Origin of the sequence: Kosakonia sp. AG348, assembly GCF_003337365.1 — a bacterium.
Taxonomy (GTDB): Bacteria; Pseudomonadota; Gammaproteobacteria; order Enterobacterales; family Enterobacteriaceae; genus Kosakonia.
Map to the genome: position 1 here is coordinate 1 of NZ_QPJR01000008.1, position 56993 is coordinate 56993.

At 52.1% G+C, this 56993-nt stretch carries 58 protein-coding genes and 1 tRNA gene (1 of these 59 running past the window's edge); 35 read left to right on the forward strand and 24 right to left on the reverse strand.

Features of this window, described 5'->3' with window-relative positions; genetic code table 11:
- From DFO56_RS18000 to DFO56_RS18020, 5 genes are all read right to left on the reverse strand, one after another.
- Positions 1–200: hypothetical protein (locus DFO56_RS18000; protein ID WP_147271688.1), on the reverse strand; the 200-nt coding region annotated here is incomplete at its 3' end.
- A 31-nt stretch (positions 201–231) separates the two neighbouring features.
- On the reverse strand, positions 232–2181 hold the full coding sequence (locus DFO56_RS18005; protein ID WP_045507369.1) for a secretin N-terminal domain-containing protein: 1950 nt from the start codon (positions 2179–2181) through the stop codon (positions 232–234).
- A 17-nt stretch (positions 2182–2198) separates the two neighbouring features.
- The gene (locus tag DFO56_RS18010) at positions 2199–2420 is read right to left on the reverse strand and encodes a hypothetical protein (RefSeq protein WP_020455818.1); all 222 of its coding nucleotides are present in this window, start codon (positions 2418–2420) and stop codon (positions 2199–2201) included.
- A gap of 16 nt (positions 2421–2436) precedes the next feature.
- On the reverse strand, positions 2437–2988 hold the full coding sequence (locus DFO56_RS18015) for a GNAT family N-acetyltransferase (RefSeq protein WP_045507373.1): 552 nt from the start codon (positions 2986–2988) through the stop codon (positions 2437–2439).
- A 3-nt stretch (positions 2989–2991) separates the two neighbouring features.
- Positions 2992–3537 carry an RNA polymerase sigma factor gene (locus DFO56_RS18020; protein ID WP_045507376.1) on the reverse strand — a complete coding sequence of 182 codons (546 nt, stop codon included), beginning with the start codon at positions 3535–3537 and terminating at the stop codon, positions 2992–2994.
- Between the two features lie 342 nt (positions 3538–3879).
- On the opposite strand from DFO56_RS18020, the gene sctV reads away from it, so the two are divergent.
- Genes sctV through DFO56_RS18065 form a run of 9 tightly spaced genes read left to right on the forward strand, consistent with a single transcriptional unit; the run spans position 3880 to position 12580 of the window.
- On the forward strand, positions 3880–5988 hold the full coding sequence (gene sctV, locus DFO56_RS18025; RefSeq protein WP_045507942.1) for a type III secretion system export apparatus subunit SctV: 2109 nt from the start codon (positions 3880–3882) through the stop codon (positions 5986–5988).
- 11 nt (positions 5989–5999) lie between these two features.
- Entirely contained in the window at positions 6000–6902 is a 903-nt protein-coding gene (locus tag DFO56_RS18030; protein WP_045507379.1) for an FHA domain-containing protein, read from the forward strand.
- A complete protein-coding gene (locus DFO56_RS18035; RefSeq protein WP_370447822.1) occupies positions 6896–8272 on the forward strand; it encodes a FliI/YscN family ATPase in 1377 nt (458 codons plus the stop codon). The genes DFO56_RS18030 and DFO56_RS18035 overlap by 7 nt, the downstream gene beginning before the upstream one ends.
- Positions 8262–8714, forward strand: a complete 453-nt coding sequence (locus DFO56_RS18040) for a hypothetical protein (protein ID WP_233500416.1) — start codon at positions 8262–8264, stop codon at positions 8712–8714. The genes DFO56_RS18035 and DFO56_RS18040 overlap by 11 nt, the downstream gene beginning before the upstream one ends.
- A gap of 23 nt (positions 8715–8737) precedes the next feature.
- A complete protein-coding gene (locus tag DFO56_RS18045; RefSeq protein ID WP_045507388.1) occupies positions 8738–9772 on the forward strand; it encodes a FliM/FliN family flagellar motor switch protein in 1035 nt (344 codons plus the stop codon).
- On the forward strand, positions 9772–10425 hold the full coding sequence (gene sctR / locus DFO56_RS18050; RefSeq protein ID WP_045507391.1) for a type III secretion system export apparatus subunit SctR: 654 nt from the start codon (positions 9772–9774) through the stop codon (positions 10423–10425). The genes DFO56_RS18045 and sctR overlap by 1 nt, the downstream gene beginning before the upstream one ends.
- A gap of 14 nt (positions 10426–10439) precedes the next feature.
- Complete coding sequence (locus tag DFO56_RS18055) at positions 10440–10706, forward strand: EscS/YscS/HrcS family type III secretion system export apparatus protein (RefSeq protein ID WP_045507393.1); 267 nt, start codon at positions 10440–10442, stop codon at positions 10704–10706.
- Complete coding sequence (locus DFO56_RS18060; protein WP_045507395.1) at positions 10703–11506, forward strand: EscT/YscT/HrcT family type III secretion system export apparatus protein; 804 nt, start codon at positions 10703–10705, stop codon at positions 11504–11506. Before DFO56_RS18055 ends, DFO56_RS18060 begins: the two co-directional genes overlap by 4 nt.
- A 3-nt stretch (positions 11507–11509) precedes the next feature.
- The gene (locus DFO56_RS18065) at positions 11510–12580 is read left to right on the forward strand and encodes a flagellar biosynthesis protein FlhB (protein ID WP_045507397.1); all 1071 of its coding nucleotides are present in this window, start codon (positions 11510–11512) and stop codon (positions 12578–12580) included.
- A 55-nt stretch (positions 12581–12635) separates the two neighbouring features.
- On the opposite strand, the gene tisB is transcribed toward DFO56_RS18065, so the two are convergent.
- Positions 12636–12725: a type I toxin-antitoxin system toxin TisB gene (tisB, locus tag DFO56_RS25180; RefSeq protein WP_017458115.1), complete on the reverse strand. Its 90-nt coding sequence runs from the start codon at positions 12723–12725 to the stop codon at positions 12636–12638.
- A gap of 510 nt (positions 12726–13235) precedes the next feature.
- On the opposite strand from tisB, the gene ivbL reads away from it, so the two are divergent.
- The 3 genes from ivbL (at position 13236) to ilvN (ending at position 15416) form a co-directional block, all read left to right on the forward strand.
- On the forward strand, positions 13236–13334 hold the full coding sequence (gene ivbL, locus DFO56_RS18075) for an ilvB operon leader peptide IvbL (protein ID WP_110093690.1): 99 nt from the start codon (positions 13236–13238) through the stop codon (positions 13332–13334).
- Between the two features lie 105 nt (positions 13335–13439).
- Positions 13440–15128 carry an acetolactate synthase large subunit gene (gene ilvB / locus DFO56_RS18080; protein WP_045507399.1) on the forward strand — a complete coding sequence of 563 codons (1689 nt, stop codon included), beginning with the start codon at positions 13440–13442 and terminating at the stop codon, positions 15126–15128.
- A 3-nt stretch (positions 15129–15131) separates the two neighbouring features.
- Entirely contained in the window at positions 15132–15416 is a 285-nt protein-coding gene (ilvN, locus tag DFO56_RS18085) for an acetolactate synthase small subunit (RefSeq protein ID WP_017458118.1), read from the forward strand.
- A gap of 9 nt (positions 15417–15425) precedes the next feature.
- Here ilvN and DFO56_RS18090 read toward each other — a convergent pair whose 3' ends face one another.
- Positions 15426–16328 carry a LysR family transcriptional regulator gene (locus tag DFO56_RS18090; protein ID WP_020455804.1) on the reverse strand — a complete coding sequence of 301 codons (903 nt, stop codon included), beginning with the start codon at positions 16326–16328 and terminating at the stop codon, positions 15426–15428.
- A 104-nt stretch (positions 16329–16432) separates the two neighbouring features.
- Between DFO56_RS18090 and DFO56_RS18095 the strand changes: the two genes are divergently transcribed.
- From DFO56_RS18095 to nepI, 3 genes are all read left to right on the forward strand, one after another.
- The gene (locus DFO56_RS18095; RefSeq protein WP_045507402.1) at positions 16433–16885 is read left to right on the forward strand and encodes a DUF1198 domain-containing protein; all 453 of its coding nucleotides are present in this window, start codon (positions 16433–16435) and stop codon (positions 16883–16885) included.
- Positions 16886–16981: 96 nt separating this feature from the next.
- The gene (locus DFO56_RS18100; protein WP_045507405.1) at positions 16982–17518 is read left to right on the forward strand and encodes a polyketide cyclase; all 537 of its coding nucleotides are present in this window, start codon (positions 16982–16984) and stop codon (positions 17516–17518) included.
- Between the two features lie 197 nt (positions 17519–17715).
- Positions 17716–18900 carry a purine ribonucleoside efflux pump NepI gene (gene nepI / locus DFO56_RS18105; protein WP_045507408.1) on the forward strand — a complete coding sequence of 395 codons (1185 nt, stop codon included), beginning with the start codon at positions 17716–17718 and terminating at the stop codon, positions 18898–18900.
- Between the two features lie 10 nt (positions 18901–18910).
- On the opposite strand, the gene DFO56_RS18110 is transcribed toward nepI, so the two are convergent.
- The 6 genes from DFO56_RS18110 to DFO56_RS18135 form a co-directional block, all read right to left on the reverse strand.
- The gene (locus DFO56_RS18110; protein ID WP_044489528.1) at positions 18911–19813 is read right to left on the reverse strand and encodes an EamA family transporter; all 903 of its coding nucleotides are present in this window, start codon (positions 19811–19813) and stop codon (positions 18911–18913) included.
- Positions 19814–19927: 114 nt separating this feature from the next.
- On the reverse strand, positions 19928–21307 hold the full coding sequence (locus tag DFO56_RS18115; protein WP_020455799.1) for a carbohydrate porin: 1380 nt from the start codon (positions 21305–21307) through the stop codon (positions 19928–19930).
- Between the two features lie 148 nt (positions 21308–21455).
- Positions 21456–21767 carry a PTS lactose/cellobiose transporter subunit IIA gene (locus DFO56_RS18120; protein WP_044489757.1) on the reverse strand — a complete coding sequence of 104 codons (312 nt, stop codon included), beginning with the start codon at positions 21765–21767 and terminating at the stop codon, positions 21456–21458.
- Between the two features lie 6 nt (positions 21768–21773).
- Positions 21774–23162: a glycoside hydrolase family 1 protein gene (locus DFO56_RS18125; protein ID WP_045507411.1), complete on the reverse strand. Its 1389-nt coding sequence runs from the start codon at positions 23160–23162 to the stop codon at positions 21774–21776.
- Positions 23163–23199: 37 nt separating this feature from the next.
- The gene (locus DFO56_RS18130) at positions 23200–24528 is read right to left on the reverse strand and encodes a PTS cellobiose transporter subunit IIC (RefSeq protein WP_020455796.1); all 1329 of its coding nucleotides are present in this window, start codon (positions 24526–24528) and stop codon (positions 23200–23202) included.
- A gap of 12 nt (positions 24529–24540) precedes the next feature.
- A complete protein-coding gene (locus tag DFO56_RS18135) occupies positions 24541–24855 on the reverse strand; it encodes a PTS sugar transporter subunit IIB (RefSeq protein WP_017458127.1) in 315 nt (104 codons plus the stop codon).
- A gap of 293 nt (positions 24856–25148) precedes the next feature.
- Between DFO56_RS18135 and DFO56_RS18140 the strand changes: the two genes are divergently transcribed.
- The 10 genes from DFO56_RS18140 (at position 25149) to DFO56_RS18185 (ending at position 36468) form a co-directional block, all read left to right on the forward strand.
- On the forward strand, positions 25149–26105 hold the full coding sequence (locus DFO56_RS18140) for a LacI family DNA-binding transcriptional regulator (protein ID WP_020455794.1): 957 nt from the start codon (positions 25149–25151) through the stop codon (positions 26103–26105).
- A 653-nt stretch (positions 26106–26758) separates the two neighbouring features.
- The gene (locus DFO56_RS18145; RefSeq protein ID WP_045507415.1) at positions 26759–27484 is read left to right on the forward strand and encodes a hypothetical protein; all 726 of its coding nucleotides are present in this window, start codon (positions 26759–26761) and stop codon (positions 27482–27484) included.
- A 267-nt stretch (positions 27485–27751) separates the two neighbouring features.
- Positions 27752–28444 carry a hypothetical protein gene (locus DFO56_RS18150; RefSeq protein WP_045507417.1) on the forward strand — a complete coding sequence of 231 codons (693 nt, stop codon included), beginning with the start codon at positions 27752–27754 and terminating at the stop codon, positions 28442–28444.
- A gap of 453 nt (positions 28445–28897) precedes the next feature.
- A complete protein-coding gene (locus DFO56_RS18155) occupies positions 28898–30601 on the forward strand; it encodes an ABC transporter substrate-binding protein (RefSeq protein WP_045507419.1) in 1704 nt (567 codons plus the stop codon).
- A 47-nt stretch (positions 30602–30648) separates the two neighbouring features.
- Positions 30649–31608: an ABC transporter permease gene (locus DFO56_RS18160; protein WP_017458132.1), complete on the forward strand. Its 960-nt coding sequence runs from the start codon at positions 30649–30651 to the stop codon at positions 31606–31608.
- A complete protein-coding gene (gene opp4C, locus DFO56_RS18165) occupies positions 31608–32555 on the forward strand; it encodes an oligopeptide ABC transporter permease (protein WP_045507421.1) in 948 nt (315 codons plus the stop codon). Before DFO56_RS18160 ends, opp4C begins: the two co-directional genes overlap by 1 nt.
- Positions 32552–33532 carry an ABC transporter ATP-binding protein gene (locus DFO56_RS18170; RefSeq protein WP_045507423.1) on the forward strand — a complete coding sequence of 327 codons (981 nt, stop codon included), beginning with the start codon at positions 32552–32554 and terminating at the stop codon, positions 33530–33532. The genes opp4C and DFO56_RS18170 overlap by 4 nt, the downstream gene beginning before the upstream one ends.
- The gene (locus tag DFO56_RS18175; protein WP_045507426.1) at positions 33529–34506 is read left to right on the forward strand and encodes an ABC transporter ATP-binding protein; all 978 of its coding nucleotides are present in this window, start codon (positions 33529–33531) and stop codon (positions 34504–34506) included. Before DFO56_RS18170 ends, DFO56_RS18175 begins: the two co-directional genes overlap by 4 nt.
- Before the next feature lie 52 nt (positions 34507–34558).
- Positions 34559–35089 (forward strand): hypothetical protein, encoded by a 531-nt coding sequence (locus tag DFO56_RS18180; RefSeq protein WP_045507429.1) that lies wholly within the window; start codon positions 34559–34561, stop codon positions 35087–35089.
- 185 nt (positions 35090–35274) lie between these two features.
- Positions 35275–36468: a zinc-dependent alcohol dehydrogenase gene (locus tag DFO56_RS18185; RefSeq protein ID WP_045507433.1), complete on the forward strand. Its 1194-nt coding sequence runs from the start codon at positions 35275–35277 to the stop codon at positions 36466–36468.
- An 88-nt stretch (positions 36469–36556) separates the two neighbouring features.
- Here the strand turns inward: DFO56_RS18185 and nfsB are convergent, their stop codons facing one another.
- On the reverse strand, positions 36557–37210 hold the full coding sequence (gene nfsB / locus DFO56_RS18190) for an oxygen-insensitive NAD(P)H nitroreductase (protein WP_045507436.1): 654 nt from the start codon (positions 37208–37210) through the stop codon (positions 36557–36559).
- A gap of 203 nt (positions 37211–37413) precedes the next feature.
- On the opposite strand from nfsB, the gene DFO56_RS18195 reads away from it, so the two are divergent.
- The 3 genes from DFO56_RS18195 to DFO56_RS18205 all read left to right on the forward strand — a co-directional run bounded on the left by DFO56_RS18195 (position 37414) and on the right by DFO56_RS18205 (position 40759).
- Complete coding sequence (locus DFO56_RS18195) at positions 37414–38349, forward strand: LysR family transcriptional regulator (protein ID WP_045507438.1); 936 nt, start codon at positions 37414–37416, stop codon at positions 38347–38349.
- Positions 38350–38428: 79 nt separating this feature from the next.
- Positions 38429–39382, forward strand: coding sequence for an aldo/keto reductase (locus tag DFO56_RS18200; protein ID WP_045507439.1), 954 nt, complete (start codon positions 38429–38431; stop codon positions 39380–39382).
- Positions 39383–39865: 483 nt separating this feature from the next.
- A complete protein-coding gene (locus DFO56_RS18205; RefSeq protein ID WP_020455779.1) occupies positions 39866–40759 on the forward strand; it encodes a WYL domain-containing protein in 894 nt (297 codons plus the stop codon).
- A gap of 102 nt (positions 40760–40861) precedes the next feature.
- Here the strand turns inward: DFO56_RS18205 and DFO56_RS18210 are convergent, their stop codons facing one another.
- The 3 genes from DFO56_RS18210 to DFO56_RS18220 form a co-directional block, all read right to left on the reverse strand.
- Entirely contained in the window at positions 40862–41257 is a 396-nt protein-coding gene (locus tag DFO56_RS18210) for a cupin domain-containing protein (RefSeq protein ID WP_045507943.1), read from the reverse strand.
- A 225-nt stretch (positions 41258–41482) separates the two neighbouring features.
- Positions 41483–42646, reverse strand: a complete 1164-nt coding sequence (locus DFO56_RS18215) for a multidrug effflux MFS transporter (RefSeq protein WP_020455777.1) — start codon at positions 42644–42646, stop codon at positions 41483–41485.
- Between the two features lie 110 nt (positions 42647–42756).
- Positions 42757–43359 carry an XRE family transcriptional regulator gene (locus DFO56_RS18220; protein WP_045507443.1) on the reverse strand — a complete coding sequence of 201 codons (603 nt, stop codon included), beginning with the start codon at positions 43357–43359 and terminating at the stop codon, positions 42757–42759.
- A 45-nt stretch (positions 43360–43404) separates the two neighbouring features.
- On the opposite strand from DFO56_RS18220, the gene DFO56_RS18225 reads away from it, so the two are divergent.
- Complete coding sequence (locus DFO56_RS18225) at positions 43405–44097, forward strand: B3/4 domain-containing protein (RefSeq protein ID WP_045507446.1); 693 nt, start codon at positions 43405–43407, stop codon at positions 44095–44097.
- 10 nt (positions 44098–44107) lie between these two features.
- Entirely contained in the window at positions 44108–44989 is an 882-nt protein-coding gene (locus DFO56_RS18230) for a dihydrodipicolinate synthase family protein (protein ID WP_045507449.1), read from the forward strand.
- A 74-nt stretch (positions 44990–45063) separates the two neighbouring features.
- Here the strand turns inward: DFO56_RS18230 and DFO56_RS18235 are convergent, their stop codons facing one another.
- The gene (locus tag DFO56_RS18235) at positions 45064–46122 is read right to left on the reverse strand and encodes an AbrB family transcriptional regulator (protein WP_045507452.1); all 1059 of its coding nucleotides are present in this window, start codon (positions 46120–46122) and stop codon (positions 45064–45066) included.
- Between the two features lie 877 nt (positions 46123–46999).
- Here DFO56_RS18235 and DFO56_RS18240 point away from each other — a divergent pair.
- A complete protein-coding gene (locus DFO56_RS18240; RefSeq protein ID WP_045507455.1) occupies positions 47000–47680 on the forward strand; it encodes a LuxR C-terminal-related transcriptional regulator in 681 nt (226 codons plus the stop codon).
- A 108-nt stretch (positions 47681–47788) separates the two neighbouring features.
- Positions 47789–48892 carry an alkene reductase gene (locus DFO56_RS18245; protein ID WP_045507457.1) on the forward strand — a complete coding sequence of 368 codons (1104 nt, stop codon included), beginning with the start codon at positions 47789–47791 and terminating at the stop codon, positions 48890–48892.
- 48 nt (positions 48893–48940) lie between these two features.
- On the opposite strand, the gene DFO56_RS18250 is transcribed toward DFO56_RS18245, so the two are convergent.
- Together DFO56_RS18250 and DFO56_RS18255 are read right to left on the reverse strand one after the other, a co-directional pair.
- A complete protein-coding gene (locus DFO56_RS18250; RefSeq protein WP_020455770.1) occupies positions 48941–49222 on the reverse strand; it encodes a hypothetical protein in 282 nt (93 codons plus the stop codon).
- Positions 49223–49462: 240 nt separating this feature from the next.
- On the reverse strand, positions 49463–49771 hold the full coding sequence (locus tag DFO56_RS18255; protein WP_045507458.1) for a SymE family type I addiction module toxin: 309 nt from the start codon (positions 49769–49771) through the stop codon (positions 49463–49465).
- 133 nt (positions 49772–49904) lie between these two features.
- Between DFO56_RS18255 and DFO56_RS18260 the strand changes: the two genes are divergently transcribed.
- Genes DFO56_RS18260 through DFO56_RS18270 form a run of 3 tightly spaced genes read left to right on the forward strand, consistent with a single transcriptional unit; the run spans position 49905 to position 52246 of the window.
- The gene (locus DFO56_RS18260; RefSeq protein ID WP_072051614.1) at positions 49905–50069 is read left to right on the forward strand and encodes a YlcI/YnfO family protein; all 165 of its coding nucleotides are present in this window, start codon (positions 49905–49907) and stop codon (positions 50067–50069) included.
- Positions 50070–50079: 10 nt separating this feature from the next.
- Positions 50080–51417, forward strand: coding sequence for an AAA family ATPase (locus tag DFO56_RS18265; protein WP_045507460.1), 1338 nt, complete (start codon positions 50080–50082; stop codon positions 51415–51417).
- A gap of 4 nt (positions 51418–51421) precedes the next feature.
- Complete coding sequence (locus DFO56_RS18270; protein ID WP_052679787.1) at positions 51422–52246, forward strand: HNH endonuclease; 825 nt, start codon at positions 51422–51424, stop codon at positions 52244–52246.
- A 10-nt stretch (positions 52247–52256) separates the two neighbouring features.
- On the opposite strand, the gene DFO56_RS18275 is transcribed toward DFO56_RS18270, so the two are convergent.
- From DFO56_RS18275 to recG, 4 genes are all read right to left on the reverse strand, one after another.
- Positions 52257–52351 (reverse strand) — tRNA-Sec (locus tag DFO56_RS18275).
- 566 nt (positions 52352–52917) lie between these two features.
- Positions 52918–54654 (reverse strand): AsmA family protein, encoded by a 1737-nt coding sequence (locus DFO56_RS18280; RefSeq protein ID WP_045507462.1) that lies wholly within the window; start codon positions 54652–54654, stop codon positions 52918–52920.
- Between the two features lie 121 nt (positions 54655–54775).
- On the reverse strand, positions 54776–56161 hold the full coding sequence (locus DFO56_RS18285) for an NCS2 family protein (protein ID WP_020455765.1): 1386 nt from the start codon (positions 56159–56161) through the stop codon (positions 54776–54778).
- A 124-nt stretch (positions 56162–56285) separates the two neighbouring features.
- Positions 56286–56993: the final stretch of an ATP-dependent DNA helicase RecG gene (recG, locus tag DFO56_RS18290; RefSeq protein WP_045507465.1), read on the reverse strand. It continues 1374 nt past the right edge of the window; only the last 708 of its 2082 coding nucleotides appear in the window; its start codon lies beyond the right edge, outside the window; the stop codon is at positions 56286–56288.

Genomic DNA, 56993 nt, shown 5'->3' on the forward strand with positions numbered 1-56993 from the left:
TACCCTTCGCCGCGCGGGTCGGGAGTAAAGATCAGCGAGCGGGCATCGGGGCGGACAGGGCGGTCGTCGTTATTGTTTTGCGGGCCGGTATATAAAGAGCCGGTGGGAATATCCCGGCGGTCCCGTTTCGCAATACCAGGATCTTGTCTGTTTTCCAGCGGCGTATTAATAATGGCAGGGGTTAATGGGTTAATTTTCATTGTAGGGCTCCTTCACGATCTTTGAGCGAGGTTATTTCTGTGCTTCGTTCTTTCTGGCGATATAAACTTCGATATAAGCACCAGGTGATATAGGTGCGTTGGGGTAAGGGACGATCATGATATTTTCATCGTTATCACAATCGGTATCATGAAATACAGCCGACTGCTGACCTGCGTTTTTTATTAATGATGAAGAGATAGTATATTCTTGTGTTGCCAGCGATTTAACGTTTCCAGCCAGCACGGTCAGTGGCCAGTCAATATCGCACACATCTTCGATGGTTATATCATCGATAGCCGGCAATGTAGCGGGTGAAATAGTGCCACTGGATAACCTGGTAATATCATCGAAGATCTGCTTATACATTTTTTTGGAAAACGAACCGCCATATTCTGATGTGGTTTTCTTTGCGCTGGCTTTTTCTTTATTCGCATCTTTTTGAATTATCTTCGGCGTAATGATAATAAACCGTTGCCGATTTTCACTTTCCCGTAAGTTGAAGGTGGTGTTCTTTTTTTCATGGACCGATAAACCGCCAATAATTAACGAATCACCCTCATCGACTGTTACCAGCGTGCTGAGATTGCCTGTCTTGTGGTTATCTTCAGGCGCTGGCGTTGTCCCTTTGTTATACATATTGACTTTAATCTGCAACGCTTGCTGTTTGTCACTGGCGATAACACGGGGCGTGATTTGCAACACCGCACCGTTGGACGCAGTAGAGAGCGGGCCATCTTTTGTTGCGGGTCGGTTTTGATTACTAAAATTAAAGACTGCGGGAAAGTTCTCCATTGTTATCAGTGAAGGGCGAGCGGTTAACGACGCGCCGCCTTGTTCGACAATCCTTTGAATTTCAGCCTGAAATTTTTTCATCTCCTGGGCGTTAAGAACAGATTTGTTGCCGTTAATAACCTCATCGTAAACGCTGCCTCGGCGGCTTAAACGTTTTTCCTGCATGCCGGTGTTAAGAACCTGGCGGTTATCCACGTCGATAACCAGGGTATCGATGGCGACCGATCTCAGCGGAACATCGAGCTTTTCAATGAGCTGCGCATACTCACTCCTTTTGGCGGGGTTGTCCTGAATGAGGATGGCATTGCTGCGTGTACTGACCACGATTTTCGGTTTGTCATCGCTGGATGCAGGCAGTGCAGGTGCCAGTGAAATGCGGTCAGTCAGCGCTGAAAACGAAGCGCCTAAGCGGTTATTAAATGGATTTTTGCTTTCACCCGCCTCAAGCGCAGCCGGGTAATTGTAGCGCTGAAGCTGGGGCGAGGATTTGTTTGCATCTAATAGCTCCGATAATATTGTGCCAACCCCCGGAATGGTGATCAGTTCATTTTGATATTCAACCCGGATATCGGCCGCTTCAGCGAAACGCAAAGGAAAGAACATGGTTTCAAACGCGCCCCCTTTGTTTTTACTGGCATCAGGCTGTTCGGCAAACATTTTTATGAGGTTCACATATTCGGTTGGGCCGCTTACCAATATTTCAGCGCTCTCCGGCAGTTCTCCCCAGCCAAATCGCTTATCCAGCAGACCTATATCCGTTAACGCCTTTTTAAGACTATCAATCGACTCGCCAGACACTTTAATCTTTAGCGAGTGCTGATCTGTTTTACTGCTGACGTATAATTTATCCTCGAAAATAAACCACTGTAAATTATATTCAAGTGCCAGGCGTTCAATAAACTGCTGAGCCGTATTAGCGCGTAGTTTATTCTTTACCGCTGCCGAAATTTTTGGATCTATAACCAGGCGTAGCGAAAATGCATGAGCAAAATCCTCCAGCACTTTATTTAACGGCGCTGGGGTGTTTTGATACGAGAATTCACTACTGTTTAATATGGCGGGCACAGCCGCCACGGCGTATTGATGTATAAAAGCTGTTAATAATATCAGGGTTAGTGTTGCGCAGCGTTTAAATAATCTGGCGCAATGCGAAAGAGGTGAATAAAAAATACGCCAGTAGAATTTCATACATGTCACCTGTTAGCTTATCGACCATCGTTAATAATTGAGCGAGCCAGGTTGTGATTGAGCGTCACTTCCTGGTTTGCAGCCCAGGTGGCAGAAGAATATTGTTTCATATGTTGATGAAACGTGAGCCAGTCGCCCATTGACATACCGTTCATATTTTTGGCAGAGGTCTGAAAATCACTGCTGGCTTGTTTTAATTTACTATCTAACTGGCTACGCACAGAATCCATTTTTAGCATATCGATTATCCCTGTTTTATTTATAAAGACGCAGATCCGGCCGGAAACCAAACAGCATGACGCTGGCGCGTTGTTCACCGAAACGGGCAATTCTGGGTAAGAAAGCCCATTGTTCTCCGCCGAGATATTTGGCAATTCGTTGGCTGGCAACGTTAGACGCCATAATCCAGGCGACCATGGTTTCAAACCCATATTCCCGGCCAAGCAGCAGCGCCGCCAGTCCAAGATGCACGCCAAGCCCGCTGCCGCAGCGATCCGCGCGCACATATAAGGCAATTTCCCCGGTTTGCCGGCAAGCTAACGTTCCCCAGCTAAAGCGGTTGATTGACAGCCAGGCGATGATTTCCCCTTCGCGCTCCAGTACGTACACCGGCAATTTATCTTGTTGATAAAGCTCGATATAAAACCCCAGTTCTTTCTCGGTGATCGGCCTTGTTACGGGAGAATTCGCACCGGTATTCGCTGTCTCATTAAAAATCATGGTCATGGCTTCAATATCGCTTTTTTGCGCCACCCTGAGCCCGCGGGGCAGCCGTTTTAAGATTCGCTCATCTAATTTCATTTCCATTAATTACCCTTCTTCCTGATTATTTTTCAGTATTTTTCGAACTCTGGAGAGCCTGGAACGTATCGTTCCAATCGGAATACCTAATTGCTCGGCGGCGTCGTTATAACTGGTGTCTGAATCCATAATATGGTAGATGACGCTTTGCATTTTGAGCGGCAATTTATCGACCATGGCAATGGTTTCAGAAAGTTGTATTTTATGTTCGTTAATATAGTCAGGATTGAATATCTGATCGGAAATTAAAAAATTAACATCATCCAGCGCCACCATCTCAGGTTTATTAAATGTCTTTTTAAAATGATTTCGCACCAGGTTTGACGCAATGCCAAATAACCAGGTTTCTTTACTGGACGCACCAATAAACTTATGTTGATTGCGAAATGCTTCAAGGTAAGTCATTTGTACCAGATCATCTACATCACTTTGATTGTAAACCCGACGGCTGATGAATTTCCTGAGTCTGGTGGTGGTGTTTGCGACTAACTCATCTATATCGAATGCGTTTTTATCCGCTGATTCATTATTAACATTGATGGGTAACTTCCCCATAAAAATTCCCTTTGTATTATCCAGTTATTCCTTGCTCACTTATGAGTGGCAATGAAGTGAAAATCTGCCTGGTTAATTTGCAGAATATTTCAGGTACGTCTTCAGAGTGGTGGTCTGCTTTTATGTGCGCGGGTGGAGGGGAAATGCACGCTCTACAACACGTGATACGCTTTTAGGTATTTTCTTTTGCGCGCATTCCTGTGTTGAGAACACTAACGTAAAGGTGTTGTCTTTTGATTGATTTGAAAAATGTCGATTGTCGACGCGTTAGCTAATACAGAGATGATTATCGATGGTTAATAAAACTTACTTATTCGATCAATGTGAAAATATGTGGTGTTCATGAGACTGTTTTTTACGAAACTGGCCGTTCGAATGGTTAACCAGACTGAACTCATTGGTGCGGTTATTGTCATGACGATTGTCTTTATGATGGTTTTGCCACTGCCGGTTTTTATTATTGATACCGCACTCTCATTGAATATCTGTATTGCCACCTTGCTGGCCATCCAGGCATTATTTATGCAGCACCCGCTGGCATTTTCTACGTTTCCGGCAGTTTTACTGCTGACAACCATGTTCCGCCTCGCGTTATCCGTTGCCACGACGCGCATGATTTTATTGCAGCATGATGCGGGTCATGTCGTTGAAACTTTTGGTAATTTTGTCGCTGGCGGCAACCTAGCTGTAGGGTTGGTTATCTTTTTGATCCTGACGCTGGTTAACTTTCTGGTCATTACAAAGGGGGCTGAACGCGTCGCGGAGGTTTCCGCCCGTTTTAATCTGGATGCGATGCCGGGTAAGCAGATGGCCATTGATAGCGATTTACGCTCGGGCCTGATTGATACGGCAGACGCGAGGGTGCGCCGCGAGCAACTGACCAAAGAGAGCCAGCTTTTTGGCGCCATGGACGGGGCGATGAAATTCGTCAAAGGTGACGCCATTTCCGGGATTATCATCGTTTTTATTAACTTAATCGGCGGTTTTTCCGTCGGCATTTTGCAGCACGGCATGCCCGCCGCCGACGCCATGCATATCTACTCGATTCTGAGCATTGGTGATGGCCTGGTGGCGCAGATCCCGGCGCTGCTGATCTCGCTTGCGGCGGGCATTATTATTACGCGTGTTAATTCCGATAACGCGGCTTCCAGCGTCAATATCGGCGGTGAGATCATCTGGCAATTAACGCGCCACCCCAAAGCCTGGATCTATTGCGGCATCATTATGGCGCTGTTTGCGGTGGTGCCTGGCATGCCAGCAATGCTTTTCACTACCCTCAGTTTGCTCTGCCTGACGTTAGCCTTCCTGCTTACCCGACAGGAAAAGCACAGGCTGGAAATGGCGGGGCAACCTACTCCATCGATTGTCGGCGCTGAGCCTGATAATTCAACAGAACTAATGGGTTATGAAAATGTTCGCCGCTTTTTCCCGCTGCGCGCCTACCTGCTGCAATTTCATCCACAGCATCAGCAACAACCGGGGTTTGAACAACTACTCCAGCGCATCTATGCCCTACGTAACGACACTGTTTTTGAATATGGCCTCACGCTGCCCTCTTTCGAGCTTGAGGGTAATGCGCAACTGGCGCCCGATGAGTTTCGTTTCTGCGTGTATGAAGTGCCGGTTATTCGCGCAACGTATGATCCTGCTAAGTGTGCCGTCAACGCCAGACTGGTCGCAGAAGATGACGGTACGTCCGGGCTTGAAGAGCGCAAAGAGCAAGGCTTGCGGTGGTTTGACGTTGACGATCACCGCTTATCACAGTACGAGACCGAAAAACGCACTTCTGGCGATCTGATCCTCGCCAGAATGCGGCGGGCCATTCTGTCAACGGGGTGGAAATTTGTCGGCTTACAAGAGAGCAAAGCGCTGATTGACTGGCTACGAAGCGAACAGCCTGAGCTGGCCGATGAACTCGAAAGGTGCTTGCCCATCGCGTGGTTTTCGGCGGTTTTGCAGCGGCTGGCCGCAGAACGTGTCACCCTGCGACCGCTGCGCCTGATTGCCGAAACATTGATTAAACATAGCCGCCATGAATCCAACCTGATGGTGTTAACCGAGCTGGTTCGCCACGCGCTGAGAGAGCAGATTTGTTACCAGTACAGCCAACATGAAACGCTGAATAGCTGGTTACTGGCACCCGCCACGGAAGCGGTGTTCCGCCAGGCATTAAACGCGGCGGGCGCGCAGCCGATGACGCTCTCTTCGGTGATGCATGAAGCGTTACTTGCCCGTTTAGCGCAGTGCTTTCCCACTGATGAAGACGCCCCTTGTGTGCTGCTTGTCGAGCCTGAGTTGCGCGGCCCGCTTTCCGGTCTGCTACGGGAGTCGTCCACGCCTGTTCCGGTACTCGCCTTTTCGGAGCTTATTCCCTCGATAAAAGTCCAGATCCAGGGGCGGATCGACCTTGAAGCAGAAACCCACGAACCCGCAGAACATGCAGCAGATTGAGGAAAAACATCGTGCTCTATGAACTGAGAGTGCTTAGCGGCCTGAATAGCGGCGCACTGTTACCCTTGACCGGTACGCAGTGGTTGATTGGATCATCGCCCGATGCGGACATGGTGTTATACGACGCGGCGATCGCGCAAAACCATTGCCGGCTGCATGCGACGGATAACGGCTGGCAAGTGGAAGCCCTGCAAGGCGCGGTGCTGACGAATGAAGGGCGTCGCGTTGAACACATCGATAACCTCGAACCCGGTACGCCCTTCTCGCTGGCGGGGATTTGGTTATGTGTGGCGCAGTCAGACACGCCGTGGGAAACGGAAAGCGCTCCCGCTACGCAAGCCGACAGCCAGCCGGGTTCGCATGCGCCTGTGGCTGAAAGACCGCGTGGTCGACTGAATAAAGCCGTGGCTGCGGTTTGTTTTATTCTCGCGATAGCCGCGTTCGGGCTGGGCGGTTTTTCTGGCAAAGACGCGCGGCCGACGGCGATTTCTGCGCCGGTGCCGAAGCCGCAGAAAACGTTTCTTGAAACTGCCGCGCAAACCCGCGAAATGTTGGTCTCACTGCTTCAGCAGGCCGGTTTAGGGCAACGCGTCGATCTGGAAATAACCGGCAGTGACGACATTGTTTTGCATCTGGTCGGCGATGATAAGTTACAGGCTGAAACGCAGGCGCTACTGCAACATTTTGCCCAGCGGTACCAGAGTGCTGCGCAAATCTCAGTGGATATTGTCCAGCCGCCGCCACCGCTGCCTTTTCGCATTGCCCTTGTGGTAAAGGGTGAATCCCCGTATATCGTGACCGACAACGGGCTGCGGGTGTTTATCAATGATGAGATTAATGGCATCAAACTTCTCGCCATTAACGAAGAAAAGCTGATCTTTCAGGGTAAAACACGGTTTGAGGTGCCCTGGTGAGCGACGGCTGGCAAGAGGAACTTACCCGCTGGCAGCAGGCCACACAACGCCAGCTTGAGCAGACAGAGCCGGTAAATGTTATCGGCTCGGTGACCGGGATTAGCGGCATCGTTTTACAGTGTTATCTTCCGGGCGCGCGCTTAGGAGACTTATGCCTTTTGCCGCGCACGTCGGGCGACCCGATTATGGCTGAAGTGATTGGCTTTGATTCGCAAGAGGTTTCACTTGCCGCACTGGATACGCTGGAAGGCATTAAGCCCGGTTCAGAGATCCATCCTTTAGGTTTGCCCCACAGCATACAGGTCTCGCCAGCGCTGAAAGGGTGCGTATTCGATGGGTTTGGTCGTGCTCTTGGCGGGCAGGGTCAGGCCGCTTTTGTCGACACCTTAACCGCGCGATCTGTACCGGTGATGCATAACGCCACGCCGGCGACCGATCGCCTGTGTATTGAGACGCCGCTCTACACCGGGCTCAGCAGTATTGACGGTTTGCTGACGCTGGGTGCAGGCCAGCGGGCGGGGATTTTTGCCGGGGCGGGATGCGGTAAAACAACGCTGCTGGCGGAGCTGGCGCGAAATATACCGTGCGACACCATCGTGTTTTGCCTGACGGGTGAGCGCGGGCGCGAGCTGCGTGAGTTTATGGACAGGGAGTTGGATGAAGCGCTACGTCAGCGCACTGTGCTCGTGTGCGCCACCTCGGATCGCAGCAGCATGGAGCGTGTGCGCGCTGCGTTTACGGCCACCGCCATCGCCGAAGGGTTTCGCCAGCAAGGGGAATCGACTTTGCTCATTGTTGATTCGCTGACACGTCTTGCCCGCGCACAGCGCGAAATCGGGCTTGCCAACGGCGAACCGCCGGGGCGCAATGGCTTTCCTCCTTCGGTTTACAACCTGCTCTCGCGGCTGGTTGAACGCAGTGGACGTACCCGGCAGGGCACTATCACCGCGCTGTATTCGGTACTGGTTGAACAAGATTCGATGCACGACCCGATTGCTGACGAAGTGCGCTCTTTAGTGGACGGGCATATTATCCTTTCGCGCAAACTGGCCGATCAGGGGCATTATCCCGCCATTGATGTGGCAGCCAGCCTGAGTCGGGTGATGAATACGGTTACGGGAACTGAACAGCAAACTATTGCCACAGATATAAGGCAATTAATGACGGCCCATGGTGATATTGAAATGTTAATTCGCCTGGGCGAATACCAGACCGGCAGCGATCCCTTTACCGATTACGCGGTTGCGGTTAAACCGGCACTGGATAATGTTCTCAAACAATCATTACGCGCGCCGCGAGCGCCTGAAATAACCTTAAATCAATTACGGGAGATCGTGGCGAATGCTCCGGGTCCGCAAGGTGTTTTATAACGCAGAGGATGAAAACACTGCAGATGAATCGCTAAGATTAACTTCGCTGCTGCGCCAGTTATTATCGCTTTATCATTACCGGACGGTAAAAACGGAATTGGCGTGGTTAAAGCAACAGCGCGAAATGGTAAAAATGGCGCAACAACTTGACGCGCTTAATCGGCATTTACAACATATCGCCCACTATAATCGTGATTACTTTTCCGCGATGAGCGACCGTAATACACAGCGCGCGTTATCGTTAATGGATATGCGAAAGTGGCTTGAAAAAGAACAGGGAATGGTGCAGCAACAGCAGGACACCATATTGCGAATTAAGCAGCAAGAAACAGATTATCTGCGCCAGTGCGATGAGGTCGCTGCGCACTTTCAGCAGGTTATCGGAAAAAGAAAACGGCAGGAAAAGTTTCGTTTTATCCTTGAGCAACTGCATGCCATTTAGTGTTAGGCAAAGAGCCATTATTGATGAATAAAGCTGCGCTGTTATTTCCTCCTGTCAGTAAAGATGAGGTCATCGCCCGGCAATATCTGGATCGACAACCGATATTGAATTTTCAATGTAATGGCCAGCAAGGGCAGTTACGACTCTTTCCATTGCAGGCGGGAGAACGATTGCCGGATAAACCGATATGTTTTGCCAGTCAATACGGGAAATTACGCCTTTATAATGCGGAGCCTTTGTTGAGCCTGTTATCGCTTTGTCCGTTATTAGCTGAAAATAATAATACCTCGGCGCAGTGGTACTGGGATGTGTATAACGCCGCGCTCAGTCAGGAAATTAAAAATATAGTCGGTTACTTGCAGCCTTCTGAGGAAAGCCATGAACCGGAAATTTATTGTTGGATTGAAATAAAAAATAGCGAGCAATATGAAAGAGGATTAATGGCGCTGTCGCCGTTAACATTAATTCGCCTGCTTCAGCATTCGGCGTGGTACTTTTCCCCGACGCGGCAAAATAAGCAGTTTTTACTCTCTTTCCCGTTGATCCTGGCCTCAACGGAGCTTACGGCAGACGCGTTACGGCATTTACGCGTTGGCGACATTGTGCTGCCAGAAAATCGGCTTTTTAACCCGGCAGGAGCAGGGCAACTGCAAATCGGCACACAGTGTTTCTCTTTACAGCAATGCGCCCCGCTGGCGCATTGCTTTACGATTGTTTCCCATAAGGAGATAGAAATGGAATTCACCCCTGTTGATACGGCACTCCCGCAGCCGGACGCGACGCTTCCCCCGGTGCCTTTATCGCGCGAGATCCCGGCGCAGCCCCATGAAATGCCGGATCTTTCCTCTGTTCCCCTGAGGATAACGCTGCGTGCGGGAACGCTAACATTGACGCTCGACGCGCTGCAGTCGCTGCGGCCGGGTTCGATACTGACATTCACGGATTTTACCCCCGGTCAGGCGGCCATTTATTATGGCGAGCGCCCGCTGGCGCAGGGCACTTTGGTGGATGTTGAAGGTGTGCTGGGGCTGCAAATTACCCGCATGGAGCGTTTCTGATGGATATTCAGCAGATCAATCCCGCGGCGCTGGCACTGTTTATCGCGGCGCTGACGTTGTTGCCTTTGCTGATGATTATCTCAACCTCGTTTCTTAAAATTTCCGTTGTTTTGCTGATTGTACGCAACGCGTTGGGCATACAGCAGGTGCCTGGCAATATGGTGATCTACAGCATTTCGCTTACCGCAACGCTGTTTATTATGGGGCCGGTGTTTAATGACATGACCCAGCGCGTGCGACAAATCTCACCGGATAAAATCGATGTCGCCGCGATTTATGCTCACTACCCGACGGTAATTGCGCCGCTGCAAAATTTCTTACAGCGCAATATTGATACAGATACCCATGTTCGTTTAACGGAAGCGGCAAAAAAACTGTGGAAAGATCAGGCGAACAACCCCATAACGCGCGATAACCCTGTGCTGATATTAAGCGCGTTTGTCCTTTCGGAATTACAGTCCGGTTTTAAAATTGGCTTTTTAATCTATATTCCCTTTTTAGTGATAGACCTCGTTGTATCGACAGTGCTGATGGCATTGGGAATGCAAATGGTGGCGCCGATGTTTATTGCAATTCCGCTTAAATTATTGCTTTTTGTTTTGATTGAGGGGTGGAGCCGTTTACTTGAAGGGTTATTTTACAGCTACATTTAGCGATGAGAATAAATATGTATATTGTCGAGTTGCTCAAGCAGGGATTAATACTGGCGATGATGATATCGGTTCCGCCAGTAGTGACCGCTGTGGTGGCGGGTATTATCATTGCGCTGCTGCAATCGGTGATGCAATTACAGGATGCAACATTACCTTTTGCGTTGAAAATGGTGGCTGTTGGCGTCATTCTGGCTTTTTTTGGCCACTGGATGCTGCAAAAAACAGTGCAATTGAGTATTAACTGTTTTGACTTAATCAGCCAGATAAGAGCCTGGCAATGACGTTTGTCTCTTTCGACTGGTTAGGTGAGGCGTTAATGGCTCTGGTGAGTGCCTGTGCGCGTATTTACCCCTGCATGGCGATTATTATTGCTTTTTCTTTCCGGGAGATCAGAGGTGCGGTGCTCTACAGTATCGCGCTGGTGTTTACTTTGCTTCCCGCTACCACCTTTTATGCGCAACCCGATTTTGGCTATATCAAAGGCATCATGTTTATTATCATGATGATAAAAGAGTCGCTGCTGGGTATTTTTTTAGGCTTTCTGTTGGTTGTACCTTTCTGGTTATTCGAAAGCGTCGGGGTTCTGTTTGATAATCAGAGCGGCGGACAAATGGGTGAGCAAATTAACCCGGCGATAACCAACAGCGGATCATTTTTTGGTTATGTCTTTAAAAGTATTTTTCTGCTGATTTTTATTCATTTTCACGGTTTCGCTTATCTCATTGATATTCTCTGGCGCAGCTACACCTTCTGGCCGATCGATAAACTTTTTTTCACTGACACTGCGGTAACTTTTAAACAGTGGTTAGCTTTTCTCGCAGACATATTCTCTTTTATTGTTATTTACAGCGCGCCTTTTGCTGTGCTGATGCTGATGATCGAATTTAGCGTGGCGATACTGAGCCTTTACAGCCCGAAAATGCAGGTCACCAGCGTGACCATCCCGTTAAAAATTATTATCGGTTTGTCCTTCCTGGTGATGTATATCCCGACATTACTGCATCTTGCTGAACAGCAATTATTGCAGCCTGAGCGCGTCGTCCCGATGATTTCTTCCACGCTTAATCTGACGGCGGATTAAGCGATGGCGGAAAAAAACGAGCAACCCACGCCGAAAAAAATCCGCGATGAGCGTAAGAAAGGGAATGTTTTTAAAAATGAAGGGGTGCCGCTGCTGCTGCTGATCACGCTGGCGATGGAATTCATTTTTATCATGATGGAGCGCGGCATCGATCGTTTGCAACAGCTCTTTATTGTGGCGCTGAGCTTCATGACGCTGCCGTTTATTACAGCGGCAAAGCGGTTAACGCAGTTGCTGGCAGTCGAATTGAGTATTTTCCTGGCGCCTGTTCTGGGCGTGGCGATAGCGGCAAGGTTATTAGGAAACTGGCTGCAATTTGGCTTTCTCATCGCGCCTGAATCGGCGCTGCCAAAATTTGAACGCCTAAACCCGCTACAAAAAATTCAGCAAATGTTCTCCTCCAGAGAGCTCGCAGAGTTGGTGAGCAGTCTGCTGAAATTCTTAACTATCGTCTATGCCAGCTACAGTGCGGTTTATCCGCATATCAACGAAATCGTCTTTCTGGCGGCAAGCCCGCTGATGCGCGTAGCGCAGGTGCTGCGTAACCTTGTTAGCGACATCTTTCATCACATGTTGATCCTGCTCGCTGTCTGGACGGCGCTCGATTTCGGCCTGCAAAAATATCTGTTTATCAAAACGCAAAGGATGAGCCTTGAGGAGGTGCGCCGGGAAAACAAAGATACTGAAGGCGATCCGCATATTAAATCGTACCGCAGAAGCCTGATGATGAGCCCGCCGCCGGTGCCCGTCGACGTGCCGCAGCCCGGGGAGGTGTTAAAGCTGGCGGATGTGGTGCTGAATGATGCCGCATCTCGGGTGGTTCTTCTGCGTTACGAACAGCAAAACATTGCGCTACCGCATATTCTTTTTAAACAGCAGGGCAAAGACGCGGTATCCGGGCTTCTTGATAGCGCCCGCGCGTTGAACATTCCGGTTATCGACGCGCCGCAGCTGGTTCATCTGCTGATGCAATACGAGATTGGGCAGGCCATTCCACGCCAGGCTATTGCCCACACGGCGCATATTTACAACCAGCTACAGCAAATGAAAAAGCGCGAGCCAGAGACAGCGTGAGAGGTGTAAAAGAGGGGCGGTTTCCCGCCCCTCTTTGGTGCGACTTGAACCTGAATTACCGCAAAAACTTCAGGACAGCTTCAAGCAGTTGCAACAAGGCAACAATGAGTTTCAGGATCAGTATAAACATCTCCATTCCGCCCATACGCTTCTCCTCTGGTCAAGGAGCACCGGCTGACGTACCTTTCCGCTACCTGTTGCCAGCCTTGTTGTTGGCGTAACGCAGTGTGCTCTTGAGGGGTTAAGGCACTGACGGCACCACCCGTTTCAGCCAGGAATTCTTGCGCCGTTGAACGCGGCCCCTCACGCTGGTTCGCAAGGTCATTATATATTAACACTGTTTATATATACAGTATTTATTGGCGGAATTTTCGACATTGATCCATACTCAATGCGGGAAAAAACGCCTGAAAATTGCGCATCCGCAGGATTCGTCGTATAGTTGCGTGGTTGACGTAACGCAGTGTGTTTTGCGGCCACCAACCGCGAAAATGCTGACAAAAACCTCGCTCCGGCGAGGTTTTTTGTTTTCAGACGCCAGGCAAATAAACGTGATCGGCTGCGCAGTTTTCTGCGGGTGCGTAAAAAGCAGTTGTCGGCGAATGATTCCTGTGCTTGTATAAATCTCGTTAATAACACAACACACAGGCCCCTAATGAACGCTTCCACCAATCCGATGAACCTACTAAAAACCGCGCATAACGCCGCGGTGGTCGTCGTGCGTGTGGTGGTGGTCGTCGGCAATGCGCCGTAGGGTCCGGAACAACACACGATTCCAAAACCCCGCCGGCGCAAACCGGGCGGGGTTTTTCGTTTAAGCCTCTCCTGGAAAGCCGGCTCAGAAGAAAAGGACTGGAGCATGGCAAGTTCGGGCAGCACATCGCAATCCACGCGCTATACAGGCGCGCAGCTGATTGTTCATTTACTGGAACGTCAGGGCATCACCACCGTGACCGGCATCCCCGGCGGTACCGTTTTGCCGTTATACGACGCGCTAAGCCAAAGTAAACAGATTCGCCATGTGCTGGCGCGTCACGAGCAGGGCGCGGGTTTTATCGCGCAGGGCATGGCGCGTACGCAGGGCAAACCGGCGGTTTGTCTGGCGTGTAGCGGGCCAGGGGCAACCAACCTGGTGACCGCCATTGCCGACGCGCGTCTCGATTCCATCCCGCTGATTTGCATCACCGGCCAGGTTCCGGCCTCGATGATTGGCACCGATGCGTTCCAGGAAGTGGACACTTACGGCATCTCTATCCCCATCACAAAACACAACTACCTGGTTCGCGACATCAGCGAACTGCCGCAGGTGATTTGCGATGCGTTTCGCATTGCGCAGTCCGGTCGCCCTGGCCCGGTGTGGATAGATATTCCTAAAGATGTGCAGACGGCGGAAATCACCCTCAGCGAGCTGCCGGAACCGGGTCATAAAGCGCCAGCGCCCGCCTGGAACGCTCAGGATGTTCACGCCGCCGCAGAGATGATCAATGCCGCCGAGCGCCCGGTGCTGTATCTGGGCGGTGGGGTGATTAACGCGCCGCAGCAAATTCGTCACCTGGCGGAAAAAGCCAATATGCCCACCACCATGACGTTAATGGCGCTCGGCATGTTGCCAAAACAGCACCCGCTGTCGCTCGGGATGCTGGGAATGCACGGTGCCCGCAGCACCAACTACATTTTGCAGGAAGCGGATCTGCTGGTGGTGCTTGGCGCACGTTTTGATGACCGGGCGATTGGCAAAACTGAGCAGTTCTGCCCGAATGCCAAAATTATTCATGTGGATATCGACCGCGCGGAGCTGGGCAAAGTGAAGCAGGCGCATGTGGCAATCCAGGGCGACGTTGGCGACGTGCTCGATGCGCTGATCCCGCAAGTTGAAGCCCATTCCCGCCACGCCTGGCGCAACACCGTGGAACAGCTGCAAAAAGAGTTTCCCGGCGCGATCCCGCAAGCGGGCGACCCGCTTACCCATTACGGTTTGATCAATGCGGTCGCTGCCTGCGTGGATGACAGTGCGATTATCACCACCGATGTTGGTCAGCATCAGATGTGGACGGCGCAGGCTTACCCGCTGAACCGCCCGCGCCAGTGGCTGACTTCCGGCGGGCTGGGCACCATGGGTTTTGGCCTGCCTGCGGCGATTGGCGCGGCGCTGGCAAACCCGGAGCGTAAGATCATCTGCTTTTCCGGTGATGGCAGCCTGATGATGAACATCCAGGAGATGGCCACCGCCGCGGAAAATAATCTCGATGTGAAAATTATCCTGATGAATAACGAAGCGCTGGGGCTGGTGCATCAGCAACAGAGCCTGTTCTACAAGTCCGGCGTGTTTGCCGCAACGTATCCCGGCATGATCAACTTTATGCAGATTGCCGCTGGTTTTGGCCTGCATACCTGCGATTTAAACGCCGAGTCCAACCCGCAGGCTGCGTTGCAGGAGGTTATCTCTCGTCCGGGCCCGGCGCTGGTGCATGTGCGTATCGACCCGCAAGAAAAAGTTTACCCGATGGTGCCGCCAGGCGCGGCGAATACAGAAATGGTGGGGGAATAAGCCATGCAAACAACTGATAACGTCATTCTCGAACTCACCGTGCGCAACCATCCGGGCGTGATGACGCATGTCTGTGGGCTGTTTGCCCGCCGCGCGTTCAACGTGGAAGGCATTCTTTGTCTACCGCTACAAAGCGGCGAGCAGAGCCGCATCTGGCTCCAGGTGGCGAACGACCAGCGGCTGGAACAGATGATAAGCCAGATCGATAAGCTGGAAGATGTGGTGCAAATTATCCGCCACCAGACCGATCCAGGCGTATTCAACAAACTCGGTCTGTTCTTTGAGTAATCGCCGCGCTTAACGCTGGCTGATGTCGAACAGCAGGTTGCGTAGCCACTGATGCGCCGGATCGCGGTGGCTGCGTTCGTGCCAGGCCAGGGTTTTGGTAAACCCCGGTATCGGCAAGGGCGCTTCACGCATACACATGCCCGGTGTCAGGCTGGCGAGGCGCTGCGGCACCACGGCAATCATATCGCTGACGGTTAACATCTCTGGCAGGATGAGGAAGTTATTCACCGACACGCCCACGCGGCGGCTTTTACCGATTGCGGCCAGCGCGTTATCCGCCACGCCGCGAAAACGTTCGCCATCCCACGATACCAGCGCGTGCTCCAGCGCGCAGAAACGCTCCAGTGTCAGCGTATCTTGCGCCGCATCCGGGTGGTCGGCGCGCATCATGCAGACAAAACGTTCCTCAAATAGCGCCCGGCTGTGCAGTGCTTCCGGCGTGCTGTGCGGTGTCATTAACGCCGCATCCACTTCGCCGCGCTCAAGCTGGCTTACCAGTCGCTGCGGCTCCACGGGTTCAACGCGGATGCGGATCCCCGGCGCGTGCTTTTTCAGCTCAGCAATAAACGGCACGATCACCACTTTCAGCGCGTAGTCGGTTGCCGCCAGCGTCCAGATAAATGTGGCGCTGAGCGGGTCAAAGGCGGTGGGTTTGAGCAAGCGGTCGATATCGGCAAGGATCTGTTTAACCGGCGCCGCCAGGGCCTGCGCACGCGGCGTGGGCACCATGCCATGCGGCGCGCGGATAAACAGCGGGTCGGCAAAATAATCACGCAGTCGCGTCAACATGCCGCTCACCGCCGGTTGCGTCAGCGAAAGGCGGGCGGCAGCGCGGGTGACATGGCGTTCATCAAGCAAGGCATCGAGCGTTTTCAACAGGTTAAGATCGAGATTTCTGATATCGTTATTCATGATGATGACCAGCCAGAGCGATAATAAAGATTATCGCATTTACGGCTGTCCGTAGCGGGTAATTTCCCCGTATGATGAGCCTCTCTTGCGCTTCGGGAGCGGTTATGATTTGGTTGATGTTGGCAACGCTGGTGGTGGTTTTTGTGATTGGTTTCAGAGTATTAACTTCTGATTCTCGCCGCGCGATTCGCCGCCTCACCGACCGACTCAACATTCAGCCCGTGCCGGTGGAATCAATGATCGACCAGATGGGCAAAAGCGCCGGTAACGAATATTTAAGCTACCTGACGCGCCCGGACGAAGCGCACCTGCAAAACGCCGCCCAGGTGTTACTGATCTGGCAGGTGTCTATTGTCGATAGCAGCGAGCAGAACCTGGTTTACTGGCACCGATTGTTGCAAAAAGCGCGGCTGGCAACACCTGTCACCGATGCGCAAATCCGCCTGGCGCAAGGGTTTCTGCGCGAACTGGAACCGGACAGAGCCGATCTCAATAACTTCCAGATGCGCTATAACGCGCTGTTTATGCCCGAAGAGGGCGTTCACTGGCTGCACTGATATCACGCAGCGTGATGACGCTCATCAAAGATAGTCATTAGATTTATAACACCGCGCGGCGCAAAGTGGCCTCGTTCATCCATGACGAGGTACACCATGACGCAATCTCTGACGCAAAGCGCCATTGTCTGGCCGCAGGATTACCTGCCAGGCACCACCGATAATTTTGTCTCCAACGAAATCATTGTCGCCGGGCTAACGGCACATGAGATCTGGGCGCAACTGAACGATACTCGCCTGTGGCCGACTTACTACAGCAACGCGCAAGACATCCGTTTTCACGATGGCAGCGGCCCGTTATTAAGCGCCAGTGCCCGTTTTAGTTTCACTACCTTTGGTTTTCCGGTCGAGGCGCAGGTGTGTGAATATGTGCCGCCGGTTGAAGGCCTGGCCGCGCATATCGCGTGGTATGGCTGGGTGGAAGGGGATGCGCAGTCGCGTCTGGATGCGATTCATGCCTGGTTGTTTGAGGATTTACCCGGCAGCCGCGTGCGCATCCTGACCCAGGAATCGCAAACCGGTGTTCCGGCGCGGCAACTGGCGAGCGCGGTGCCAAACCCGATGATCAATGCTCACCAGGAGTGGATTGTCGGCCTGGCAACGGCGGCGCGTAACGCGCGGGCTAAAGAGTAAACCGTGCTGGTGTCGCGGCATAAACCTCATCGCAGTCATGCCGCGACTCCGCGTCGCCATATACACACGGGCGGACACGCTTTGTGCCTGGCGGTTGAATTCATCGCCGCCACAGAGTTGCCAAATTGTTAATTGCGTCACACATTTTGAATGTTACACTGCGCGACTTTCACGAATAAAAACTAAGCAGGTAACCAATGAGTGAGCAATCTGTAACGCAATCTTCTACGGATACGGTAAGTCGCCCGAACTGGTCGGCGGTATTCGCCGTGGCGTTTTGCGTGGCTTGCCTGATAACCGTGGAGTTTTTGCCGGTAAGCCTGCTCACGCCCATGGCGCTGGATCTGGGAGTGTCGGAAGGTCTCGCCGGGCAAACCGTCACCGTGACGGCGTTTGTTGCGATGTTTGCCAGCCTGTTTATCACCACGGTTATCCGTGCTGCCGACCGCCGCTATGTGGTGATCGCGTTCGCGGTGCTGCTTACGCTTTCCTGCCTGCTGGTGTCGTTCGCCACCAATTTCACCCTGCTGCTGCTGGGTCGGGCCTGCCTTGGTCTGGCGTTAGGCGGTTTCTGGGCGATGTCGGCGTCGCTAACCATGCGGCTGGTGCCGATGCGCGTTGTGCCAAAAGCGCTGTCGGTGATTTTTGGCGCGGTGTCGATTGCGCTGGTGATCGCGGCTCCGCTCGGTAGTTTTCTTGGTGGCATTATTGGCTGGCGCAATGTGTTTAACGGCGCGGCGCTGATGGGCGCGGCTTGTATCATCTGGGTGTGGCAGGCATTACCGTCGCTACCGGGGAAAACCGAGCACCACGAGAATATGTTCGGCCTGCTCAAGCGCCCCGGTGTACTGGCCGGGATGATTGCCATTTTTATGGTCTTCGCCGGGCAGTTTTCGTTTTTCACCTATATTCGCCCGGTTTATATGAATCTCGCCGGGTTTGATGTCGACGGGCTGACATTAGTGCTGCTGAGCTTCGGTATCGCCAGCTTTGTCGGCACGTCGTTCTCCTCGGTGGTGATGAAGCGCTCGGTGAAACTGGCGCTGGCGCTGGCACCGTTAACCCTGGCCATTAGCGCCCTGGTGCTGATTCTGTGGGGCAGCGATAAGGTTGTCGCGGCGGGCATCGCCATTATCTGGGGACTGGGTTTTGCGCTGATCCCGGTGGGCTGGTCAACGTGGATCACCCGCACGCTTGCCGATCAGGCAGAAAAAGCCGGTTCCATTCAGGTGGCGGTGATCCAGCTTGCCAACACCTGCGGCGCGGCGATTGGCGGCTTTGCCCTCGATCATTACGGTTTACTTTCGCCGCTGGTCCTTTCCGGTAGCCTGATGCTGTTAACGGCGCTGCTGGTGGCCGCGAAAGTGCGGGTAAAAGCGTAAACCAGTCGGCTTATGCGGCGCGTATTTTGCGCCGCGAATCCCAGGAAATCAGCAATACCGACGAGACAATCAGCAGCGTGCCGAGCCAGTCCGGCAGCGAAAACGCCACGCCGAGGAGCGCCACTGACAGCAGGGCGCTGCTCAGCGGTTCGGCGCAACTCAGAATGCTGGCTTTCGAGCCGCCAATCATCTGCGCGCCTTTCAGATAGAGGCTAAACGTCAGCGCGGTGCCAATCACCACCAGGTAGAAGAACGCCATCAGCAGGCGGCCATTCACTACAACATCATTTCCCTGCCCGCCAAAGAAGGGCGTCAGCATCAGTCCCGCCAGCAACATACTCCAGCCGACAATCGGCAGCGTGCCGTAACGGGCGATAAGCTGCGAAGGGTAGGTAGTGTAAAACGCGGCGGCAAACGCCGAGACAATGCCCCACAGCAGCGCTTCAGGCGAGATAGAGAGCGACGTCAGATTGCCGTGCGTCACCAGTAAAAATGTACCGATAAGCGAAGTGACAATCGCCGACGCCACGGGGAAGGTGGGGCGCGCTTTGCGCACCAGCGCGAACCACGCCACGATAATCGTCGGCGAGAGAAATTGCAGCACCGTCGCGGTGGCGGCGTTGGATTTTTCAATCGTCAGCAGGAAAGTGAGCTGCACGGTTAGCGCGCCAAACAGCGAGAAGAACAGCAGGCTAAAGGCGTCTTTGCGGTTTTTCAGGATGGCGAAAATTTTGTCACCGTGGACAAACGACAGCGTTAACAAAATCACGCCGGTGAACAGCAGTCGCGTCATCGTCAGCCACGGCGAGGAGATATGACTTTTCTGCATTATGTACTGCGCGCAAACCCCGGAACTGCCCCATAAAACGGCGGCGGCCAGGACGTAAAACATCCCTTTCTTGCTCGAACCCATGTGCTAACCCAACTCTGTGATGCTGTTTATTTATCGTAAGGCCGCGCATCATAACACATGTACAGAGTTTAACCGGAGGCGGCATGAGGGGGGACCGCCTCCGGTTTTGTTACCTTACCACCAGGCTTCCCACATCGCGCCGATGTTGAACGAATCGAGCGTCGAGTCGTTGGTGCCGTTCACGCGTGCGGTGCGTTTGTTATCCACTTCGCCGCCGGTCACGTAGAAGCGCAGCATCGGGCGGAACTCCGGTCCCATCGCGATAGAGATGTTCTGCGACAGGGTTGCTTTCCAGCCGTGGTTATCGCCGCCGTCATCATAATCTACGCGTTGATAACCCAGTTCCAGCCAGGTGGAGTGCACATCGTTCCACCAGTGCATCGGGCGGACAATCGCGCCATAGTTGCGGCGGTTATCCGCTTTGTTGGCGCTGTTGTCGTAGTCGTGGTACGCGAGCAGGTAGTCCACCTGCGTCTGCCGGGAGAATTTGTAGCTGCCTTCGAAGCTGGCGTAAATCGCGGTCAGATCGTCGGTTTTGTTAAATACGCTGTTATCCGCGTTATCGGAGTAGCGCGCGATCAGTTTGTTAATGCCGTGGTCGTAGGTGTGGCTCAACACCGCACCACCTTGCCAGGCTTTCAGACGGGCATCGCTTTCAATCGCTTTCGAATCAAAACCGTAGTTAGCGTAAATTTCCAGATCCAGCGGGCCGACTTTCATGCCGTGGATTTTGGAGGTCACCGCATAGTTACCTTTATCGCCGACGTTGGAGCCGCCAGTACAGGTGATGCGTGACGGGTTGGCTTCATCTTCCAGCACTTCCGGGCTACAGGATGCCACCGAACCAACAGCCGCGACATCAAACTGCACGCCGCCGATATCGAAGTTTTTCACCCCGGCGCCCTGGCCGTCGTGGTTCATCCAGAAGTAGTCGTTGATGCCCTGTTGTGGACGCTGGTGGAAATCACGCCCTGCCCAGAAGTAGGCGTTCGGGTTGGATGCCAGCAGGTTGGTCACCCCGGCATAGGCTTTTTTCAGGTTAACTTCGTCGCCCCAGTGGTCGAACATCACGTTGACGTCCCAGATTGCGCCGTTGTCGCCTTTAAAGGCTTTGGAGAGCTGGAATTCACCGCCGTTGCCTTCGTTGCCCAGACGACCAATCGCCGACGCGCCGTTATAGGAGCCATCAACGCCAACATATTTCTGATCGCCAGACTGGAAGTGCGCGCCATAACGGGCGTAACCGCTAAATTTCAGGCCGTAAGGCACCGCCAAATCCGGGGTTTGCGCCGCGCTTTGCGGTTCCACCACCACATCCGCTTTTTTATTCACGGCGGCGTCCATTTTCGCCTGGCGTTCCGCCAGCGCTTTATCCACCGCCTTGGCGACGATGGCATCGATTTGCTCTTGGGTAAACTCTTGTGCGAAGACGGAGCCAGAGCAAAGGGTGGCCGCAACCGCCAGCGCCACTGGAAGTTTTTTATTAATTCTCATGGTTATCTCAATTTAGTAAGTTATTCTCAGACAATAACCATCCCGGGTGACCGGGCAGAGATTATTGCCATCACCATTACGAACTGCTTTTATTTTTTAAATGCGGGTACAGCTTAATTAAGATTTACCGTAATCAATTCTCCGTTAATTATTGCCGATATAAAGTGTGAAGCTGAATTATCTCTTCGGATAACTCACGCGCTAATAATGATGTCATTAAATGATCCTGCGCGTGTACCATAATTAATGTCATCGGTTGCCGGGCTTCGCCCGCATCCTGTTCGATTAATTTGGTTTGCATGTGATGCGCCTGGCGCGAGTAGCCATCCGCCTCCTTCAGCAACTGGCGCGCTTCGTCAAGATTGCCCGCCCTTGCCGCGCGCAGCGCTTCAAAGCACAGGCTGCGCGACTGTCCGGCGTTGACGATAATTTCCATTACCGCTTCTTCGAGTTCAATCATTGTCATTTAATCCTGAGTAAAACCATTATTTTCAGCGGTGGCGGCAAACCACTCTCCACTTTTCTTAATGGTACGTTTTTGCGTTGCCAGATCTAATTGCACAAAACCGTAGCGGTTTTTATAGGCATTACACCATGACCAGTTATCAATAAATGTCCACATATGGTAGCCAAGGCAATTACACCCTTCGCTAATTCCTTTATGCAGCCAGATAAGATGATCGCGAACAAACGTAATACGATAGCTATCGTTTATTTGCCCATCTTCAATAAAAAGCTGTTCGTTCTCGACGCCCATACCGTTTTCGGAAATAAAACAGCGTGGGTTACCGTAATTGACGCGTAAGTTCGTGAGAATATCGTAAATACCCGGCTCATAAATTTCCCACCCGCGATACGGGTTCATTTTGCGCCCTGGCATTTCGTAATAATCAAACAACCACTCCGGCATAAACGGCGCATCGGGATTGACCGCGCTGTCCCGGCACTTTACCCGCCGTGGCTGGTAATAGTTAATGCCGAGCAGGTCGATTTTCCCTTCTGCAATCAGCGCGATATCGTCCGGCTGGCAGGCGGGCAACTGGTCATGCTCTTTGAGCAGCGCCACCAGGTCAGCGGGATACTCGCCGCGCAGTACCGGGTCGAGAAAACTGCGATTGAACAGCAAATCGGCATAGTGCGCCGCTTTCACATCCGCCGGGTGCTGCGAACGTGGATAGGACGGCGTCAGGTTCAACACAATGCCAATCTCACCGGCGTAAAACCCGGCGCGAAATGCTCTCACCGCGCTGGCATGCGCCAGTACCGTGTGGTACGCCACCGTGGCCGCACGTTTAAAATCCACCACGTTCGGGTAATGGAAATCGTACAGATAACCGCCCTCTACCGGCACAATCGGCTCGTTAAAGGTGAACCAGTGATGAACCCGATCACCAAACAGCTCGAAACAGATTTGCGCGTAGCGGCTGAAAGCCTGCACCACTTCCCGGCTTTCCCAGCCGCCTTTTTCCTGCATCACCATCGGCATATCGAAGTGAAACAGCGTGATAAACGGCGTAATACCCTGCGCCAGCAGCTCGTCGATGACCTCGTTATAGAACGCCACCGCCTGCGGATTCACTTCACCATCGCCATCCGGGATCAGCCGTGACCAGCTGATAGAGGTGCGAAAGCTGTTGTGCTTGAGCTGCTTTAACAGCGCGATGTCCTGCCGCCAGTGGCGATAAAACGTCGAGGTCTCTTGCGGCCCAATCTGCTGGTGAAAGCGCCACGGTTGGCTGGCAAACCAGGCATCCCATGTGGTTGCGCTTTTACCGCCTTGCTGGCTTTCCCCTTCGGTTTGCAGCGCAGAGCTGGCGCTGCCCCACCAGAAGTTTGCGGGAAATACGTATTTCATTACCGACTCCTTTTCGTTACTGCGAATGCGTTACGGCTTAGTTACTGCGGACGGTTTCCGTCATCGGCGCGCTGCTCTGCGCTTTTTCTTCTTCTGCTTTCATTAATGAATGCTCGTAAGCACGCAGGAACGGCAGATACATCAGGGCGGACATCACCATACAAATCAGGCACATCACCACCGGGCTAAAGGCCCAGTTCGCCGCCCAGGACGCACCGATAGGCGCAGGCGTTGTCCACGGTGTCAGGGAGACGACTTGCGCCAGCAGACCCATTTTGGTGGCGGTGTAAGCCAGCACGGCGTTCACCAACGGCACGCAAACAAACGGCACAAACAGCATCGGGTTCATGATGATCGGCGCGCCGAACAGAATCGGTTCGTTGATGTTAAAAAAGCTCGGTACGACGCCCATTTTGCCGATGGTGCGCAGATGCGCGACGCGGCTACGCAGCAGCAGGAACGCCAGCGGCAGGGTGGAACCGACGCCGCCAATCAGCAGGTAGTGATCCCAGAAACCTTGCAGATAAACGTGCGGCAGCGCAGCGCCCGCAGCCAGTGCGGCCTGGTTGGCGGAGAGGTTTGCCATCCAGAACGGGTTCATGATGCCGGTGACAATCAGCGAACCGTGGATACCGGCGAACCAGAAGATCTGGCACAGCAGCACGGAAAGCAGAATGGCAGGCAGGGAATCGGACGCGGAGACCAGCGGTTCCAGCACGTGCATAATCGCCTGCGGCAGGATCATGCCGGTTTGCGCTTCAATAAACAGGTTCAGCGGGTGCAGCGTACCAATGATCACCAGCACCGGAATGAGAATTTCAAACGAACGGGCAACGCCGGTCGGCACCTCTTTGGGCAGACGAATGGTGATGTTGTGCTGCTTAAGCCAGGCGTAAACGCGGGTGGAGTAAATCGATGTCAGCAGCGCGGTGAAAATGCCCTGCCCGGAGAGATACTGGGTAGAAATTTTGCCATCGGCATACGGTGCGGCGACCAGCAGAAACGCCATAAACGCCAGCAGACCGGTCATTACCGGGTCGAGGTTAAACTGGCGACCGAGGCTCGCGCCGATCCCGACGGAGATAAAGAAGGTCATTACCCCCATGCTGAGGTTAAACGGCAGCATCAACTGCGCGCGGTATTCGGTGGAGAAATCGAGCCACGCGCGGGCGAAACCAACGGTGGTGTCGGCGGAAAACGGCGGGAAGATAAACACCAGCATAAACGAGCCGATGATCATAAACGGCAGCGCGGCGGTAAAACCGTCGCGAATAGCGATAACGTACTTCTGTTGCCCGAGGCGACCGGCCAGCGGCGTAATGCTTTGCTCAATAACCGTAATCATTGATTGATATAAGGAACTCATAAGAACACCTTTTTAATGCGCCGCTTCTATGAGCGACAGTGCATAGTCCAGTACCTCATTGCCACGTTGCATTCCGTAGTCCATCGGGTTGATGGGTTGGACCGGAATACCCTGAGCGGCGGCCTTTTCTGACAGCGTGTTTAACATGTATTTGACTTGCGGTCCGAGAAGCACGACCTGGTAACGCGGAAATTGCGTGTCGAACTCCGCGACGCCATATGCGTCGATCTCTACCGGTATATCGCGTTCCTTCGCGGCTTCCAGCATTTTCCTCACCAGTAAGCTGGTGGACATACCGGCTGAACAGCACAACATAATCCTGAACATCGTTAACCATCCTCGAAGTGTAAAAAGTTATTGCGGGGTCGATTGGATATCATATGGAAACCGGTTTCCATTTGTTCGCCACAGAAGTGTGATAGCTGTCAATGTCTATGAATTATCTGATGCCGTAATTGGATTTGCGTCACGGAATTTGGCACTCTGTTGAGAACAAAAAGCGCAAAATGGAAAATCGGTTTCCATCAAAAAGCGAAACCGTTATACTGCGTGTGGTTATATATTAGCCGTTGAAGTATTTAGATTTTGCGGGCGCAATGTGCGTCTGTCAGGGGAGAAAGATGTCTACAATCAACGATGTATCACGTTTAGCTGGGGTGTCGAAAGCCACAGTCTCACGGGTGTTGAGTGGTTCGCGCGGCGTTAAGGAAGCCAGTCGCCTCGCGGTGCTGAAAGCGGTCGAAGAGCTGAATTATCGGCCCAATGTTATCGCGCAGTCATTGCTCAGCCAGTCGACAGGCTGCATCGGTGTTATCTGCGCCCAGGACAATATCAACCAAACCACCGGCTACCTCTACGCGCTGGAAAAGCATTTAAGCCAGAGCCAGAAACATCTGCTGCTGCGCTTCGCCAACACCAAAGCGGAAGTGATGAGCGCGCTGGATGAGCTGACCTGCGGGCTGTGTGACGATGTGCTGATTATCGGCGCGCGTTTTCCGCTCAAAATTGACGACGAAAACGTCATTCTGGTGGATTGCGTTGAGTCTGCCGACGCCACGCCCAACTGTATTCAATTTGATCACGCCTTCGCCGCCGAAACGGCCTGTAACTACCTGATTAGCCAGAGCCGCCGACAAATTGCGCTAATCCACCCGCGCACCGCCGCAGCGGATCAAGTGCTGCACGGCTATAAGCTGGCGCTGGAAAATAATTTCCTGCCGTTTAACCGTAACCTGGTGTTTATGGATGACACTTCGTCCTCTGTTGCGTTGCAGGTGCTGCTCAATAACGCAACTACCCTGAATTTCAACGCGTTGCTGGTGGCGGATGAGCAGGAAGCCCAGCGTGTGATCCCGCAATTGCAGGCGTTTAATAAATCGGTGCCGGGCGACATTATGGTCTTCAGCCTCGCCGGTTCACTGCATTTGCCGGGCATTCCTACTATTCCGGCTATTGAATATTCGATGGACGCGATGGCGGCACGTATTGTCGCCTGGCTAAATGAAAAAACGCAGAGTGTGCTGGGTGCTTACCGGGTGCGCGGGGATTTAATTATTCCCGATGTCAGCAAACGCTAATCGCTATTTTGAAAGCCTCCGATTGGGGGCTTTTTTATTGATGTATAGAGCCTATTCTTTTCGACGTTAGCTGTTGTTAAGTGGATATATCTTTCTCTAATCCTAAATTTTAATTCGGATATAATATTTACGCCGAAGGATGTTGCTTTGTTATTTATTTGATTGGATTATACCCAAAACGGATAATTAAATGAAATTTAACCTAAATTGGCATTTTTTAGTTGGATATTTTCTCATGGATTCTGATCCGCCCCGCAGGCTGGAGGAAAGTTAAATATAGGCGCAGGGAACAGGCCGATCCCGGGTGTATACAACATATCGAGTCCATACATGCTGTGGTAAATGGCGTTCATGCGGGAGATGCGACTGATCTGTCCCAGATAGCTTCAGGCTCGCAAAGTTCGTTATGAAGAACCTGCATGGGTTAAGCCATTTAGTAACGAAGTATTGCGTATGTTAACTGATGATGGAATGATTTTTCTTAAAAGAACATGGGATAATGTAAATATTAGCAAGCTTGAAAAAATCGCAGAAAAAAAGACTTTGTTTTAGTTGAAAAGAAGATCATTGAAAATACTTGCTATAAACCGTCTGATGGTAGTCTGACTACCAGAGATAAAATTAGAGAGTGCAACTTTAAAAGGAAGTGGAAAATGGAGAGATATGTATTAGATATAACAGATAGTTATGAACGATTTATCTGTATGGATAGTGATGTTGGATTACATAATTACATTACCTTTCCTGAAATATCTTCATGGGGGAATGAGCAATTTGTTATAACCCTGGAAAATATCGAAATAAATATGTATGAAGATATTTGGTTTTCTCCAATTTTAAATCAGAATCCAAATAGCATAATAGCTACATTGTTAAAAGAAGTGGATATTAATCAGCCAGAATGCATATTCACTGTGGTATTAAAACGGGCAAGAGTGCTAATGGATAAAAGAAGTGTCTTTATGTTTTTGGAAAAAGGAGGAGAAAATCATTATCACTCTGATGATTGTGGTTTTGATATTGGTGATAAATACATTTTTCTTGCTGGAAGAAGTGCAGACTACCATAACACCATGGTATGGTTAACAATTATTGCTACAGGGAAATTATTCCTGGAATTCGATGAGTTCGATATAATTTCTCAATCCATCGAACTTGAGAACAACATAACTATTGAGTCTGCGAAAACATTAAATAAAGCACAGGAGTTATTTATTGATCTCAAAAAAAGAGATTTTGATGCGTTGCATTTAAATAATATTCAAAGTCCTTTTCATGATCATTCATACCTTTCTCGCTATTTTAGTTATAGCGAAAATAATAATATAGCGATTAAAAGTCACGTTATTGATCATAAAGTAAGGTTTGTTCTTTTTTAATATTTATTAAGCCGACTACAATGCATTATTGAAGATGCTAATTTTTTTGCTTTCGCTTATTCAGCATCATACTATCGTAGCGCTAGTGTTTATTCTCAGAAACTTATTTTGCATTGTTAAGTTAAATTTGCGAATTGATCACAAAAATGACCAAATTTTGTTGTGAAAGGAATTGCTTTAGTATCAAACTCGCACTCTGTTAGATAGAATAATACCAATCAATAGTGAAATATTTTCAGGTGTATTTCTTCAAAGTAAGGGGCAGTAATGAATTACAAAATCAATATCACCGAGGGGTATCCGTCTTTGCTTAACCTGGATAATTCTTCTGGGTTGTATTCTTACTTTGCGATAGATCCCTGTGATGAGACTGACAAAATCGTTGTGAGTGTAGAAAACCTTGAAATAAACGCTGATAAAGATCTTTGGTGTTGTCATGCTATTGCTGAAAATCCTGAAGGAGTAATTGCTAAATTTGCTGACAGGTATGATAGTGAGGATTCAGTGGCATCATTCTTGTTGAGAAAGGCAAAAATAGTTGCCGAAGGGGATGTCACATATTGTATGTGTCTCGATAATGGGTCAGAAAAAATTTATCACACGCTTCCCGTATCTTTTTCTACCGGAAGTAAATATGTTTGGCTTTCTGGAAAGAGTTTAGATTACACGGATTCCAACATAGGATTGTATATATTTTTCTCGGGTAGTTTAAGTATTCAGTTCGAAGACCGAGACGTTCTATTGCAAATGCAAGATTTTAAAAATATTTTTAATATGGAAGAGGTTAAAATAATTAATAAAACACAAGAGATATTCAATAAGCAAAGAGATACGTTCATTGAGCATGATGTCTTTAATAATATAAAATCGCCTTTCTTTGATTTCGATTTTCTTATGAGCTATTTTGAGCATACAGAATATATAAATATAGCATTGAGAGATTTTTCTGGGCGACTTTAATTAATCAAGGCTTCTATGTGAGCATAATGTCTGGTTTTTATAATTAAACATAGAATTAATTTAAGATTGCACTTTTTAAATAACTTTTCTGCTTTAGATGGGGTTGAAAGTTTATATTTTTTAGTAATGACTTGCAGGGGGAATGTTAAGAGATATTTGTTGTTATGCACTGCATTTCCTTAATAGTGCTAATGAACGTTCCTTTATGACACTCACTTTACGGTGTTGTCCTCATTATTATGATTCCTCATCCAATAGCATTCGCATACGCAGGTGGGCTTGCAAGCCAGAAAACACGCTACTTAGCTAAATCCCACCAATCGTTAGCCATAAGTTTGCTAAGGACGTTTAGCTATAAGCCATACGTTTTCGTTGTTAGACAGGGTGCGGTGCGGCTCTTATCGTTCGTCATTATTTGTAAATTCCACGTAATCATTTGATGAGGGAGCAATTTTGGCCAGCTTCGTGAATAGCTTAAAAACAAAACCCACGCGCTTCACCCTCGCGCTGAAAATCGCGCTACTCAGCAGTGTGGTAGCGTTCTCGTCTGCCTCGTTCGCCGATGAGATCTTAAAAGAAGGTATCACACCGGCGACAGACGCCAGCCAGATCCCGGCGGCGGCGAAGCTGCGCAAAGACACGGTGGTAGCCGGTATTTCGGAGCCGCAGGGGATTTTTAACCCGTACTTCTTCGTCAATGGTTGGGATGAAAACGTCACCAACGTCATCTTCTCGCGCCTGATCGACTGGGATAGCCACGGCAAACTGGTGCCGGGCCTTGCAGAAAGCTGGACGGTCAGCCCGGATAACAAGGTCTACACCATCAAGCTGCGCCCGAACCTGACTTTCAGCGACGGCTCGCCGCTGACCGCCGAAGACGTGGCCTTTACCCTGACGGTGCTTTACGACCCGAAATATGATGGCGACACGGATATCACGCTGGCGAATATTGCGGGCGGCGCGGAATACAAAGCCGGGAACGCGGACAGCGTCAGCGGTCTGAAAGTGATTGACCCGTTAACGCTACAGGTCACCACCACCCAGCCTGGCGCCACGACGCTGGCGAAAATCGGTGGGCCGGTGCTGTCCAAAGCCTATTACGGCAAGGGTTATCAGCGCGGCAATCTGGATTACCTGCGCACGCTGCACGGCAAACCACTGGGCAACGGGCCGTATGTCTATGAGAAATACATTCCAGGCCAGGAGATCCGTTTCCACGCCAACACCCATTTCTACCGTGGTACACCGCCAACGCCGCGCTTTATCTACCGCGTGACCAATCCGTCCACCAATTTCCAGCTGTTCCAGACCGGCGAGACGGACTACGATGCGTTCACCTCGCGCCCGGATGATATTGAACAGCTGAAAATGCTCGGTTTCGCCAATATCAACCTGTACGGCTCCAGCGATTACAGCAAAGTGGAATTCAACGTGCGTCGTCCGGCGTTGCAGGACGTGAAAGTACGCCAGGCGCTGATTTACGGCCTTGATCGCCAGAAACTGATTGATGTGGTGTATCAGGGGTACGGCAAAGTGGCGATTGAGCCAATTGCGCCGATCTCCTGGGCCTATAACACGGAAGGGGTTAACCCGTACAAATTCGACCCGGCGCAAGCGAAAAAACTGCTGGATGAAGCGGGCTGGAAACCGGGGCCGGACGGCATCCGTGTGAAAGACGGCAAACGCCTGGAACTGACCTTGCTGGTGAGCAAGAAAGTGCTGAACGACGCGCTGATCCCGATTGCCAAAGAGAACTGGCAACAGATTGGCGTGCTGCTGAAACCGCAGGTTGTCGACTTCAACGCCCTGATGGCGCAGCGTAAAGCCGGCAATTATGACCTTGCCTCCTTTAGCACCAGCACCTTAAACGATCCGCATGACGGCGTGTGGGATTACTACAGCACGGAAGCGAAAGAGTCCGGCTATAACAACCCGCAGGTCGATAAGCTGATTAACGAAGGTAACGCGGTGCTGGATGTGGAAAAACGTAAACCGATTTACCACCAGCTCTATAAAGTGCTGGCGGATGATCCGCCGGCGATCCTGCTGGGCAACCGCGAAATTTTGTCGGCCAGCAGCGCCCGCGTCACCGGTTTTAAACCGGATATCTACAACGGCCTGACCGGCAGCCTGCCGGATGTGAAAATCGTTAAGTAACACCATCACAACTGCCGGGGCGTCCCGGCAGTTGCCATGAGAACGCTATGCGAAATTTTATCCTGAGGCGACTGCTGCAAACCGTACCCATGCTGCTGCTCGCTTCGCTGATTATCTTCATGCTGTTTGCCAAAACGCCGGGCGACTTTATCGACGGCAACGTCACGCTGACCGCCGCCCGCGCCGCGGAACTGAAAGCCATTTACGGTCTCGATCAACCGTTGTTCACCCGCTATCTGCACTGGCTCGGCCAGTTGTTACGTGGTGATTTAGGCTTCTCGTTGCAATACCAAATCCCGGTGAGCCAGTTGCTGAACCAGTACATCTGGAACTCGTTCCTGCTGGCAAGCGTGGCGCTGGTGTTTTACTGGGGCATCGGCCTGGCGGTAGGTATCGCCTCGGCGCTGAAACCCAACTCGTTGTTTGATCACCTGGTCAGCGTGGTGGTATTCGCCGCCATGTCTTTTCCGACCTTTTTCCTCTGCCTGCTGCTGATTAAGTGGTTTGCGGTGGATCTGCACTGGCTGCCGGTCGGCGGCATGACCAACACCGGCAGCGACGAAGGCGGCTGGGCGTGGGTACTGCAGGTGGCGGCGCACCTGGTGCTGCCGGTGCTGGCGCTGGTGATGTTGCAGGCGGGCAGCCTGACGCGCTATTTCCGCGCCAGTATGCTTGATGTGGTGAAGATGGATTTTATCCGCACCGCGCGCGCCAAAGGGTTGCGCGAACGGACGGTGATTTTTAAACACGCGCTGCGTAATGCGCTGCTGCCCATTATTACCCTGCTCGGATTTGAACTGCCGGGGCTGTTTTCGGGCGCGATCATCACCGAAAAAGTGTTTAACTGGCCGGGCGCGGGACATATTCATATCGATTCGCTGGCGGCGCGCGATTACCCGGTGCTGATGGGCTTTACCCTGTTTCTGGCGGTGCTAACCATTCTCGGCAACCTGATTGCCGATGTGCTTTACGCGTGGGCTGATCCGCGTATTCGGGTGAGGTCGTGATGTTCGGTTCGCTTTTTTCAACCAATCGCCGCCTTCGTAAAGCGGAAATCCCGGCGCTGGCGCAGGCCACGCCTTCACCGTGGTGGCAAGCCTGGAAAGCGCTGCGCCATAATCATTTAGCCATGTTGTGCCTGTTTTTGCTGGTGGTGATGACAATCTGGTGCGTGATTGGGCCGCTCTGGTCGCCGTGGAAAAATGACGCCACCGACGCGCTGATGATCAACAAACCACCCGGTGCGGAGCACTGGCTGGGCACCGATTTTCTCGGCCGCGATGTCTATACCCGCCTGCTGCTGGCGGGGCGCATTTCATTGATTATCGGTCTGCTGACCATGCTGCTCTCCGTGGCACTCGGTTATCTGCTGGGCGCGGTTTCGGGCTATGCGGGCGGCTGGACAGACAAACTGATTATGCGGCTGGCGGATCTGGTGATGACCATCCCGAGCTTACCGCTGCTGATTGTCGCCGGTGCGATGCTGTCAGAACTCGATTTCTCCGCAGAATCACGCATCTACATGGTGGTGATCATGCTCAGTTTGCTGGAGTGGCCAAAGCTGGCGCGGCTGGTGCGCGGGCAAATTCTCTCCCTGCGCGAGCGCGATTTTATGCTGGCGACGCAGGTGCTGGGGTTGTCGTCGCGTCGCCGTCTGTTTGGTCACTTATTGCCGAATACCATCCCGATTCTGGTGGTGATGGCGACGATGGCGGTGGCGAACGCCATTCTGATGGAGTCCGCGCTGAGCTATCTCGGGCTTGGCGTGGTGCCGCCCACGCCATCGTGGGGCAACATGATGGACGCCGCCAACAGCCTGATCGATTTTCAGCGCCGCCCGTGGCTGTGGATGCCGCCGGGTATCGCCATTTTTATTACCGTGATTGCGATTAACGTGTTGGGTGACGGCCTGCGTGATGCGCTGGATCCGAAGATGAAACGGAGCGTGAAATGAGCGAACCGCTGGTCACCTTTAATCAATTGTCCCTCTCTTTTGCCGGCGATCAGGGGCGCGTGCACGCCGTACAGGACGTGTCGTTCACCATTAACGCCGGGCAAACTATCGGCGTGGTGGGCGAGTCCGGCTGCGGCAAAAGCGTCACCGCCATGTCGCTGATGGGGTTGTTACCACCGCAAGCGGCACGCATTGACGGCGGGCAAATCCTGTTTCAGGGCACCGATCTGCTGCGCCTGAAGCCGTCAAAAATGGCGGATCTGCGCGGCAACCAACTGGCGATGATTTTCCAGGAGCCGATGACCGCGCTTAACCCGGTTCTGACCATTGGCGAGCAGCTTTGCGAACCGTTGATCCGTCATGGCGGTGAAACGCCCAAAGCGGCGTGGGCGCATGCCACGCAGTTAATCACCGAAGTGGGGCTGGCGCGGGCGGAGAGCCTGATGAGCAGCTACCCGCATCAGCTCTCCGGCGGCATGTTGCAACGCATCATGATTGCCATGGCGCTGAGCTGCCAGCCAAAACTGCTGATCGCCGACGAACCAACCACCGCGCTGGATGTTACCGTACAGGCGCAAATCTTGCGGCTGCTGCGCGACCAGGCGCGGGCGCATGAGATGGCGCTGATGCTCATTACCCACGATTTAGGCGTGATCGCGCAAATGGCGGAACATGTGGTGGTGATGTACGCCGGGCGCATCGTTGAACAAGGCCCGACGGCCGATGTGCTGCGTAACCCGCTGCATCCGTACACCAAAGGGCTGATCGCTGCGCGTCCCATTCCGGGTGAGCGCAGGCGTCGGCTCTACTCCATTCCCGGCCAGGTGCCGGATCTCGCTGCGCTGCCGCCATACTGCGCCTTTTACGATCGCTGCGAGCGGGCGACTGACGCATGCCGGGCGGGGATCCCGCCGCTTATCGGCCAGACGCGGCAAGCCGCGTGTATTCACAGTACGCTTCTGGAGCCAACCGCATGAGCGAGCAATATGTCATTGAAGTGGAAGGGCTGAAAAAGCACTTCCCGTTGCGTGACGGGCTGTTTGGCCAGCAAACCGGAGAGTTACGCGCCGTGGACGGCGTCAGCTTTAAGATTCGCCAGGGGACGATTTTCGGGCTGGTGGGCGAGTCCGGCAGCGGTAAAACCACCGTTGGCCGCACTTTGCTTGGTCTGTACGACAAAACCGCAGGCAGCGTGAAGTATCGCGGCCAGGAACTGCAGGATCTGAGCGCGAAACAGATGCGCGCGCTGCGCCCGAAAATCCAGCTGGTGTTTCAGGATCCGTACAGTTCCCTGAACCCGCGTATTCGCGTGGGCGATGCGATTGGCGAAGCGATGCTTGAGCATAAGCTGTGCAGCCGGGCAGAGCTGCGCGACAAGGTGCTGGACGTGATGAAGATTTGCGGGCTGGCGCCGCAGCATTACAACCGTTTCCCGCACGAGTTTTCCGGTGGGCAGCGCCAGCGTATTGGCATTGCGCGCGCGTTGATCCTCAACCCGGATTTCATCATCGCCGATGAGCCGATTTCGGCGCTGGATGTCTCCATTCAGGCGCAAATCATTAATCTCTTTGCCGACCTGCGCGACGATCGCGGCGTGACGTTCCTGTTTATCTCCCATGATTTAGGCGTGGTGGAACACCTGTGCGATGACGTCGCGGTGATGTACCTCGGGCAACTGGTGGAAACCGCCAGCCGCGATACGCTGTTTAACCAGCCGCTGCACCCTTACACCCAGGCGCTGCTGGCGGCGGTGCCAACGCTCGACCCGAATAGCGAACCCGTCGCTGTGGTGCAGGGGGAAATTCCCGATCCGTCGCGCCCGCCGTCCGGCTGCCGTTTCTCGTCGCGCTGCCCGCTGGCGACCGCCCAATGCCGCGCTGAAATCCCGGCGCTGCGTGAAGTGGAACCAGGGCATCATGTGGCGTGTCATTTGGTGGAAAGGATTGAGTGACAGCAATCGTGAGGGGTATTATTGAGCACTCTTCGTCAACCTGGCGCACGTGATGCAACATCCATTCGACATGATAATAAAGGGGGCGAATCTTCCTGGCCCCCTTTTTACACAGAAATTTTCCCGCTATTTCTTTTTTGATAACGACATCTGTACATCAGATTGGTTGATAACGGCAACGCAGCAAATTATTCGCGCCTGCTTTGGCGAGACGGGTTGCGCGCATGTTTTCGCCAGCACCAGCTATACGTATTTAGGCGTAATAGATTCTCGCGAAGACTGGCTGGTGAACATCGCCGGGTTGTGCAAACAGATGCATGATAGCCGCGAATATGGCGGCTTTATCATCGTGGATGCGCAGAAGCAGTGGGCACTATTTCAAAATACTCCTGTCGAAAACGGCGTGCTGGGGATTAACAGTGATAAGGACTTATCGGCGCTGAATGACACGATTTATGACATCTTTGTCGATTGCGAGATCATCAAGGGTTGGCTAAATGGGAGCGGTCAGCGAGAGAGAAGTTTAGTCGAGAGTATTGGCTTTGATTATTTAACCGCATTACTAAAATATTACGATAAATAACTCTCTGCCCGGCGATAACTATTTTTATTTTCTCCTGGCAAGCGAAACGGTAATTTCACAGGCAATGTTTTGTGACCCCAAATAACCGTTTCGCTGACATTAAGAATTACTGCCTATTTTATTTTTCTGCTCTGGTCTGTTCTATGCTTATCAGTTCTGTCTGAACCTTATAAGGACCAGGATATATGAGAGCACTGACTTATCACGGCGCGCATAAAGTTAGCGTTGATAACCGCCCCGACCCGGTTATCGAATCTTCAGACGATATTATTCTTCGCGTTACCGCAACGGCAATTTGCGGCTCCGACCTGCATCTTTATCACGGGAAAATACCGGGCACCAATCACGGCGATATATTCGGCCATGAATTTATGGGCGAAGTGGTGGAAACCGGGCCGGGTGTTCATGCCGTCAGTAAAGGCGACCGGGTGGTGATCCCTTTTGTCATTGCCTGCGGGGAGTGTTTCTTCTGCAAACTTCACCAGTATTCGGCCTGTGAGCAAACCAATTCCGGCAAAGGCGCGGCGCTGAATCGCAAAGGCATCACGCCACCTGCGGCGCTGTTCGGTTACAGCGATTTGTACGGCGGTATTCCCGGCGGCCAGGCCGAATATGTACGCGTGCCGAAAGCGAACACCGGGCCATTTAAAGTGCCGGACACCCTGACCGATGAGAAAGTGCTGTTTCTCTCCGATATTCTGCCTACCGCCTGGCAGGCGGTGAAGAACGCCGAGGTGAAGCCCGGCTCCAGCGTGGCGATTTACGGTGCCGGGCCGGTCGGTTTACTGACGGCGGCCTGTGCGCGTCTGGAGGGTGCCGAACAGATCTTTATGATTGATGACAGCGATTACCGGCTGGCTTTTGCCCGCGATCGCTATGGCGTAATACCGATTAACTTCGATAAAAATGACGATCCCGCGGCCTGGATTATTGAAAACACGGCGGGTCACCGTGGTGTGGACGCCGTTATCGATACCGTGGGATTCGAAGCCAAAGGCAGCACTACCGAAACGGTGCTCAGTACGCTGAAAATCGAAGGCAGCAGCGGGAAAGTACTCCGCCAGGCGATCGCCGCTACGCGACGCGGCGGGATTGTCAGCGTGCCCGGCGTGTATGCCGGTTTTATCCACGCGTTTATGTTTGGCGATGCCTTCGACAAAGGGCTGACATTCAAGATGGGCCAGACGCATGTGCATGCGTATTTGCCGGATTTGCTACCGCTGATTGAGTCTGGTCATTTGAAACCGGAAGAGATCGTCACACACCATCTGCCGCTGGAAGAGGCCGCTCGCGGCTATGAGATCTTCGATAAACATGCCGAAGATTGCCGCAAAGTGATCCTCGTGCCGGGTCTGAATGCAGAAAAAGCGACGATTTAACCTGTCGCTTTTTCGCTAACACCGGCGGGAAGTAGTGTGACGTGCCATGCCTCTCCCGGCGGGGAGAGGCATGCCGTAGCGCAGGTGCTTAAATAAAGGTGAAAATCTGGTCGCGCGGCAGACGTGATTTTGGCAGCGCGGCGTTGAAATCGCTGTCGCTGCGAACACCGAGTGACACCAGCACCACGCTGGTCAGCCTTTTTTCACGCAGGCCGAGGGCAAGATCCAGTTCACGCTGGTCGAACCCTTCCATTGGCGTGGCGTCAATACCCAGCATCGCCGCACCGAGCAGCAGGCCGCCCAGCGCCAGATAAACCTGTTTTGCCATCCACTGCGGCAGATCGCGCTGCTCATAACGGTGAATCGCTACGTACGAACGGCGGCCCTTATCCTGGCCCGCTTTTGCCGCTTCGTCTTTAAAGCGACCATCTTTCTGCTCCTGCTCCAGCACATTTTGCAGGTGCTGCTCATCAAGATCGCTGCGGATGCACAAGGCAATAACGTGAGACGCATTGACGATTTTCGGCTCGTTATAGATGAACGCCGCGGTGGCGGATTTTGCCATTGCCGCGCGGCCTTCCGGCGTGGAGGCGACAACAAAGTGCCACGGTTGTGAGTTTACCGAAGAGGGGCTGTTTCGCAGCACGTTGAGCAAGGTATCGATTTTATCCTGCGGCAGCGTTTTTCCAGGTTCAAAGGCTTTCACGGTATGGCGGGCAATTACCGCATCATCAAGTGTCATTGTCGTTCTCCTGCGCGATAGATGAAAAATTCGGGGCGGACCGTCCCGTAGAGTGTGACGAGAATAAACAGAAAGCGACACAAGATAAATCGGTGTAAAAAGGCAGCACTTTCACTCACCGAGTGAAAATGGAGTTTGCCAGGGCAATGTTTTCTGGCAAAACAGAGGAGCCACTCGCCTGTTATTAATCCTGCGGAGAAACCATGATTCGGCTGGAAGATGTCACGCTGTTCGTCCGTTCAGCGCTACTGGGAAGTTTTTCAAACGCGGCGCGCGAAGCCGGGCTGTTGCCAGGCCAGGTGAGCGCGGCGGTACACCGGCTGGAGCGCGATCTGGATAAACGGCTGTTTGTACGATCCACACGCAGTTTGCGCCTTACCGCCGAAGGGGAAAAATATCTCCCTTTCGCCCAGGAGATGCTGGCGGTTGTCGCCGCCGGTGCGGAGAGTTTGCACAGCGGCGATAAAGAGATTCAGGGTGAACTGCGCGTGGCGGTGCCTTCCGATATTGGCCGCAATGTGCTGCTACCGCTGATTACGCGCTTTTGTGAGCAGCACCCCAAAGTGTCGCTGCGGCTTTCGCTTTCCGATCAAATCAGCGATGTCTTTCGCGATCCGGTCGATATCGCCATTCGTTACGGCGTGCTGGATAACAACAGTTATGTCGCCTTGCCGCTGGCGGAAGATAACCGTCGTGTGCTGGCGGCGTCACCGGCTTACCTGGCGCAGCACGGACGCCTGCAAACCCTCGATGACGTGGTTAATCACCACTGTTTACTCTTCACCATGAACAGCCAGGTGTATGACAAATGGAGCTTTCCGGAAAACGGCATGCGCCGCCAGTTGATCGTCAAAAGCCGGATGCTGTGCGACGACGCCGATGTTGCCCGGCGTTGGGCGCTGGAAGGCATGGGTATTATTTATAAATCGTGGATCGATATCAGCGCCGATGTGCTGGCAGGACGGCTGGAAGTATTGTTGCCGCAGCATCCCGGCGAACCCACGCCGCTGAACCTGATTTGCCCGCATCGCAAACAGTTTTCCCCGGCAATTCGCCATTTGCATAGCGTGCTGCGTGAACATCTACGGCCGATCACCGCGTTGCTGCAAACTCACCCGGCCTTTAAACCGCACGGATGACCAAAAAATGTACGCCACTGCGCGCCAGGATTAACCTCTTTGCACAGGATATTACGCACTCTTACGGAGGTATCAGCACATGGCTTTACGTTCACTGGGTACAACAGGGTTACAGATCCCGACACTGGTTTTCGGCGGCAACGTTTTTGGCTGGACGGTCGATGAAAAGCAGAGCTTCAGCTTGCTGGATGCGCTGCTGGAAAGGGGGTTTACCGCTATCGACACCGCCGATGTTTACTCGCGCTGGGCACCGGGCAATAAAGGCGGCGAATCGGAAACCATTATTGGCAACTGGCTGGCGGCGCATCCTGGCACGCGCGACAAAGTTACGCTCTTTACCAAAGTCGGCGCCGATATGGGCGAAGCGGGTAAAAAAGGCCTTTCCGCGCGCTGGATCACGCAGGCAGTGGAAGATTCATTACGCCGTCTGCAAACGGACTATATCGATCTCTACTTTTCTCACTGGCCGGACAGCGAAACCGCCTATGACGAAACACTCGGCGCGTATGAAAAACTGCTGAAAGCCGGGAAAATCCGCGCCATTGGCGCATCCAACCTGAATGCTGAGCAACTGAACGAATCGCTAAAAGTGGCAGACGCCAACGGCCTGCCGCGCTACCAGGTGCTGCAGCCGGAATACAATCTTTATGACCGTTCCAGCTTTGAAGGCGCGTTGCAGGATTTAACGATACGGGAAAACATTGGCGTGGTGACTTATTACAGCCTCGCGTCCGGTTTCTTGTCCGGTAAATACCGCAGCGAAAAAGATTTGAGCCAAAGCCAGCGCGGCCAGGGCATTGCCAAATATCTGAACCCGCGTGGTTTCGCCATTGTTGAGGCGCTGGAAAGCGTGGCGGCCAGCCATAACGTGAAACCCGCCGAAGTGGCGCTGGCGTGGCTGATTCAGCAACCGGGCGTTACCGCGCCGATTGCCAGTGCCACCAAACTGGCGCATATCGACAGCTTTGTCACCGCCGTGTCGTTAAACCTCTCTACTGATGAAATTGCCGCGCTGAATAAAGCGGGTGCCTGATCCCATCGCCCGGCGGCGCCTGCTGCCGGGCTGTATAACCTTGCGCAGTTGCGCGATAACCGCGCGCCATCCCAGACTCGCATACTTTTTAAAAAACAACGCAAAGCAAACCGCTTACTGGCGGCGCGAGCGGCACGAAGGTGTTGCGTTTTTGCAAACGCCGGATCTTAGCCCTCAACCCTCACGTTGCTCATCGAACCGGCGTCGGTCACGCGGATACCTGCGCCATGAACGCAGCGGTAACGCCCAAAAAACACCTGAGTGACACGCCCTGTCAGGGCGATCATTTATCTTTCCCTGAGCGAAATCATGGCATTGTGTAATTGTTGCGCTTTGGGCAGAAATTTCATTTTAGTTTTTCGCGTTCCTGCCGTTAACCACTATGAAAAAACAAGGTTTTACCTGAATAACAGGGCCGTGGCGCGAAGGTCAGGCCGTAACCGTTAACGTCTTCTGAGACTTTGTATTCCGGAACCCGTCACAATGAAGGAAAGTCACGACAGAAAACACGACCCGTTGATTGAGCGGCTGTGCGAGATCTTCGCGGCGTTGTATCAGGGAAAGATCATCGATAAGGCGTGGTTGTGCGAAAAATTCGGTATTACTGAACGTACGGCTTATCGCGATCTGGCTCGGCTAGGGCATATTCTCGATCAGGTTTCGCCGGGGCGGTATAAACTCAGTGTCCATCTTCTTCCTGCCTTACATAACGGCCATTTGGCGGAGTTCGCCGATTTTACCGGCGTAGCGCACCTTTTTCCGCGTAATGACGGTCAGTCACTGCGCAACAGTATGCAGCACCGCGGCAATATTACCTTTCACGCGCCGAGTAGCCGGGAGAACCGGCAAATCGAAGATCTGCTTAATCAGCTTAATCACGCCATTACCGGCCATTGCGAAGTGGAATATCTCTATCGCGATAAACCCCGGTGCGCACAGCCCTATCGGCTGATTAACCAGTACGGTCTCTGGTATCTGGCGGCGGTGGAAAACGGGCGGCTGAAAGCGTTTGAAGTGGCGCGAATCGAAAACCTGAAAAGCACGACGCTTAATTTTGAACCCCACGCCGAGGTGCTGGCGGAGCTGGAAAACAGCGTCGGCATTCGCTTCGGTTCAAGGGTTGAAGCACTGCTGCGCGTTTCAGCCCACGCCGCCGAATATGTCACCCGTCGGGCGCTGTTTCCGGCACAACGCATTGTTGAACAGCATGATGACGGCAGCTTGACGCTTGCCACCGCCATCACCGATCCGCACACGCTGTTTCGCTGGTTGCGCTACTGGCTGCCGGATATTGGCATTCTTTCTCCGGCGTCGCTGCGCGAACAGTTCGAGCAGGATCTGCACCTGCGCTACGCCCACGGCGTGGCGCAGAGATAGCGTCCGCGTTTATCGCCCTTACTGGCTGGCACCTTACGTTGTTGGGCCAGTAATCACGGGCCACGCCGCGAATACGCCACTAAGCGGCGGTTGTTCAGGCGATCAACCGTGATACTGCTCGTCGGTAACATGTTCAAGCCAGGTAACCGGGCTGCCGTTGAGTGATTCGGCAATGGCGATATGAGTCATTGCGTTTGTGGCTGTTGCGCCGTGCCAGTGCTTCACATTTTCCGGGATCCAGACGATATCGCCCTGGTTCATCTCCTGGACGGCTTCGCCTTCGCACTGAATCCACCCTTTACCGTGGGTAATAATCAGCGTTTGGCCCAGCGGATGGGTGTGCCACGCGGTACGAGCGCCGGGCTCGAACGTCACCGTCGCACCGCCAACGCGTGCGGGTTCATCGGCTTTAAATGGCGCGTCGATACGTACGCGGCCGGTGAAATAGTCCTGCGGCCCTTGCGCAGAGGGAACCGATGCACTGTGGATGATTTTCATGCTGCTCTCCCGTGTTTGAATACGTTTTAAAGCGTAGCTGGCAGGTGAGAAACCGTTGCAGGCAGACAGCGCCCGTGCGCCACCGGAACCGCGACTGACGCCGGTCATTACCCCGGTTGTCTGCGCCCTGTCCACTCCGCCAGGAAAAGTGACCGGGCGATGATAATCCTCACCGACTACCGGCACTATTGGGCTAAATCGGCATGAGCCTATGAGTAACGCTCATCAATGGCGGCGCAGCGCCATGACGGCACTGGCAAGGGTAAACAGCGCCATGATCCACGCCATCGTCCACGGCGTTCCGTCGCGAAACCACGTCAGCAACAGCGACGAGATAATACCGCTGCCATATTGCAGCGAGCCAATCAGCGCCGAGGCGGAACCGGCGATAGAGGGAACAGCGTCGAGCGCGGCGGCGGTTGAGGTGGCGGCGATGATGCCGTTCATCGAGAAGAACAGGAACACCGGAATGATCACCGCAGCAATACCGCCGAACTGCCACTTAACCGCTAGCGCCAGAGTCACCATTGCCAGCGCGGCAATGCTAACGGCAATTTTCAGTAACTTATCCAGCGGATGGCGCTGTACCAGCCGCCGGTTCAGAAAGCTCACCCCCATTAAGCCGACAATATTGATGGCAAACAGCCAGCCGTAATATTGCGGATCAATACCGTAATAGCGGATGTAAACGAATGGCGAACCGGTAATAAAGGCATAGGCAGAGACGTAGAAAAAAGTCACACACAGCGTGTAACGCATAAACGCGCGGTTACGCAGCAGCGCGAAGTAGTTACGAAACGCGCCAGACAGCGAGGCTTTGGTGCGCTTTTCAGCGGGTAAGGTTTCCGGCAGGAAATAGAGCGAAAGAAACATCAGCGCGCCAATCCCCGCCAGTAACCAAAAAATGGCATGCCAGCTGGTGATTTGAATGATTTGCCCACCCGCCAGCGGCCCAACGATTGGCGCAATCGCCATGATGATGGTTAACGTTGAGAGCATTTGTGCCGCGCGGGTGCGGGCAAACAGATCGCGGATCATCGCCCGTGCCAGCATCGGCCCGGTACATGCACCGAAAGCCTGAAACACGCGCCAGAACACCATCTGATGGATTTCTGTGGCGAGCGCGCAGCCGGCAGAACCGATGACAAACAACAGCATGCCAATAAACAGCGGCGTGCGGCGGCCGATCGCGTCGCTGACCGGACCCCAAACCAGCTGCGCCAGTGCGAAGCCGACCAAAAAACCGGTGATGGTCAGTTCGATATCACCCCGGAGCGCTTTCGCCATCTGGGGCATCGCGGGCAGGTAAATGTCCGTCGACAGGGAGGTAAAGGCCATCAGCGCGCTGAGGATCGCGAGGAATAGCGGCCCGTGGAGCTTGTTGTTCATAAGATCCTGATTAAGTCGTGAAGGGAACGCCGACAAAGGCGGAACGGTATCTTAATCAGTGCGGCACAAATGATAACGCCATTAAATCATAATGACGTTATGAGCCAGATTCATGAATGGCGCTCGCTGACCGTCATGGTGAAAATAACGGGCTGGCTGCTTTCATTAGCATAGTGGTGCGCGGTGTCGGTTTGCGCCACGGCGGAACAACCTTCGCCAATAATAAGCGCCGTTTGCCCAACCTGAATGTGCAGCGTGCCGCGCTCAACATGCAGAAGCTCAACGGTACCGGAAGGGTGGCCTGGCGAGGCGAACTGTTCACCGGGGAACATCTCCCAGCGCCACATCTCCAGCATATCCGGCCCGCTGGTGCCTGCCAGCAACCGCGCAGTGCCCCCATTTTCACCCTGCCACAATGTTGGGATCTCATCTTTTGCTATCAGGTGCGCGGTTGGTTTACTGGCGACATCGACAATATCCGCCACGGAAACGCCCATCGCGGCGGCGATTTTACACAGCAGGGCGATGCTCGGGTTGGCGAGACATTTTTCGATCTCGACCAGCATGCCTTTGCTGACGCCCGCGCGGCGCGAAAGCTCATCCAGCGAAAGTTTTTGTTGTTTACGAAATGCTTTAATACGCGTTGCCACCGCTTCACTTACGCGATGAACATCGGCGCCGGAATCGGTCGGTTTATTGACTTTTTTGGTCATCGGTCGATACTGTGCAATAAAATGGTCACTAAAAAGGATTATCCGATGCTTTCCGTTCAGCCGTCAATCGATGCTCGTCTTGCCGTCATCGCCCCTGGTTTTCGCGCGCTTAGCGTTTATGTTGATGCCGCGCCGCTACTGAACCCGCAAGTGGGCGAAGCGGCACTGGCAAGTGCGTGTGAATTTGTCGCGGCGGGCGGCCCGATCTGGGCGGAGGCGCATCTGGCGGCATGGGATGAGGTCTTTAAGCGTTTCGGCGCGAAGCCAAAACGCACGCCCTGTTCGGCGCTGGCGCTGCGAAAACGCGTGCAGCGCGACGGCGTGGTACCTGCAATTGACCCGGTGGTGGATCTCTATAATGCCATCAGCCTGCGCTACGCTATTCCGGTCGGTGGCGAGAACATTGCGGCTTATCACGGCGCGCCGCGTCTGACGCTTGCGGACGGTACGGAGTTGTTCGACGTGATGAAAGAGGGCGAGCTGGCGCACGAATTACCGGAGCCGGGGGAAGTTATCTGGCGCGATGACACGGGTGTAACGTGCCGCCGCTGGAACTGGCGGCAGGGCGTGCGTACCCGCCTGAACGCTGCCGACAGCCAGATGTGGTTTATTCTCGAAAGCCTGCCGGAAATGCCGCTGGACGCATTATGTGAGGCAGGCGACGAACTGATCGCCGGATTGCAACGTATGATGCCGGGCTGTCGTGTTGAAAAAACCAGGCTCGGGTTTGATCTCTGAAGGGGGAAGAATGGATTTCACAGGATTGAGCGCATTTCCGCTGTCGCCGCTGCGCGACGAACGGCTGGATGAAGCGGCTTATGTGAAGCTGATTGAACGGCTGCGTGTCGCCGGAGTCGATTCGATTGGCGCACTGGGTTCGACGGGGTGCTACCCCTATTTCAGCCGTACCGAGCGGGCCAATGCGCTGCGCCTGGCGACGGAACACTCCGGCGCGATTCCGGTGATTGCCGGGATTGGCGCGTTGCGCACGCGCGATGTGCTGTGGCTGGCGGAAGACGCGCAGAAAGCGGGCGTTAGCGCCGTGCTGCTGGCACCGGTCTCCTACCACGCGTTAACCGAAGAGGAAGTGTTCAGCCTGTTTGCCGCCGTCACGCGCGAACTCTCCGTGCCGCTCTGCGTGTACGATAATCCCGGCGTCACCCATTTCACCTTTAGCGACGAGCTGCTACTTCGTATTGCGCAGTTGCCCAACATTGGCTCAATCAAAATCCCCCCGATTTCCGCACCCGAGCGGGCTGCGCGCCTGCGCCCGCAAATTCCGCAGAGCATTACGTTGGGTATCAGCGGTGATGCCGTCGCGGTTGACGGTCTTAGCGCCGGATGCGGTGTCTGGTATTCGGTGCTGGGCGGCCTGTTCCCGCAAGCGGCGCTGGCCATTTCCCGCGCGGCGCAGGCCGGTCATTTAACGCAGGCGCGTGCGAACTCTGATGCGTTGCAACCCTTGTGGGATCTCTTTAAACGCTATGGCGGCAGCCTGCGGGTGATGGCTACCGCGGCAGAACTGCTGGGCTTAGCGGGTGCATCGTGTTTGCCTGCACCATTGCGGACGCTCACCGGCGATGCACGCCGCGAGGTGGCGGAAGTGATCGAGCAACTACGGTTAGCCTGATGATTACTCTTTGAAGGTTACTTTTTGGTTTGTTGCATGGGGTATTTTGTATATCCCATTGGTTAACCTGGAGATTACGCCCCCAGCCGTTTCGCCACAAAGCGGGAAATCGCCGGGCCGGTTATCAGCACCAGGATAAACCGCCCGGTCTGCATCGCCATCACAAACGAGATATCCACCTGGCTTGACGAGGCGATAATCGCCACCGTATCCGCCCCGCCGGGGCTGGTGGCGAGGTAGGCGGTGAGCGGATCGATCCCTGCGAACTGCACCAGTAACCAGGCAAAACCGCAGCACACCGCGACAAGCGTCAGCACCGACAGCAGCACACGCGGCAGCGCGCGGGCGGCATAGCAGACAATCTCTCGCGTAAAACGCAAACCGATACTCCAGCCAATCAGCGCGTAAGAGAGCGCCAGCAACCACGGCGGTAACTCAAGCGTCAGCAAACCGCTATCTTCAACCATTATCCCCAGCGCTAACGTTATCAACATTGGCCCGGAGGGAATTTTGACGCAGCGGGCAATCAGATAACCAACCGCAATCACCAGTAATGTTGCGGCAAACGGCAGCCAGCGCACCGGGGCAAACAGGGTAAAGGTGGCGACTGCGTGATCCGCGCCCTGTGTCCCCATCCACATGCGCGTCACCAGCACCGCGACCAGCGCCACGATCATCACCCGCAGATACTGCATAAACGCCACCAGGCGGACATCCGCGCCAAAGCTCTCGGCCATAATCATCATGGCCGCCGCCGCGCCTGGCGACGATCCCCAAATCGCTGTTGACCCCGGGAAAACCTGCAATTTCGCCATGATCCAGCCAAGAATGGCGCTGGCGAAAATAACGGAGAAAATACAGCTAATAAACAGTGGCCAGTCGGCGGCGATGCGGCCAAACACGGATGGCGGGATCGCATGTGCAATCATCGCACCAACCACCGCTTGCGCGGCGGCGAAGCATTTTTTACTGACGGTAACGGGCCGGTTAAAGATGGCGAGAAGAATGCCGGAAAACATCGGGCCCAGCAGAAGCGCGGCGGGCAGATGGATCAGTTCCATCAGAGCAACGAAGAGCAATGAAAGGACGATAAGCTGTAACCAGTTGCGAAACCAGGGCGCGTGAGTCGCCATCAGCGGCACTCCCTGCACGCCACAGCAGCGGCGGTAAGATCAATCAACGGCATAGCGCTTCCCGAAAATAACATGTTGAAAAGCAAGGTACGGTCTTTGAATGTAAGGGTTCTTTATCAACCCTGCAAACATGTCAGTACAAAAACCATTTTTTATTTATGGTTACTGCCAGTGAATTTATGATTTCCAGCCATGCTGCGTCGATATACCGTCTAAAATGATTACCAGACAAAACGGAAATTCAGACACTTTTTAAAGTACTGCTAAATGTGCTTTTTTAGCAGGCTGATATTTATCGATTGTTAGAATATATTTTATCAAAATACCGATACGTTTAAATATTAATTTAATGGTATAGACTTTACTGCTATTGCGCATTTTTATGAAAATTCCTAAACTGTTACAAACAGCCTTGCGTTATCCATCCTGAGTAGCTAATTTTTTATTATTCTCTGCCATAGAAATATTTCACAAGTAGTCATTTGATTTACTTGGTTTTTTTTATATTTCATGGGGGCTGTTTTTACGTAAATTTTTTAAAGCGCAAAAAATAATACTTTTAGGTGATTGTTTAGAAAGATTTTATTCTTCCTGAACGTAACCTTTTATTCTTGTCATCATGCTTGATTCATGGATTTTATTGCTTTATTTATGGACTAATTGGCTATAACTCAGACTTGGGCGTTTGCTCTCTGTGGGTAAAGACCCATGGCGGTAGCGTGTGCTTTAATTAATGTCTGTAGTTAATTATTAGTGCAAATATTATTGAATATAAAAGGGGTCTTTTTATAACGTATCTTTAGATATATGAACCACGGGAATATAAGTGAGCGTACAATCGCTGTCGCTGACAAGTTACATGGTCTGGAGGTTGGTTATGTATATCATCTCTCAGGATAGCTATTTTGTCATGGGCATGGATAAGCTATTAAAAGCCATTAATCCTCATGCAACGCATACGTTAGTTGCATTTGATCGGGGAGATGGCAAGATATTATTTTTTAGTATGAACTCTCTGCTATATATTTTAGGTGATGAACAAGGATTTAACTCTTTTATCTGTACGCGTTTTATTGCGATTGATAAAAATTCTTCAGTATCATTGCTTCGTCACGAGATCAGAAAAATACTTAATTTCCTCAAGGGTCATGAGGATATTTATTCTTTTCGCGAAATCCATATTAGTGCGACAGAATATAAAATTATGGTACGTTTTCTGAATTATCAGTCCAGCGATACGATTGCAAAAGCGCTGGGTCTTGATAAGAAAATTGTCAGCAATTACAAAAATGCCATTCTGCGTAAATTGGGTCTAAACAGCATGGCGGATCTCATTCATATCTATAACAACTGGAACGATTGTTTCTGCTGTATGGATGGAAAGATTATGCCGGATGCAACTTTTTTGCCACGGATGGATACCAACGAATTAAAGATGATTAGGCGCGGGAATAAACCGACTCCTGATCCTGTTGCTCTGCATCTCTGTGCTGATAATTCATGGCGGATGCCAGCGATGAGAACAGACATGTGTCCTTTATTGATTAATGAGCAATAGTGAATTGCTTTTATTGCCGTATATTGAAAATTTCTTTGCGCTTATCCTGCTTCGCATCGGGTTGTTAACCGCAACCACACTGACCGAATCAAGAAAGGATAAGCCACCATGCTATTCGATAAATACGCCCTGAATGCGCTCGCATTGACTAACCGTATCGTTATGCCACCGATGACCCGCTCTCGCGCCGGAACGGGTGATGTGGCAACCGATATGATGGCGGATTACTACGCGCAGCGCGCCAGTGCCGGGTTGATTATCAGCGAAGGCACACAAATCAGCCAGCAGGGTCAGGGCTACGCCTGGACCCCCGGTATTTACAGCGATGCGCAAATCGCTGGCTGGAAAAAAGTGACCGATGCCGTGCATCAGGCTGGCGGCAAAATCTTTGCTCAGTTATGGCATGTGGGGCGCGTTTCCCACACTGTTTTGCAGCCCGGTAACGCGGCGCCGGTTTCTTCGTCGGCGATTCAGGCCGAAGGCGTAAAAGTGTTTGTCGATGTGGAAGGGCGCGGGCCGGAAAACGGCGTGGGTGATATGGTGCAGCACTCCATGCCGCGTGCGCTGTCAGTGGATGAAATTCCCGCTATCGTCAACGATTACGCCCAGGCCGCGCGTAATGCGATTGCCGCCGGTTTTGATGGCATCGAATTACATGGCGCGAACGGCTATCTGATTAACCAGTTTATTGATTCGCAGTCTAACCTGCGCGACGACGAATATGGCGGTTCGCTGCAAAACCGCCTGCGCTTTATGAAAGAGGTGGTGGAAGCCGTTTCGGCGGCGATTGGTAAAGAGCGTGTCGGTATTCGCCTGGCGCCGCTTACCACGCTGATGGGTTCTCGTGATGATACGCCGGAAGCCACTTATCTCGCGGCGGCGAGCGTACTGAATGCGATTGGCATTGCATACATTCACATCGCCGAAGCGGACTGGGACGACGCGCCGGTTATGCCGGCTGCGTTTAAAGAAGCGCTGCGCATTATTTTCCACGGCACGCTGATTTACTCTGGCAAATACACGCCGGAACGCGCCGAAGAGGCGCTGGCGAAAGGTTGGGCGGACTTAATTGGTTTTGGCCGACCGTTTATCGCCAACCCGGATTTGCCGTACCGCCTGCAACATAACCTGCCGCTGAACGAACCGATCAGGGAGAAATTCTTTGGCGGCGGCGCAGAAGGCTACCTGGATTATTCGCTGCTGAAAGCGTAATAACGAACGGGGGCAAATGCCCCCGTTTTTACGTGCTGCAAACCGCCGTCAGAAATCATAGGCATTAATAACTTTCATTAATGCCGCGTCATTCTTGTATTTTTCCCGCAGCGTTTTAAGCTGCACCACGGCTTTGCCGCAGGTGGCTTGCAGGCTGGCATCCAGCTCTTTCTGACGCTGCTCGTCGAGGTCTGAATCCTGCTCGCCAGCGAAATGCTCACACTCTTCAGCAAGGTTGCGAAAATCCTGAACGTCTTTCGGCAACGGTGTGGCAGCAAAGCTGGTGTTGAAAATAAAGGCGGTGGAGAGAATAAAAAGGAAACGCTTCATCGGTTGTTGTCTGTGGAATGTCGAGGCGCTTATCTTACTCCTTAATAATGGCGTTGCAGAGAGGGGAACGAACGACTTTTTACGCGTTGTTTTGCGGGCAATATTTAACCGATGCTGCTGCTTTTTACCGCGTTCTTCCCATCGTAAGACAACTTACTGGTTGGTCTTTTTATTTCCTTCCGCCCCGGCAAATACAGCCCGTGGGCAGGCTGTATTTGGCATGCTGCAAATCGACAGGATTTAGTCTGGCCGTGATTGCAGATACGCCTTTTTCATGACGTCCTTCACTTCCCTGAGCAGCTTGCGCGTTTTATCCAGCGCCGTCGCCAGCCACTCCTCTTTATCACTGTATTTCACCAGCACAATGCAGCTCTGCATCACTTTCACCAGAATATGTTGCCCGGTATTAAACCCGGCATCGCGTAGCCACTTGCCGGAAAGCGTGATGCTCGGTGTGCTCGCGTCACCCTGATTCGGGCGATATCGCACAATTACGTTGTGCTCGGTTCCGGCGATGGTGAAGTCTGAGGTAGAATGCGGATCAGCCATTATCAACTCCTTGATAGTTGGGGATGGTTAGACGCTCCGGTTGTGTTCCTGCACTTTCGGAGCGTTGTTTACGAAATCCAATTTCATGTGGTAGGTACCACATGAACCTAACGTAACCGAAGTGGTACCTACCATGCAAGAGAAAAAGAAGCTTAATTTTGATCGAACCAAAAGCACGATGAAGAACATCCGCTTTGAGGATGATCTTTTGGAACAGATTGAGAAAGCGGCCGGAAAAGGGAATTTTAGTAAGTGGGTTAAAGAGGCTTGCTTGATGAGGCTAAAAAGAATTACTTAATGAGGAATATATGACTATAAATAAAATTAGAATTAAAAACTTCAGAACCATTGATGAGATAGATTTGTCTCTTGGCTCTGAAAATAGAGTTATTTGTTTTGTCGGAGAAAATGGTAGTGCAAAGACGTCTGTTTTAAGCCTTATTGCAGAAGGAATTATATCTAACTCTAGGATGAAATTTCCCAATTATCAACGAAGGGATAATCTTAGGTACAGAGCTGTTTCTAACGCTGAAATAAAATCCAATGAAGAGTTTTATTCTGTTCAATTGAATTATTCCAATCTTTTAGGTGATGAATATATATATAAGAAACTCGTTGTCAAAAATAAATCAATTAACCCAAGTGTATACGATAATATAATTTCTGGTATCGTGGTTAAAAATAAATATTGGACAGAGTCTTTATCCTTTAGAGGCGGTGATATCGAAAAAGATTATTTATATAATAACATCTTTATGATTAGACCCGGAGGTCGTTATGAGCTTTATGAATATGATTTTAATAATGTAAAAGATCATCCATTTGTGTTGAAAGGAAAAGAACCTACTTACGGAGAAGTGCCATATTCTTTTTGTGTAGAACATACTGGAAGTGATTTACAAGATATTTTATTAAATATGATCTTTGATTCTATGGTTGGATACGAAGATTCTGAAAATGCTGTAGAATCTGTTAGTCAAATTCTTGAAAAGATAACTGAATCTAAGTTTGGTGATTCAAAAATTATACAATCCCCTTATAGGCGTGTTTTATTTGAGCACAAGGGGATTATTGACTCATTTTCTCAAGGTGAACTTGATATCTTAGTCACAATTTCTTCAATACTTACCAGGCAAATTTTCTTTAGTAAACGATTCTCTTCGAAAATTAAAGAAGAAAAAGGCATTCAAAGTTTTTTTGATATCCCAGGAGTGATCATTATCGATGAAATTGATCTTCATTTGCACCCAAGGGCTCAGGAAAATTATCTTAAAATTTTGAGTGAGATATTTCCACGTATTCAGTTTATTGTTACAACTCATAGCCCCTTTGTCATCAGAGGATTACCTGAATCATCGGTTGTTGTGAAACTGCCTTCCGGTAGAGTGTTTGATAATGATTTTGAATCGATGGATATCGATAGCATTACAAAAATTATTTTTGGATATGAAGGAGGTTTTTCTGAAAGTGTTAAAAATGAGATAGAGAAATTTAAATTAGAGCTATCTAATGATGTCAACGATAAAAAAATATTGAAGAACATCTACAAAAAATTTAAGAATACATATTCTGCTAAGAATGAACTTGATTTATTGCTTGCCTCATTTGCTGATGAACATTTAATTAATTTTATTAAAGGAGAATAATAATATGAGACGAGTAGTCAGAGGCGATGTACCTGTTCCTGAAAGGCTTATTAACTTAACTCCAGAAAATCTACTTCAGTTAAATGATCATGAGAAAATAAGCAATTCAGTTTATGCGCATAGCGACGTGAAAAAAAGTCTTTCATTATTATACCATGATAAATGTTACATCTGTGAATGTAGTGTGGATAGTGGTAAATATGATGTTGAACATTACAAGCCAAAAAAACATTTCCCTAGTTTAGGATATACTTGGAGTAATTTACATAAATCTTGTGATAAATGTAATTTGGCAAAAGAACGGAAGGATTTTTTTAAGAAAAATTCCCAAGGCACTGTGATTGACATGCTTTTATTAGATCCATCCTCTGAATTTTACAATATTGAAGATTATATTTCTTTTAACATTAATTCAAAAGTAGAGTTAGTGGGTATAGGTAATGACCCTTTGGTTTTGGAAAAGGCAAATATAACTAGATTATATCTCAACGGTGATTTAGATATTGATTATGGTAAGGAATTACCTTATTTAAGAGAGAGTAGGTCTAAGAGTTTTATTATATATTGCATTGATAATTTGATGAAATATAAGAGTAGAATATCTTTTCTAAAGAATAATATTTTAAATTATGCTGCTCCTGTGCATGGGCATGAATTAGATGAAGAACAAGATTTGTGTTCTAAACTAATTAACCTAGATTTGGTTTATATTTCTGAGGAAGCAGAATTCTCGACTTGTATTAGAGTGGGACTATATAAAATACTCGGCATCAATTATCAGCAGTTTTTGAATATAAAGAATACATTAAAACATCATTTACAATTGTAGGATTTGTGGTTGGCGGAAGATCACAGGAGTCGAACCTGCCCGGGACCGCTGGCGGCCCCAACTGGATTTGAAGTCCAGCCACCTCACCGGAGATGACGATCTTCCGCGCCTGCATTGCTACATGGAGGCGGGGCGCATTATAGCTACTTTCAGGCATTTACCACATACCTCCGTCATAAATTTTCTCATTGTGCTTCCGCCGCAAACGGTTGTTTAAGATAAATCCTCATCTTTTCCAAGGCTTAGCAATTCCCCCCTTCTCAGATAATCGCGATCGCAGAAAAGAATAAGGTTCATCGGCTCGCTCAATTTCGCCAAATCTGGCTTAAATTCCGTCGCTTAACGGCATCTGAAAATGCTTTCTGTCTGCTTTTCCGCCGGAAAGGAAACAAAAGTGGACAGTCAGATTTTTATCGTAAAAAAAGGTGGACTGCGGGATAAGCGATGCTAACGACCATATCGTTTTACGGGAGAAGCGCGAGGCAAATACCATTCCTGCAGGCCGAAGCCAATCGGCATTACCTGAACAATACCGCGCCAATCGCGGATGGGCAGGAAGCCCGGAGGGCTCAGCAGAGAAACGTTGCGGTGAGCAAACCGCAACGCGCTAAGTGATGAGTGTGTGCTTTGCATAACCCCTCTCCCGCGCGGCAGAGGGAAATATGGGGTATTTAAGGAGCGGGCTGAGGAGCGGGGGTCGGTGTGGATTCCGCCGGAGGCGCAACAACGCCGCCGGATACCACACCGCCATGCATGCTCTGTTTGACTTGCTGTTTCTGCACGTTAATGGCAGAAAGTTCGGCGTTCACCGACGGTTTAAGCGGCGCATCGGCGCGCACACTGCCGCTGGCGGTGAGCTGGAGATTACCGTCGCCGCTGATGGGCAGCGCCGGCCAGCCCCACTCCTGCAATACATTCACCGGCACGCCGCGACCGTTCAGGTTGAGGTTCACGCTACGATCCGGCGTTTGCGCAACCACCGCTTTGGCTTCCAGCAACCCTTGCCCGGTAAAGGCGCTTAGCTCGCTGATGGTGACGACATTGCTGTTGGCGTTCAGCGCCAGCGACGGGCGGCGCACGTCAACGCGATTAAACGTTGCGGCAGCGGCGTTCAGCTTCGCCGTTCCGCCCCATACGCCCCATTTGCGCTCGCGCACCAGTTGCAGGTTATCGCCGTAACCATCCAGCGCCGTTATCTGCCACGGGAAAGCCGGATCGATATCAATCACCAGATTGCGGCTGGCGCTGAATTTTTTCAGCGTCACGGTGTTCAGCCACGCGGGCAAATCATCCATCCATAGCTGCTTCCAGTTTTCCGGCAGCGTATATTCCAGCCCGGCAAAGGCGGTGTCGTCCAGCACCAGCGCGTGACCTGCGCGATACCAGTTGCCGGATGTGCGCACCATGCCGTTTTCCCAGCGCGAGGTGAACTGTTGCAGCGCAATGCCCTGCGGTGAGAAGTTGGCATTGAGGATCGGGTCGAACAGGTGCAGCGAGCCGTAAATAAACTCGCTGGCGTTCATCGACAGCCTGCCGTCCTCGCTTTTCCAGTCGCCATTCATCAGCGTCAGGTTGCGCAAACTCAAATCGAGATCGGTGACCGCCCAGCCAGGCCCTTGCAAACGGGCATCGGTCACTTCAACGCGGCCAATTTGCAGCGACGGCAATGTCGTCAAGGGAGTAAAGAAATCGAGCAACGACTTGTCGCTTTGCAGGCGGATATCATTCAGCCGCAAATTATTCACCACCCAGCTGCCATCGGCGGCGCGTTGCGCATCCCCGGTCAGAGAGCCACGCGCCATATCCGCACCAATGGTGGTCAGCGTGACGACATCTTTGTCGATACTGCCCTGAATGAGCACATTACTGGCGGGAACGCCGTTTAACGTCAGCGAACCGGCGCTCATCTGAATTTGCGCTTTGCTGCCCAGTACACTTCCCGCGACGGGGTGCCACGGCGCAACACCGCCGGTGACACGCTGGGCGCTGAGATCCCAGCCGGTGGTCGGGCTGTTAAATGCCATATTGTTTAATTGCAGACGGTCGGCCTGGAACGGCAGCGGTGCGGCCGCCGGGGAGAGGTTCAGCGTGCCGTCCTGCAACAAAATGGTATCGACATGCAGAGGGTCGGTAATTTGTCGGCTGCTCAGCCCGATATCCACCGTTTTGGCGACCAGCGTAGCCGGTTTGCCTTTACGGCCAAAATTCACGCCTTTCAGCAACACATGGGAAGGGGAGGAGAAGCGGTGATCCATTGCTTCGAAAGTGAGGTGATAGTCACTGTTGTCGTTTACCCACTTGCTGACCTGCGTTGCGCCCCAGCGGGTTTGCAGCAGGAAATAGCAGGCGATGACCGCCACAAGCAGGGCGATAACAACGACAAGGAGCAGCTTTCCAAGAAATTTCATGATCTTCCATCCCCAGTTGCCAGTCTGGCAGTTATGCACGATTTATGCGCAATGCTCAAGGGCGGAATGATGAAAGGGCGTTACGGCGGCAACGGTTTTCGCCCCGTTGCCGCCGGGTTTATCAGTTTTTCTCTGGTGGAAAAATCAGATTCAGTACAATCGCGGTGATCCCGCCTGCGGCGATACCAGAAGAGAGCAGGTTTTTCAGCCAGTCCGGGGCAAATTGCAGGATTTGCGGCTGCTGAGAAACGCCAAGGCCAACGGCCAGCGACAGCGCGATAATCAGGATCGCGCGGCGGTTCAACGGCTCGCGGGAAACAATGCGCACACCGGATGCGGCAATCGTACCGAACATCACCAGCGTTGCACCGCCCAGTACCGGCTCAGGCAGTTGCTGTACAAAAGCGCTGACCGCCGGGAACAGGCCGAGCACCATCAGCATCACCGCAATGAAGAAACCGATATAGCGGCTGGCAACACCGGTCAGCTGAATAACGCCATTGTTCTGGCCGAAGCAGGAGTTCGGAAAAGTGTTGAAAACAGCGGAAACAAACGAGTTGAGACCGTTTGCCAGCACGCCGCCTTTCAGGCGTTTCATATACAGCGGGCCAGCGACGGGCTGCTCGGAAACGTCAGAAGTGGCGGTGATATCACCGATGGTTTCAAGCGAGGTGATCATAAATACCAGCATTAGCGGCAGCAGCAGGGTCCAGTCAATGCTCAGACCGTAGTAAAGCGGCGTCGGCACCATAAAGGACGTTGCCGGTGCGCTATATGCCGGCAGCATGCCCATAAACATCGCCAGCACATAGCCAACGGCCATGGCGATCACCAGCGACGCGATACGTAAATAGGGGTTGCGCTGACGGTTAAGCAGAATAATCAGTCCCAGCACCACGCCTGCCAGCAGCAGGTTTTTCGGCGCGCCAAAGGTGTGGTTGCTCATCGCGGCAAAACCGCCGCCTACGGATGTCAGACCCACCTGAATCAGCGACAGGCCGATAATCATGACCACCACGCCGGAAACCAGCGGGGTAATAATGCGACGCGCAAACGGCAGGATGCGGGAGACGACCATTTCGGTGCAGCTGGCCAGCATCAGGGTGCCGAACAGCGCAGCCATCATCGTGGGCACATCCGCACCGCCGGTTTTCAGCGCGGTACCACCCATGATCAGTGGCGCAACAAAGTTAAAGCTGGTGCCCTGAATCGAGAGCAACCCGGAGCCAACAGGTCCCCAGGCTTTGATCTGGATAATAGAGGCGACGCCAGAGGCGAACAGCGACATGCTGATAATGTGCTGAGTGTCCTGAGCCGGTAAACCCAACGCCTGGCAGATAAGCAGCGCGGGCGTGATAACGCCAACAAACATCGCCAGCAGGTGCTGGAGCGCGGCAAACAGGGTCTGCGGCAGCGGCGGGCGATCTTCAAGGCGGTAGATCAGTTCGCTGGGTTGAGTCTGCGCAACCGGTTGCGCACTTTCTGACTCGATGGTGTTTACGGACATCTCAAGCAATCCCCTGATGGAAAAGCGCTGATTTTATCGGACTGTTTGGTAAAAGCAAACGGTTGCTATGCTAAAAACATACTTTTCTAAGGGGTGTTCGTTTTGCGGGATAAGGTTCTAAAACTCAGGCGTTGGAGTAGCGTTCTGTTTCCGGCATCCAGCGGTCGATCAGCGCTTCGGCAAGCTGCGGATAACGCTCATGAATATGGCGGGCTACGCGCTGTACTTCCGGGATCATCGCCTGATCGCGCAGCAGGTCGGCAACTTTAAATTCCGCGTTGCCGGTCTGGCGGGTACCAAGCAGTTCGCCGGGACCGCGAATTTCCAGATCTTTTTGCGCAATCACAAAGCCATCGTTACTGTCGCGCAGCACTTGCAGGCGTTTTTGCGCGGTTTTTGATAATGGGGATTTGTAGAGCAGTACGCAGTGGGAGGCCACCGCACCACGCCCAACGCGGCCACGTAGCTGGTGGAGTTGCGCAAGTCCGAGCCGCTCCGGGTTTTCGATAATCATCAGGCTGGAATTTGGCACATCCACGCCCACTTCAATCACCGTAGTAGCGACCAGCAAATGCAGCTCGCCCTGTTTGAATGCCTGCATTACCGCCTGTTTTTCTGCCGGTTTCATGCGGCCATGTACCAGGCCAACATTCAGCTCCGGCAAAGCCAGTTTCAGCTCTTCCCAGGTCGCCTCCGCCGCCTGTGCTTCCAGCAGGTCGGACTCTTCGATCAATGTACAAACCCAGTAGGCCTGGCGGCCTTCGCCGGTACAGGCGCTGCGTACGCGATCGATAATCTCGTTGCGGCGCGTATCGGGGATAGCGACGGTAGT

Excerpts from the sequence above, each read along its gene's own strand:
- DFO56_RS18250 (WP_020455770.1), bottom strand. The coding sequence starts at position 49,222 with ATGAAGCGTTTCCTTTTTATTCTCTCCACCGCCTTTATTTTCAACACC.
- DFO56_RS18235 (WP_045507452.1), bottom strand. The coding sequence starts at position 46,122 with ATGGCGACTCACGCGCCCTGGTTTCGCAACTGGTTACAGCTTATCGTC.
- ilvN (WP_017458118.1), top strand. The coding sequence starts at position 15,132 with ATGCAAACAACTGATAACGTCATTCTCGAACTCACCGTGCGCAACCAT.
- DFO56_RS18090 (WP_020455804.1), bottom strand. The coding sequence starts at position 16,328 with ATGAATAACGATATCAGAAATCTCGATCTTAACCTGTTGAAAACGCTC.
- DFO56_RS18175 (WP_045507426.1), top strand. The coding sequence starts at position 33,529 with ATGAGCGAGCAATATGTCATTGAAGTGGAAGGGCTGAAAAAGCACTTC.
- DFO56_RS18005 (WP_045507369.1), bottom strand. The coding sequence starts at position 2,181 with ATGAAATTCTACTGGCGTATTTTTTATTCACCTCTTTCGCATTGCGCC.
- DFO56_RS18205 (WP_020455779.1), top strand. The coding sequence starts at position 39,866 with ATGAAGGAAAGTCACGACAGAAAACACGACCCGTTGATTGAGCGGCTG.
- DFO56_RS18180 (WP_045507429.1), top strand. The coding sequence starts at position 34,559 with ATGCAACATCCATTCGACATGATAATAAAGGGGGCGAATCTTCCTGGC.
- DFO56_RS18265 (WP_045507460.1), top strand. The coding sequence starts at position 50,080 with ATGACTATAAATAAAATTAGAATTAAAAACTTCAGAACCATTGATGAG.
- DFO56_RS18120 (WP_044489757.1), bottom strand. The coding sequence starts at position 21,767 with ATGATTGAACTCGAAGAAGCGGTAATGGAAATTATCGTCAACGCCGGA.
- DFO56_RS18210 (WP_045507943.1), bottom strand. The coding sequence starts at position 41,257 with ATGAAAATCATCCACAGTGCATCGGTTCCCTCTGCGCAAGGGCCGCAG.
- DFO56_RS18245 (WP_045507457.1), top strand. The coding sequence starts at position 47,789 with ATGCTATTCGATAAATACGCCCTGAATGCGCTCGCATTGACTAACCGT.
- DFO56_RS18220 (WP_045507443.1), bottom strand. The coding sequence starts at position 43,359 with ATGACCAAAAAAGTCAATAAACCGACCGATTCCGGCGCCGATGTTCAT.
- ilvB (WP_045507399.1), top strand. The coding sequence starts at position 13,440 with ATGGCAAGTTCGGGCAGCACATCGCAATCCACGCGCTATACAGGCGCG.
- DFO56_RS18010 (WP_020455818.1), bottom strand. The coding sequence starts at position 2,420 with ATGCTAAAAATGGATTCTGTGCGTAGCCAGTTAGATAGTAAATTAAAA.
- DFO56_RS18045 (WP_045507388.1), top strand. The coding sequence starts at position 8,738 with ATGAATAAAGCTGCGCTGTTATTTCCTCCTGTCAGTAAAGATGAGGTC.
- DFO56_RS18185 (WP_045507433.1), top strand. The coding sequence starts at position 35,275 with ATGAGAGCACTGACTTATCACGGCGCGCATAAAGTTAGCGTTGATAAC.
- DFO56_RS18280 (WP_045507462.1), bottom strand. The coding sequence starts at position 54,654 with ATGAAATTTCTTGGAAAGCTGCTCCTTGTCGTTGTTATCGCCCTGCTT.
- DFO56_RS18215 (WP_020455777.1), bottom strand. The coding sequence starts at position 42,646 with ATGAACAACAAGCTCCACGGGCCGCTATTCCTCGCGATCCTCAGCGCG.
- DFO56_RS18270 (WP_052679787.1), top strand. The coding sequence starts at position 51,422 with ATGAGACGAGTAGTCAGAGGCGATGTACCTGTTCCTGAAAGGCTTATT.
- DFO56_RS18145 (WP_045507415.1), top strand. The coding sequence starts at position 26,759 with ATGGAGAGATATGTATTAGATATAACAGATAGTTATGAACGATTTATC.
- DFO56_RS18115 (WP_020455799.1), bottom strand. The coding sequence starts at position 21,307 with ATGAGAATTAATAAAAAACTTCCAGTGGCGCTGGCGGTTGCGGCCACC.
- ivbL (WP_110093690.1), top strand. The coding sequence starts at position 13,236 with ATGAACGCTTCCACCAATCCGATGAACCTACTAAAAACCGCGCATAAC.
- DFO56_RS18130 (WP_020455796.1), bottom strand. The coding sequence starts at position 24,528 with ATGAGTTCCTTATATCAATCAATGATTACGGTTATTGAGCAAAGCATT.
- DFO56_RS18150 (WP_045507417.1), top strand. The coding sequence starts at position 27,752 with ATGAATTACAAAATCAATATCACCGAGGGGTATCCGTCTTTGCTTAAC.
- nepI (WP_045507408.1), top strand. The coding sequence starts at position 17,716 with ATGAGTGAGCAATCTGTAACGCAATCTTCTACGGATACGGTAAGTCGC.
- DFO56_RS18240 (WP_045507455.1), top strand. The coding sequence starts at position 47,000 with ATGTATATCATCTCTCAGGATAGCTATTTTGTCATGGGCATGGATAAG.
- DFO56_RS18285 (WP_020455765.1), bottom strand. The coding sequence starts at position 56,161 with ATGTCCGTAAACACCATCGAGTCAGAAAGTGCGCAACCGGTTGCGCAG.
- sctR (WP_045507391.1), top strand. The coding sequence starts at position 9,772 with ATGGATATTCAGCAGATCAATCCCGCGGCGCTGGCACTGTTTATCGCG.
- DFO56_RS18110 (WP_044489528.1), bottom strand. The coding sequence starts at position 19,813 with ATGGGTTCGAGCAAGAAAGGGATGTTTTACGTCCTGGCCGCCGCCGTT.
- sctV (WP_045507942.1), top strand. The coding sequence starts at position 3,880 with ATGAGACTGTTTTTTACGAAACTGGCCGTTCGAATGGTTAACCAGACT.
- DFO56_RS18195 (WP_045507438.1), top strand. The coding sequence starts at position 37,414 with ATGATTCGGCTGGAAGATGTCACGCTGTTCGTCCGTTCAGCGCTACTG.
- DFO56_RS18170 (WP_045507423.1), top strand. The coding sequence starts at position 32,552 with ATGAGCGAACCGCTGGTCACCTTTAATCAATTGTCCCTCTCTTTTGCC.
- DFO56_RS18060 (WP_045507395.1), top strand. The coding sequence starts at position 10,703 with ATGACGTTTGTCTCTTTCGACTGGTTAGGTGAGGCGTTAATGGCTCTG.
- tisB (WP_017458115.1), bottom strand. The coding sequence starts at position 12,725 with ATGGGCGGAATGGAGATGTTTATACTGATCCTGAAACTCATTGTTGCC.
- nfsB (WP_045507436.1), bottom strand. The coding sequence starts at position 37,210 with ATGACACTTGATGATGCGGTAATTGCCCGCCATACCGTGAAAGCCTTT.
- DFO56_RS18200 (WP_045507439.1), top strand. The coding sequence starts at position 38,429 with ATGGCTTTACGTTCACTGGGTACAACAGGGTTACAGATCCCGACACTG.
- DFO56_RS18065 (WP_045507397.1), top strand. The coding sequence starts at position 11,510 with ATGGCGGAAAAAAACGAGCAACCCACGCCGAAAAAAATCCGCGATGAG.
- DFO56_RS18255 (WP_045507458.1), bottom strand. The coding sequence starts at position 49,771 with ATGGCTGATCCGCATTCTACCTCAGACTTCACCATCGCCGGAACCGAG.
- DFO56_RS18100 (WP_045507405.1), top strand. The coding sequence starts at position 16,982 with ATGACGCAATCTCTGACGCAAAGCGCCATTGTCTGGCCGCAGGATTAC.
- DFO56_RS18095 (WP_045507402.1), top strand. The coding sequence starts at position 16,433 with ATGATTTGGTTGATGTTGGCAACGCTGGTGGTGGTTTTTGTGATTGGT.
- DFO56_RS18140 (WP_020455794.1), top strand. The coding sequence starts at position 25,149 with ATGTCTACAATCAACGATGTATCACGTTTAGCTGGGGTGTCGAAAGCC.
- DFO56_RS18135 (WP_017458127.1), bottom strand. The coding sequence starts at position 24,855 with ATGTTCAGGATTATGTTGTGCTGTTCAGCCGGTATGTCCACCAGCTTA.
- DFO56_RS18160 (WP_017458132.1), top strand. The coding sequence starts at position 30,649 with ATGCGAAATTTTATCCTGAGGCGACTGCTGCAAACCGTACCCATGCTG.
- DFO56_RS18055 (WP_045507393.1), top strand. The coding sequence starts at position 10,440 with ATGTATATTGTCGAGTTGCTCAAGCAGGGATTAATACTGGCGATGATG.
- opp4C (WP_045507421.1), top strand. The coding sequence starts at position 31,608 with ATGTTCGGTTCGCTTTTTTCAACCAATCGCCGCCTTCGTAAAGCGGAA.
- DFO56_RS18125 (WP_045507411.1), bottom strand. The coding sequence starts at position 23,162 with ATGAAATACGTATTTCCCGCAAACTTCTGGTGGGGCAGCGCCAGCTCT.
- DFO56_RS18020 (WP_045507376.1), bottom strand. The coding sequence starts at position 3,537 with ATGGGGAAGTTACCCATCAATGTTAATAATGAATCAGCGGATAAAAAC.
- DFO56_RS18225 (WP_045507446.1), top strand. The coding sequence starts at position 43,405 with ATGCTTTCCGTTCAGCCGTCAATCGATGCTCGTCTTGCCGTCATCGCC.
- DFO56_RS18230 (WP_045507449.1), top strand. The coding sequence starts at position 44,108 with ATGGATTTCACAGGATTGAGCGCATTTCCGCTGTCGCCGCTGCGCGAC.
- DFO56_RS18015 (WP_045507373.1), bottom strand. The coding sequence starts at position 2,988 with ATGGAAATGAAATTAGATGAGCGAATCTTAAAACGGCTGCCCCGCGGG.
- DFO56_RS18260 (WP_072051614.1), top strand. The coding sequence starts at position 49,905 with ATGCAAGAGAAAAAGAAGCTTAATTTTGATCGAACCAAAAGCACGATG.